Here is a 57,671-nt window from a genome sequence, read left to right as displayed (position 1 = left end):
TCTCGCGCACGGGCTCTCCAAATTCAGCCGCCAGCGCTTCGCGAAACCGCCGTATCAGATGCGGTGGCGCCGCGGCGAATTTCCTCTCGGCATCCTCGACCAGCCAATCCCAAGAATCGCCAACGCTCAGGCGCATTATGGCCGGATCGAGATCGCGAGCGAACGCCGGGTAAGCCCGGTCGAGCAGCACCTTGAGAAATGCTCGCTCCTCTTTTCTTCCGCCGGTCAGACGAGCACGCGCGCCGGGGAAGGACGTTGCCGGCGTCAGCGCATAGATCAGAACCGGCTTGTCGGGCCGCTTCGAGACGGCGATGAGGGAAAGACGATCTGGCGTCGCAACGGCCGCCTTACGTTCCGGCTCGTCTAGGAAGCTGACGACGCGCCCCTTGTTCTGATGGGAAACCGCATGACCGTTGGCGATGTAATAGATAACGAGAGGCTGCTCACCGTCTTCCGACATACGGCGCGCGACTTCCTTCGCGACGATGGTCTTTCCCAGACCGACTTCATCGGCCACGAGAAAGCGTCGGCGCCCGCCTTGATTCGCAAAGGCGGATAGCGCGGCATCAACCGTCGCTGTCTGGAACGGCTTGGGGGCGCTCACCGACGCTTCCCCCTACGCTCTTCGCCGAGGCCGATCCGCAGCTTGCCCCACAGTTCCTCGAAGCGCCGCAGCATCGCAGCGGTTTGCGGGTCTTCCTGGCCGGCTTGTTCCAGTACCGCCGGCAGATATTGTGAAACGCGGCGTTCGATTTCGCGAAACTTGTTCTGATCGCGCGACCAGGCCGCGAGCATCTCCTCCAGCGTCGGCAGTGCGGAGTCAACCGCTGGATTTACGCCGGGGGCTGCACGATCCTGTTGCTTCTCGATCGTCCAGTCATCTTCCCCATCGCGACCTTCGTCAGCCAACAGTCCTGCCAGCCAGAGAAGAAAGCCCCTGGCTCCCAGAAATCGCACGAAGGCCGCACGATCGCGCTCTTCGCCGAAAGGCGGGTCGGCAGGGGCGCGCTGCAACCAGGAGAGCCCCTTCTCACCGCGACTGACACGCAAGCGCACGAACTCGCTTCGTTCGGCAGGAATCGTCGGCCCAAGTGCCACCGTCGTCTGTCGCCGCGGCCATGCTTTGACTTCGCCGTGCAAGGCCCCGACCTCAAGCAAGATGTCGGCTTCCTCGGGATGCGGTCCATCGGGGTAGAGATCGGAACTATGGACAAGACGGATCTCATCCCCGTCGATGCTGAGCGTGCTCGCCCACCGCGCTGCGACCTGCGCCCGGGCTCGCCCGAGTGCTTCTTCTTCTAACGACGCCGCGTCGGGCTGATATTCTGTGTCCGGCGCCTCGACGATCCGCGCCGAGTCGAGCAACGCCTTCAGACCTTTCTCCTGAGCCTCGGTGACGTGCAGCTCGGCAGTGACTTCGGCGTTGCGGCCCGTCCACGCCCGCATGGTGGCGTTGGCGCTTCCGAGCCATAAGGTCCGCTTTCGTCCCGCGCGCACGAACAGCAATTTGGCGTGGAGGCCTCGGCCGATGTCTTCCTCCTCGTCATTCGCAGTATCTGCCTCGGATGCCGAGACGGCGTGCGCCAGCGTCGGCTCCGGATCGCCAATGGGATAGTCCGGCGCATCCAGCGCCAGCAAATCGTCGAATGACGGCAGCGACGGGCCGATCCGCTCGATCTCGCGCATGGTCGTTAGCAGCACGCGCTTTGCCGGCGTCGGCCCGTTCGATACTTGTCTGGCCAGGAAGTTCTTGTCGACGAACGGGCTCACGACGACGATTTCATCGACCCCCGCCGGTGGGACTGGAGCTTGCAAGCCTCCTGTCCCAGTCGACCAGCGAATCCGCTCGACCTGCACGCCGGCGGGCGCTCGCCATGGGATCTTCGTAACCGCAGTCGCGAGGGAAGCAGGCCGGACGCCCTTCAGCTCGGCACGCTCAGCTAACGCGCGTGCCAGATCGCCCGCCCCGGAGATAGGGCCTCCGCCATTCTCCCCTGACACCAACAGAAGCCCGATGTCGCGGTTGATGCACTCGGTGAGATTTCGGCTTCCGATCCAGAGCCGCCACCCGATCTCGCCGCCTTCGCTCCCTGTTCGTACCAACGCAGCCTTGGGATGCCAGCTATGGGCAGCTTCGTCGAAATCGACCTCCCGCACGAATTGGTCCAGCACCGCCGCGATCCGCGGCGTTCGCCGCATCTTCGCAAGCCGGCCGCGCTGGATGATGATCCGCACCTTGCCGCGCAAACGCTCAACGGCATCGGCGAAATCGGACGGGCTGCCTCCCCCTGCCTCATTGTCCTTGCCGGCGAGGGCGAGCAAAGCTGCGCCGATCGATCCAAGGTCTGCCGAGTAAGACGCCAGCAACGCCAATTCGACATTCTCGTCAGGGCCGGGACGCAGGCCTTCCAGAAACGAAAGAGCTGGCCAACTGTCGACCGCGCCGCTCATTCGGCACCCGCCAGATCATCGAGAAGCGTACTGACCTGCTGCCACCGGTAATGCAGGGGGCCGGCCAAGCCATGTTCATCGCTCGACCACTCGAGTCGCCGAGCCCGCCCATTGGGGGTCGGCGCAAGCCGCGCGCGCGGTCCCTTGCGCGCCTCGGCTGCGGTATAGACGTCGGAAAGCGCGGCAGGATTCCCCGATCCCGCAGCAATCCAGTCCCTCGTCGCGATCACCACAGCAAGCAATTTCGCCGGCAGAGGCCCAATGTCCGCTTCGAGCGCCGTTATGTCGAGCCCGGCTGCGATCGGACCCTGCTCCGCGAGGATAACCCCGAGATGCTCGCGGTAACGGGCCGAGACTTGCCGCTTGTCATCGATCTCGACGATCCGCTCCAGCAGCGCGTCGTAGACGGCGCGGCCGATGCCTGCGAGACTAGCTGCCTGCCGCGCGCGGATGAGCGGGCCCTGATCGGCGCCGGCGATGGCGTATGTTTCGTTGGCCCACATCTCGGCAGGAGCAGCAGCCTCGGTTCTGACCAGCCTCGCCAGAAGCGACAGTTGACGGCCACCATTACCGCGTAACTGCGCTAAGCGCTCGCGCAGGAACCCGGCCTCCGCCTTCTTCAGACGAAGCGAGATGTCTCCGCTCTGCCAATTCTTCGGACGATCGGGAAGTCGCACGAAAGGCGGCTCGAAGCTCAGGAGAGGCTGACCATCGTCGTCGGTGGGCGAGCCGACGGTCTTCAGTAAACGATGCGCCTGTCCACGAGAAATCGTCCGACCGTCCAATCGCGGACGCAAGATCCCCCAAACCGCAAGCGCGTTCCAGTAGACGGTGGACGGCGGTTGACTTGAGGGGTTCGGAAAGACACGGCCGCCGATCACCTGGACTTCGCCCGCGGCTTTCAGCCGTCCTGCGAGCAGTCTCTCGCGTTCACGCAAGGCGCGCTGCGCAGCCGGTCCGATTAAGCCCGCGAGATCCTCGAACAGCCAAGGCACGAATAGCGCATAGCGCGCGCGTGTGTGCAACACCGACGTACCAGGGAAGAAGTAGTCGGCGTATCGCTGGTGTATCGTAAGGAAGCCGATCTCGTCGCGCACGCCCATGGACTCTTCATCCATCTGTGCCTTCGCGCGAGCGAGCGCTTCACGTGAGAGATAGGTCCAGCCAAACGCAGGTTCGGTCGCCGGTGCACGTCTTGTTCGGGATCGTTTCACCGCCTGTCGCAATGCCTTAGCTCCAGAAGGTCCAAAATGTCGTCGTGATCATCTGGTCTCCTAACGGCACGACATCTGCCAGCTCGACGGTCTAGCTCGGCTTCCCGATGCTAGACGCACGCCTAGGACTCTGCGCGGTATCGATCCCGAGACCGTCGGACATGGGGCTCCAAGATCACTTGCGAGAGTCCGAACATCGAACGCCGTTGTCTTGGATACCGTCGCTTCGCGTGGTCAGATCAATAGGGGTGAAATTCTTTACGAAAGTTCAGGTGGCACCCAGAATGGACGTACTGTCAACATGGTGAAGACGATCATCCTCCTACGAAGCTATTTTTTCGGGCTTCATAAACTAGGATCGTCCACTCCTCGCATGCGTTCGCCCTTCAAGTACCGCAGCTTGTGGATCGGCGTCCGGAAACAGCCTCGCCCTTTGTTCGGCAGGTGTGGGGTTCAGATACTTCATCAGCACGGCCACGGTTTTATGGCCGCTCTGCCGCATCAGCGTCTTCAGGTCGGCTCCCCTCGCCGCCATCCTCGACAAGGCCTCGTGCCGTAGGTCGTGAATCCTCAAGTCCTGACACCCCGCCCTGACCCTGATCTCATTCCGCCAGGCGTCTTTGGCGACCCAGGCCGTGAAGCGGAACACCTTGCTGTCGGCAGGCTCCCCGTCCGTCAATTCGAGCAGACCGGCGTAGGCTCGATCCGAAAGCGCAACGTGCCGCGCGCTGCCGTTCTTCGAGTCGGGAATTTGGACAAATCCGTACTCCCGTCGGATCCAGGCGCATTCAATTGAGACTGCCTCTCCAAGCCGCATTCCAGTGTCGAGGAGCAGCGGAAAGAGTGCGCGCCACTGCCGACGGGTGGGGTCAACCGAAAGCCCCTCAATGGCCTTCGCAATTGCCTCTTCCTCGCCTTCGAAGAGCCGCCGTTCACGGTGCCCCGTGGGCTGGGGCACGCCTCGTCGGCGCTTACGAAGAGAGGCAATCGGATTGGCGATGTCGACTGACTTTTCGTGGATCAGCCACTCGTAGACGGCCGAGATGGTATTGAGATTATTCCTGATCGTGGATGGCGACTTCGCAGCCTCGTTGCGGGCGTCCCGGAAGTCGACGAAGTCGGCTACGGTCAGATCCCGGATGCGCTTTTTGGCGAAGTCCTCCCGGCCCAACATCTGAAGCATTGCGGATTCCTGCGACGCCCCCTTCTTCTCAGGCGTAACCTTACTCCGATAGGCGTCCAGCGCCTCTGCAAAGGGCTTTTCAGGCCACCCAAGCGGCCCATAGGCTTTGGGTTCGAGCCGAGGATCCCGCCAGTTGCCGAGCTTCATGGCCGTCTCGGTCGAACTCAGCCAGAGCTTTGCAGCATCCTTCTTTGCGAACGTTTGACTGATCGATTTCGAGGCTGCCGGCCCCTGAAAAGTGTCTGGCAAGCGCGCAGTAGCGGTCCAATTTTTCCCGCGCTTAATCAAGGTCGACATAGCGTTTTCGGGGCTCCGCTTTACAACAATACAGCAACAAGGCATCAGACCGATGCTAGAGGCGCCATGAATTCAATGTAAAGACCGGTCCACAGACCGGCGTGCCCGCAAGGTTAGCCACAGCTTAACGGGGTCATCGAAAAGCATGCCGGCAAAGCGCCACTCGGCGAACTCGATTACCTGCTGGACTCACCCGGCGACCGTGCGGGCGCCCTCGGCTTCGGCCTCAACACCGAACCACCGGCGCCCAAGCGCCAATTCAACCAGACGATCGATCTCGAGAAACTGCAAGCCTTGGCGGACGCTCTGGTCAAGGACGACCTACCGAACGATCCGCAGGCGCAGCAGGTACAGGATCTGATGCTGCTCCGCACCTCGATGGGAGGGGCCCGGCCCAAGGCCGTCGTACAAGCCGACGACGCGCTGTGGGTGGCGAAATTCAACCGAGCCGACGATAGCTGGAACAACATACGCGTCGAGCATGCCATGCTGCGCCTCGCGCGCGAATGCGGGCTCATTACAGCCGAAAGCCGGATCGAGACCGTGGGCGGCAAAAGGAAGGCTTTGATGGCGCGGTTCGACCTTACGGATGCCGAATGGACGATCATTGCCCCGCTGCTCCCGGGCGCCGAAGGCAAGAAGAACGGCCGACCTCGTCCGGATGACCGCAAGGTGCTGAACGGCATTTTCTTCGTTCTACGCACGGGGACGCCGTGGCGGGATCTGCCGGAGCGCAACGGCCCCTACACGACGGCCTACAATCGCTTCAATCGCTGGGCCAAGAAGGGCATCTGGCTGCGGATTTTCGAGACCCTGGCGGCGAAATCACCGCAGTCGTTGCAGTTGATCGACTCCTCGATCGTCCGCGCTCACCAGCACGCCGCCGGCGGAAAAAAGGGGGCCCGGATCACGCCATCGGCCGTTCTCGTGGAGGACTGAGCACCAAGATCAATGCCGTCGTCGACGAGACCGGCCTGCCGGTGCGCATCGTCCTGTCGCAAGGCCAGTCGTCGGACAAGACCATCGCGCCCATGCTGATCGAAGCGCTCAAACCCGGCGGCGACCTTGTTGCCGATCGCGGGTATGATGCGAAAGCGCTGGTCGAACTGGTGCGCAATCGCGGCGGCCGCGCTCACATTCCGACCTGTCGCGATCGCAAGGTCCAACGCACGGTCGATCCTGCGGTCTAACGACAACGCAATCTCATCGAACACTTCTTCAACAAGTTGAAGCACTTCCGCCGCATCGCCACGCGCTACGACAAGACCGCGCGAAACTTCCTCGCCGCTGTTCTACTCGCGGCCACACGCCTGTGGATGCGGTTTGAGTCCACGACCTAGACCGAAGCCAGCGCCGTCCCATCAGGGCCGCGGCATGAACGGCCACCGCCTTCATCGAAGGCCTGACCACGTCACAGCAAAGTAAGGAGGGAAGGAAAGCCGGAAAACAAGAGGCCAAGGAAGCCGCCTGCCCCCTCACCGCGGCACTGTCAGCCAACTGCCCTCTCTGTACAAGCCGCTTGACGCCGCCCGCTCGCCGCCGCGCTATCAGCCAATTACCTATCTGTGCAGCCTGACACCAACCGCCTACCGAGGCATTCATAGCCGATCTCTTTGTGCAGATCGCCTAAATGATACTCGACAAACAATCACTCGATGCATTACTTGGAAATGACACTAGCCCAATTGAATATGTAAGCGACGCTCAGATGCTAAGGATTGCGAAGTTCTTCAAACGTATTCGACGGGTTGGATTTGGACTTGTAACAGCCTCATTGGCTATAATACTAACAGACGTCGTTCCGGTATTTGGCACCGCCGATAAACTCTTGCTATTTCTGCAACAGCACGGCCTCCGATCTCTATCCGTCATTCATATTTACTCGGTTGTTGGATTCGTTTTCCTAGTAGGCGCCATTATTATACTAGCGTCCCTGCTACCCGACAAACGACGAATAAAACCAGGGCAAGCTCACGCCAAGAAATGTGAAACTTTAGACGATCTGATGATCGTGTACCATTATCTCGCCGATTATGTGGACACATCAGTTGTGCCGATCGCTGTCCGCCACGAAATGATGAAGAAGAATTCCAATTGTTTTCACTTGGTCACTGTCAGTCACTATCCTGGCAGCACGACCCTTGTTGGAATATTTGTGATCTTTCCATTGACGAGGCAGTCGAGTGAAGACATCGCGGCCAGCCGGATCATAGGCATCAACCTGACGGAAGAGCACATCGTCAAATCGCCGTACGGCACATGCAGCTCGTGCTACATAAACTTTGTATGGTCATCGGACTCAAACAAATTCTTCAAGCCATACAGCGCTGAAGTCGTACGATTGTGCTACGATAGAATTATGAAAATCCCAAAACACAAGAAGGACTTCAAAATCTTCGCAATGCCCACAAACAAGCAAGCGGTGAGGATTCTCAGGAATTTCGGCTTTTCGTCATTAACAGGTGGAGATGTAACCGCCCATTCCATTGCCACGCTAAATCTGAACTCTTTCACTATCAAGAACAGAACTCTCCAGAACTACGGCTCAAGATGAGTCCTTGCGAAATGCGGAGTTGCGATGCTGCGTGTGCGCCTGAATAGTGAAATAGTTTCGAAGCTAACTTCTGATGATCTAGCAAAGATATGCCGCTTCGTGAGTTGGGAGACGGCCCATCCAGCCGATATATATCCAAATCCAGGCCGCACATTTGTTCTCTCAATTGGCGGGCATATTTATAAAGTCAAAGGCGCAGGTTTTTATAATCCGCCAAACTCCTCGTTCTCAGGATTGAAGCGGACAATTGAGCCAGTTCCCACCCAAGTTCTGCCTCAAAAGCCTATGGAAAGGTCCTTTAGACGAGACATAATTCATGTCGACCCCTCGCCCTTCATCCCCTATTCGCTAATGTCTGTGCTGAGCACCGATGCACCTATCGGGGGAATGCTCCTAGATGTTGCCAAGAATGATCAGGCCGTTTTTGCTCAATTGAGCCGCCGTTGCGTGCCGTGCAATACGCCTATTGGCGTTATCGAGTATCCTCAACTGGCGCTGGATGGCAGGGCGATGGGCGTCAGCGTGTCGGTACTCCCGCGCAATGCGGCGACGTACACCCCATACGACATCTTTCTTCATTGGCACAGAAGGGTTGAAGATATTGACCCGAGCTTCCTTTCAACGCTTTTGGGTAGCCCAGTTTGCATAAACAACCCTGATCACAGACTCCAGATAATGCGCAGGATTAGCCGCGAGGTCGGAAGGCAGATTGTAGATTTCTCGATTGTTGGCGGCTTGTACAGATTTTCAGGAAGCCCCGATAACTGGGGGATAAAATTGGATCAGGCTGAACCGTTGTTCTTCTCTGACGTTGATACAGCCAAGTTCCTTAGTGACATCCCGCCAGATCAAGCCCCATGGGAAGTACTAAGAAATTTGATATCTGCAATATATCAATGGTATTACTTCTTCTTGCCGAGCGTTTCATATCCGGAAAGCGGCTACTCATATCGTAAATTTCGTGAGTATGATTTTCTGAACGGGATCCTATCCGGCTTCTTTGGTCAGGCTGCAGAAGCCTCAATAGAAGAGGCGTGCGAACAAATCTGGAGGTTCTTTGAACCCGTTACTTCGCAAGCACAGGAAACAGCAAATATTCCACTGCGGAAGGGGGAGCATTTTCTTCAGGCTCATTATGATCGTCCGACGGCCTACTGCGTCCTGCTGGCAATTATCAGTCCGCTACTCGAACTTTCACGACTAAATGAACTTGGAGAATCGGCGGTGAAATGCGCCTCAACGGTCGAGGCATACATTCGAGGGTCAATATTGCATCGCTCTCATAAGGCGTGCTATCCGATATTCGATCCTCAACGAGCGATAAGGCTTGTAGAGCGCTATGGTCATCCAAGATACTGATAGCCTCCGGCTCGCAATCTGCGAACATAGACTAGGAAATCAGTTCAATGTTTTTGCGCAAGTTAGATTGCCAAGCATCACACTGAACTACCGAGCTCAAGAGGCTGTAACGGCAGCCAGTTTGGTTAAACTATACATTTTGGAGGCTGTTGCCGAACAATTATCGAATAGCACTATCTCTCCATCAACAATCGTGGTTGTACAAAAGGAGAAGATAGTTTCTGGATCCGGATTGCTGAAGTATGCAAATTCAAACATCGACTTGGATGTCAACGCCTTAATTCTGCTCATGATGTCATACTCCGACAATACAGCGGCTAACTCCCTAATTGAACTGGTCGGAATCCAAAAAATACAAGAATACATAGCGAGGAGCAAACTGGATAGTACGAGGTTTGCCAGACGCATGATGGATCAATCGGATGGCTCGCGGAAAGAAAATGTCACGTCGGCTTCTGATGTTTGCAAAACATATTTTCGGATTTCAGAAAGTCAGATCGCGGAAGAACTGTCATCGTTCAGCTTTCTGAAGAACTCGTTCACAGGTCTCTACGGTTGCGAAAAATTTGCGGGGTCATCAATTGATGAGCACATAAAGGCGGTGATCAGGGCCAAAAATCCAGATGGCTTGCTGCACTACATGAATAACAGTCGCGTCAAAAGAGACTACCCAAGATTAGGTAAGTTTATAGATCCAGAGAAGTTCATTTTTAGCAAGCCAGCGACAGGGCGTAATGTCTTCCATGATTCGATACTGCTGACCGTTCCAGGAGGAGTGCTCGCAGCGACGGTGATGATAACGAGTAATGAAGCAGATTTCAGCCGTCCGGATCACAAAAGCTATATTGAGGCAACGCATCTCATGAATGACTTAGGTATGTTTATCAATTCTCTAGTGCAGTGATTCTGCCTCGGCGTTTCAGAGATTTCCATGCAGTGTTTACAGAGAGGGTAATCGGCTGACAGTGTCGCGATGAGCGGGCGGCGTCAGGCGGCTAAGCCCGGGGAGCTCTGACACGTGGTGCTCCTCTCGGCCGGGCTAGCCGATCTCCCCGGCGTTACGAATCCTTAGTTTATCGTCGGCAAGCACCGATGGTCCCGTAACGGACACGCCCCTCGAGACACATCAGTTCGCGCTAGGGCATCGACGTTCCTTACGGAGCGCAAGGCCTGTCATTAGTTGCGGCGCCAAACGCGTAGTGTCTGGCCTGGAATTTGCGTACCATTCAGGCATGAGCTCGACAATGTTCAACGGTTAGTTGGGGCCGCCATCCTAGAAATGCCGCTTACTGCGTCGCTATCGAGATTCTTTGCGCGACCAGTACGGCAGAAATTCCTACTACTTTCCCCTGGACACGTCCCCACGGACGGCATTCGACCAAACCTTATGCTGGCCTTGGATCCCGCGACTGTACTGATGACGAGTTCAGCACATCGAATCCACCACGAACAGATGGGGTCTAAGACACGAATTCCGATCACGTTCGTGGCTGGCTGCGCAAACTCGCCCTTGCCTGTGCAAGAAAGGCGAATCTCGACTGATTTCAAAACCATCCCATCGTCTTAAGTAGTAATACCAGTCCGCCGATAGTCTACGACTCACACTACGATACATCATTGAAATTGGTAGCATCTTTTGGCGCGCCCAGACTTCGCCAACTAACCGCCTTACAACCGTTACGATTTCGCACCCAGGCACCCCAATCGCAACCCGTTGTCGCCATACTCCGATCTTAGCCACTCGGAGGCGATGGGCTCGGGCTCGGGGGCGAGCGACCGCGGCACAAACTTCAGACGCGACCGCAAGGCTGCTGATGAAGACGCTGCAATATCAACAGGGTCTGGCACGATGGCTTTATCAACACCGGCTGGGTACTCGGCGGACAACCTCGTCTACCAGGAAGGCTTCGACGGCAACACGCTTGATGCCGCATGGCACAAATACATCACCAGCAAGGCGGCGAACGGCTCGCCCTGGAATTCACATAACGGCGGTAGCGGTCCGGGCGGCCAATTCGAGGCCGAATTCGACATGCCGGGCCAAGTCTCGGTGCACGATGGCGTGCTCGACATCACATCCAGCAAGACCCAGGTCGCCGGCATGAACCAGGGCACCATGATGACCTATCCGATGACGTCGGGCGTGGTCAGCAGCTACGGCAATTTCGAATTCACCGGCGGCCTGCTCCAGGTCAGCATGAAACAGCCATCCGGAAACGGCGCCTGGCCCGGCATCTGGCTCATGCCAGGGAGCGGCTCATCGGCCGGCGATAATTTCGAAATCGACATCCAGGAAGGCGGCTATACCGGCAAGGGCCCGCCTAATCAGGCGTTCCAGTGGCACCTGCACACGCCGAGCGGCGACCTCGGCGGCGTGATCGACACCGGGGTCGACCTGACGGCCGACTTTCACACCTACGCCATCGATTGGCAGCCCGGGAAATCGATCACTTGGTATCTCGACGGCAAGCAGATGGCGCAAGTCACGAGCGCCCAACTGCCGATCCCAAAAGAGCCGATGGAGCTCATATTGGACAGCCAATGGGCCAACTCGAAGGCCGCCGGCTGGCATTCGACGGTCGATAGTTCGACGCCAGCGACCACCCACATGCTGGTCGACAGCGTGCAGCTCTACCAGAAGCCCGGCAGCGGCCACACGGTCAAGGGCAGCAATGTCACCGCCGGGACGACGCCGAACACCCCAAACACTCCAACGACACCGGTGAACGTGGCACCGAGCGTATCCGCCGTCACGGCTCTGCCGGGCACCGGCGTAGAACATGTCGGAGACAAGATCGCCCTGACGCTCGCTTTCGACGAGGCTGTGACGGTCTCCGGCAAGCCGACCCTGCGCCTCAACGACGGCAGCGTCGCCACCTATGTCAGCGGATCCGGGACCGACAAACTGGTGTTCTCCACCACGGTCGCGGCCACCGACCGCAGCACGTCGGCGCTCGCGATCACCGGGGTGGGCCTCGCCAATGGCGCAAGCATCAAGGATGCCGGCGGCCTCGCCGCCAATCTTGCGGGCGCGGTGAAGACCTTTGCCGGGCTGTCGGTGGATACGTCACCCGCGACTCCTCCCGTCGTCCAGCCGCCTCAGACATCGGGGCCGACCAAGCCCCTCCTCGCCGTCGCCGACAACACCCTGTCGGTCAAACCAGGTGGCACGATCGACCTGGGGATCGATGTTTCCACGGCCGACAAGAACGACGTCGTGTCCGTGACTATCACGGGATTGCCGCACTACGAGACGATCACCGACGGGCTCGGGCACGTGCACCGAGGCAGCAACATCACTCTGAGCGCGGCCGAAGTCGAAAGTGGTCTGACGCTGAAATCCAGTTATCGCGGCACGGGCTCGTCGTCGGCGACGCTGTCGGTGACCGCGACCGGCAGGGATCCGGTTACGGGCACGACGGCGACCTCGCCGGTCCAGACGATCACGGTCGTGGATCCGCCAGTTGCGGCCGGCGGCTGGTCTCCGCCTTCCAGCAGCGGCGGTCAAAGCCATGACCAGAGCTTCGCCTTGCTGAGTCAGGCGTTGGCGGGAGGGCTGCAGAGCAGGCCGGACTTCGGCGCGCTCGCTTCGTCGACCAGTTCGAACGTCGGACATTGGCTGAATCAATCGATTCTGACCCGTCCGCACGGCTAGCCTGACGATGACTGCGTTCCGGGGCCCTCGGCCTCGGAACGTTCGCCCGCCGGCCGCAAGGCGGCCGTCCTGCGGATAGGAACGCGATCTGACTCCTTGAGCACAAAGGACTCATCGCAATGGCGATGCTGACCGAAGACGACGTTCCACCAGACACGGGGCTGCTGACCCTCTGGCTGTTTCTGCGTTCCCAGGGCCGAGAGATCTCGATCGAAGATATTCGCAGGCGCTGCGACACCGACACCGTCGGGCTCCGCGACATGCTCCGCTGTGCCGCCACGTTGGGGCTGGCGACGCGCTCGTGTAAGGCCGGCTGGAAGCGGCTATCTACCATGCAGATGCCCCTGATCGCCGCCCTGCGCGACGGCGGCTTCCTGCTCGTCGGCAAGATCGACGGCGACGAGGCGCTGGTGCTGCGGCCGACCGCGGCGCGGCCGGAGCGGATGACACGCGACGAGCTGGACAAAATCCGGAGCGGCGACGTGGTATCGGCTGGACTTCCGGAGTTCGGCGAGCGCCTGATGCTCAGGCTTTCCGACCTTTACGCGAAGGCCGCTCTCCAGATCATCGAGCGCTGGCATAGCGTGGCCGCGTGGCTGCGATCTGTGCCCGGCATCATCGCGCGTTGGCGCGGGATGGCCCTGCGCTCGCATCGCCATGCCGCATCAGAGACCGTTCAGCGCGCGGCGGATACCGATGAGGCCGGCTTGCGGGCTCTCGTGACGCTGCTGCGATGTCACGGCATCGCAGCAGAACCGGTCCAGATCCGGCACCAGCTGGGCACCGGTCAGGTCGGCGTCGCCGATATGCTACGTTGCGCCATCAATTTCGGATTGAAGGCGCGGGTGCTGAAGACCAATTGGGCCCGATTAGCCGCCACTCCCCTGCCCGGCATCGCAGTACTTCGCGACGGCGGCTTCCTGATCCTCGGCAAAGTCTCGGACGACAAGATCCTGGTGCAGCGTCCCACCATCGCCCAACCGCTGACGATGACGCAGGTCGAACTGGAGGCGGTTTGGGACGGCGACCTCGTCCTGATGGCGCGACGCGCGTCGCTATCCGACCTCTCCCGCCGCTTCGACATCTCTTGGTTCCTGGGCGCCGTCCACAAGTACCGATATCTTCTCGGCGAAGTCCTGCTGGCCTCGTTCTTCCTGCAGATCTTCGCGCTCGTCTCGCCGCTGTTCTTCCAGGTCGTCATCGACAAGGTGCTGGTCCACCGTAGTATCAGCACGCTCGACGTCCTGATCATCGGGCTGATCGGGCTGACCCTGTTCGAGGCGGTTCTCGGAACGCTGCGGACCTACCTGTTCTCGCACACCACCAATCGGATCGACGTCGAGCTCGGGGCGCGACTGTTTCGTCACTTATTGGCTCTCCCGGTCGCTTACTTCCAGGCGCGGCGGGTCGGCGATTCGGTCGCGCGCGTGCGGGAGCTGGAGAACATCCGTAACTTCCTGACAAGTTCGGCACTGACGCTCGGGATCGACCTGCTCTTCACATCCGTCTTCCTTGCGGTGATGTTCTACTACGCGCCGCTATTGACCTGGCTGGTGATCGCGTCGCTGCCGATCTACATCGCCATCTCGGTGATCGCGACACCGCTGTTCCGCAAACGACTCGACGAGAAATTTTCCCGCGGGGCCGAGAACCAGGCGTTCCTGGTCGAGAACGTCACCGGGGTCGAAACCCTGAAAGCAATGGCCGTCGAGCCGCAGATGCAGCGAAAATGGGAGGAGCAGCTCGCCGCTTATGTGACTGCGAGCTTCCGGGTGCTCAGCTTGAACAACGTAGCGAGCGAGGCGGTGCAGACGATCAATAAGCTCGTCACCGCCGCGACGCTGTATTTCGGCGCCCGGCTGGTCATCGATGGGGATCTGAGCGTCGGCGAACTCGTCGCCTTCAACATGCTGGCCGGGCGCGTCAGTGCCCCGGTCCTGCGGCTGGCCCAGATGTGGCAGGATTTTCACCAGGCCCGGCTGTCGGTCGATCGGCTCGGCGACATCCTCAACACTTTGCCCGAGCCCGGCTTTCATCCCGGACGCGCCGCACTGCCGGCGATCCGCGGACAGGTGACTTTCGAACATGTCCATTTCCGCTACCGCGTCGACGGCCCCCAGGTGCTTCACGACGTGTCGTTCACCGTCGAGCCCGGTCAGATCGTCGGTATCGTCGGCTCGTCGGGATCCGGGAAGAGTACGATCGGCAAGCTGATCCAGCGACTCTACGTCCCGGAGAGCGGCCGCGTGCTGGTCGACGGTGTCGATCTTGCGATGGTCGACCTGTCCTGGCTGCGGCGCCAGACGGGAGTGGTTTTGCAGGAGAACGTCCTGTTCAACAGCACGATCCGCGAGAACATCGCGCTGTCGGATCCGACCCTGCCGATGGAAAAGGTGATCGCGGCGGCGAAGCTCGCCGGAGCTCACGACTTCATCCTCGAACTTCCCGAGGGTTACGACACGGTGGTCGGCGAGCGGGGCTCCAGCCTTTCCGGAGGACAGCGTCAGCGCGTCGCCATCGCCCGGGCCCTGATCACAGATCCACGAATTCTGATCTTCGACGAAGCCACCAGCGCACTCGACTATGAAAGCGAGCGCGCGATCCAACGGAACATGGCGTTGATCGCCGAGGGGCGAACCGTCTTCGTGGTGGCGCACCGGCTATCGACCGTGCGCCACGCCGACCGCATCATCACCATCGAGCGCGGCCGGATCGTCGAGGACGGCGCCCACGAAGACCTGATCCAGAGCAATGGCCGCTACGCGAAGCTGCATTACCTGCAGGCAGGTCTCCATGAGGTCCGCTAGTCAGAATGTCGTTCCGTTCCGCAGGGCGGAGCTGCGGCGCCGCGAACAGGAGATCGCTTTCCTGCCGGCGGCACTGGAGATCACCGAGCGCCCGCCCTCGCCGGCCGCGCGGGCGATTGCGGCAAGCATCATCGCGGTATTCGTCTTCGCACTCGCATGGGCATCGCTCGGTAGCGTCGATATCGTGGCGACAGCCCCCGGCAAGATCGTGCCGGGCGGCCGGACCAAGCTCATCCAACCTTTCGAGACCGGCGTCGTGCGCGCCATCCACGTCCGAGACGGTCACGTGGTGAAGGCCGGTGACGTTCTGATCGAACTCGACCCGACGATGCTTGCTGCCGACCACGAGCGCCAGCGGGGCGACTTGATGGCTGCCGGCCTGGAAGTCGCACGGCTGCGGGCGGCCCTGCAGGAAGACCCGCTCGCGAGCTTCAGGCCGCCACCGGGCGCCCAGCCCGATCAGATCGAGATGCAGCGCCAGTTCCTGATCAACCAGCGCGCCGAATTGACCTCGAAACTCGCCGAGGTCGGGCGGCAGCAGGCCCAGAAGGAAGCCGAGCGCGCAACGATTGCGGCCAGCGTCGCCAAGGTTCAGGCGACGATTCCGGTGTTGCAGGAAAAGATCGATATCCACAAAGGCCTGCTCGACAAGGGGCTGGCCTCGCGGGTGGTCTATCTGACCCAGATGCAGGAGCTGGTCGGGCTGCAGCAGGACATCCTGGTGCTCACAAGCCGGCTGACGGAGATCGACGCGGCGATCTCGCTGCTGAAGGAGACGCGTGAAAAGACCGCGGTGGAATATCGCCGTAACATTTACGACGCACTCACCAAGGCCGAGCAGAAGGCCAACGAGCTGGCTCAGGATACGATCAAGGCCGAACAGCGTACGCGGCTGCAGCGGCTGACATCGCCGGTCGACGGCACGGTGCAGCAACTTGCCGTCCACACCGTCGGCGGCGTGGTGACCCCGGCCCAGACGCTTGCCGTGGTGGTGCCGAGCGAGAGCAAGCTGGAGATCGAGGCGACGGTCGCAAACCGCGACATCGGGTTCGTCCATCCCGGACAGGAGGCCGAGGTCAAGGTCGATACGTTCAACTTCACGCGTTACGGCTTGCTGCGCGGCGAAGTGGTCAGCGTTTCCTCCGACGCCGTCACACGCGACGTGCCGCGCGCCGGCCCCTTCGACCGCGCCACCCGTAGCGGCTCGGCCGCGATCGAGCAGCGGGGGCAGGATCTGGAATACATCGCGCGGGTCGCGCTCGCCCGCACCGACATGCAGATCGACGAGAAATTGGTGAAGCTCGCGCCTGGCATGGCGGTGACGGTCGAGATCAAGACCGGCTCGCGCAAGATCATCAGCTACCTGTTGTCACCTCTGGCGCGGTACCGCCAGGAGACGCTCCGAGAGCGCTAACCGAATGGCCGGTCGCCGGTCCGCACAGCACCGACGGCATGGTAAGCTCCGCTGCGGCACGCGCCACCGGATGGCTCGTCGCATTTCCGAAAACTGCTTCGCGCATCCAATGGCGATGATGCGCGGCAAAGCTGGCGGAGACAGGCTGGCGCACGGAAATCGCACGGCCTTGTCGCAACGCCAATGCGTTTCATAGAGTGGGCGCTCCAAGGGCGAGAGGTCAAATGCATCGAGCGGAAACGCAGCCGAAAGTGGGCCGTCAATGCTGAGCAGGCGCAGCCTTCTGGTGGCGCCGCTGTTGGCGACCGCCACAGGTGCCTACGGCGTCGGAATCGAGCCGCTGCTGCAGACGAATGTTACGCGCTATCGCGTCAGGCCTGCATCCTGGCCCGCAGGCCTGAAACTGAAGGTCGCTGTAATTGCCGACATTCACGCTTGCGAGCCATGGATGGATATCGAGCGGATTGGACAGATCGTTCAACTCACCAATCGACTCGGCGCCGATGTGATCGTCCTGCTCGGCGACTACGTGGCCGGCCACAAGAAGATCACCGCAATCGTGCCCGACCGCGACTGGGCCACCACGCTCGGAGGATTACGCGCACCTCTCGGCGTCTACGCGATCCTCGGCAATCACGATTGGTGGGCGGACAAGACCGCACAGCTGCGTGGACGCGGGCCGATTGCGGCTCGGCTGGCGCTGGAGAAGGCCGGCATCGCCGTGCTTGAAAACGAAAATGCCCGTCTCACAAAGGACGGTCATGAGTTTTGGATTGCCGGACTGGCCGAACAGGAGGCGCTTCTTGGTTATTCATCGGGACGTACCGTCAAACGCGGCGTCGACGATCTCGAAGCCACGCTGGCGGCTGTGCCCCCGGATGCCCCGGTGATCCTGCTGGTTCACGAGCCGGATATCTTTCCACGGGTCCCGGAGAGGGTTTCGCTCACGCTGGCCGGCCATACACATGGCGGCCAGGTGCGCGTGCTCGGCAGTGCGCTGTTCGCGCCATCGGAGCTCAGCATGGCTTATTGCTACGGCCACTTCTTCGAGGGCGAGCGGCACCTGATCGTGTCGGGCGGCCTCGGCTGCTCCTGGTGGCCGGTCAGGTTCGGCATGCCGCCAGAAGTCGTGTTCGTTGAAATTGAAGGTCAGGCGTCCCGACATCACAGTCTGGAACGCCGCTCCGCCGGATAACCCGATAGGGGTAGCCGGCGCATGCTCTCGGCTGAGCAAACGGCGAGGTCGGCAATAACGGGGTACTTACGATAAGGCATTGAGGCGCGTCATGATTTCAATTCAATCAGCCTTCCGCTGGTTGAGGCGTTGGGATCATGACACCGGATTTCAGAACTGATAGTTTGGTTTTCGAGGCCGACGGTTTGCAGGTCCTCGCGTTCATGCTCGACGCGGACCAAGACACCGTCAACCAGATCGGCCTCTGTCTCAACGAAGAAGAAGGCCTTCGCGCCCTCAGGCTGAGGCTAAGGCAGGACCAACGCCGCTTTGTCGCGACACGCGGGCATCTACGTCACGTTCTTGCCGCCAGGCTGGGCGTTTGCCCCTCCGACGTCGAGTTCGAATACGAAGAATTGGGGAAGCCCCGCCTCTCCCAACGCATGCGCGGCCGCGATCTCCGCTTCAGCATCTCGCGGTCGGCAGACGTCGCGGTCATTGCCCTCGCCGACAACCGGGACGTCGGAGTCGACATCGAGGTCATTCTGCCCGTGCCGGAAGCGGACCAGATCGCCTCCCTTTGTCTTTCACCGTCCGAATACCAGTCCTACGCGGCGCTCGAGCCGGAGCGCCGGCCGAAGGACTTCCTCGAGCGCTGGACTCGTCTGGAGGCGGTGTCGAAGGCGCTGGGATGCGGCCTCGGGCAGCCCACCCTCTGGAATGAAGAGGATTGGACCGTCACGGGCTTCGTACCCAAGCCCGGATATGTCGGCACAGTGGTAGTCCGGAATTGAAGTATCCGCCGAGGCAGCAACGGCCGTACGGTGCACCGGGGGGGCTGTGAGGAACCCATGAAGCAAGGGATTGGTAGGCCCTTTATCGACGACGTGCTGCAGATCCCCGATCTGCTCGCAGTGCTCGCGGCCAAGGATATCCGGATCTCTGTCGAGCGCGATCGACTGCGGTGCAGCGCGCCGGTCGGCGCGTTGACGGCGGAGTTTCGCGACCAGTTGCGGGACCGCAAGGGCGACATCATCGCGTTTTTGAACATGGCCTCCGCGGCGGCCGCGCAACAGCCGGCCGTGATTCCCCTGCAGCCTCGCGGAACGCGAACGCCGATCTATGCCGTACCGGGGCATATCGGAGCGCCGTTCTCGTTCCTGGATCTGTCGAGGCACCTCGGCGACGATCAGCCGTTCTATGCGCTCCAGCCACCGGGCTTCGACGGACAAAGCGAGCCGATGGACCGCGTCGAAGACATCGCAGAGTATTTCGCCCGACAGATCGTCGACTATCAGCCCGTCGGCCCTTACGTCATTGCCGGCTACTGCTCAGGCGGGGCGACCGCTCTGGAACTGGCGAAGATCCTGGCCGAACGCGGAGCAGATATCCCGTGCGTCGCGCTGTTCGGCCCTCTGCATCCGACCACCTACAGGGAATTGTCGCGCCGGCTGTATTTCCTCGCCCGGGGAAGCCTCGATACGATCACGCGGGAGATCGACAAGCTGCCTACCGTCGGCGCCCGTCTGCAATATGGCTACGACAGCCTGCGCGGGCACGTTCAATCCGTGCTCACCCGGCTTCTCAAGACCGAACGGCCCGTTGCGGTGGACCCGGTGCTGGCGAGCCGGGAACGACTCAAATCCACAGCGATCACGGCGTTGCGCCGGTACACGCCAGTTCGCTACGCGCGGCGCGTCTGCATTTTCCTTCCGAACAGGGCCTGGCTCAGGTCGGGCGCAGCACCGCACCGATGGCTCCAAGTCATCCCCCATGCCGAGTTCTACTTCGGGCCCCCCGGCTGCGACGATTTCCGCATGCTGGAGGAGCCGGATGCACCCGCCATCGCGGCAATTTATCGCCAAGCGATGCAGAAGGCCGAATGCCCCGGATGATCTGATGCTTCGAGTGTCGCAAGAGGAGCGTGCCGCATGAACAAAGTCGTACCGATCGCGCTGGACGGAGTGGCACTTGCGCAGCTGAACGACACCGATCATCGGGCGCTGGTCATCGACCACAACGCCACGGCAACGCCTTTCCCCTCGGACAAAACGATCATCGATCTGTTCCGCGATCAGGTGGCGCATCATCCCGACGACGAAGCGATCCGCTTCGGCGCCGCCACGCTGACGTATCGCGAGCTCGACGCCCGCTCGAACCAGCTGACTGCCTATTTGGCTTCGACGGGTGTTGGGCCGGGGCACATCGTGGTGCTGTTCATGGAGCACTCGATCGAAGTCGTCGTGGCGATTCTCGGCATTCTAAAAGCGGGCGCAGCGTATGTACCGTTGGACGCGGCGACGCCGAAGGGCAGAATTGCGACGATCCTGAAGGACATTCGCGACGGGACCGACGGGACGATGCCGGTCACGATCACCCAGGCGCGCCTTCGATCCGTCATTCCGCCGGAGCTCGCCGACATCTTTGTACTCGATGCCGATTTCGGCTCGATTTCCAATCAGCCGGATTCATCCCGGGCGTCTGCCGCCGCTCCAGGGGAGCCCGCCTACATCATCTTCACCTCCGGCTCCACCGGCACGCCCAAGGGCGTCGTGATCGAACACCGGAGTCTGGTGAACTACATCTGGTGGGCCGCCCGGATGTATAGCTCCGGCGAACGTCTCGCCTGGCCCCTCTTCTCCTCCCTCGCGTTCGACCTCACCGTCACGACGCTGTTCACGCCCCTCGTCACCGGCGGCCGCATCGTGGTCTATCTCGGCGATCCGGGAGTGCAGAACATGGTCGTGCTCAAGGTCGTCGAGGACAATGCCGTCGACATCATCAAACTGACGCCCGCGCATCTCGGGATGATCCGCAACAGCGCGCCCGCAACCACGAGGCTGCGCAAATTCATCGTGGGTGGCGAAGACTTCAAGTCCGAACTGGCCCGCGACATCACCAAAGCCATTCCGCATCCGGTCGAACTCTACAATGAGTACGGACCGACCGAAGCGACGGTGGGCTGCATGATCCATCGCTTCGACATCGACGAAGACCGATCAGGATCGGTCCCGATCGGCGTTCCGGCCGCCAATACCGGCATCTACGTCCTCGACGAGATGCATCGCCCCACATCTCCCGGCGTCATCGGGCAGCTCTTCATCGCCGGCGACGGTCTGGCGAGAGGTTACTTCCACCGCCCCGACTTGACCGAGGAACGCTTCTGCACGGCAGCCGATCCGCGAGACGGGGTTTCGACCCTGCGGCTGTATGCGACCGGCGATCTCGCCCGCTGGAATGCGGACGGCCGCCTGGATTTTCTCGGCCGCGCCGACCATCAGGTGAAGATCGGAGGCACGCGGATCGAGCTGGGTGAAATCGAGGCGCGACTTCTCAGCTACCCGCAGGTCGAGGACTGCGCCGTCGCCGTGACGAGTGAAGACGGTGTCGAACGCCTCGTCGCCTACTACGTCTCTCCGGCGCCCGTGACCGTTGCCGACCTGCGCGCCCACCTCGCCGAGGAACTGCTGCCCTCGATGATCCCGACGCACTACGTCCGCCTCAAACGAATGCCGCTGACGTCGAACGGCAAAATCGACCGCGCTTCGCTTCCGCAACCGACTGCGGAAAACAACGAGCCTGCTGAGGATTTCGAGGCCCCGGAGACCGAGACCGAGAAAAAGCTCGCCGCGCTGTGGGGCGGCCTCCTCAAGGCCCAGCAGATCGGACGCCGCGACAACTTCTTCGAACTCGGCGGGGCGTCGCTTCTGGTGACCCGGGCAATGGCCCAGATGCGAAAGGCCTTCGGTGTCGACGTGCAGCTTCGCAATCTGTTCGAGCGCCCGACGCTGGCCGGACTTGCGGAATTGATCGATGCGCTACGCTGGGCAGCAGCCTCGGCAGCCGCTTCATCGTCGAACGAACCACTGGAGGAGATCGAGCTCTAGCTCACCGACAGCCCACGAGAATCGAACCCGGCACGACAACTTCTGTGCTCAACACACTGCAGAGGGGACAATGATGGACAAGGCTTGGGTATCGCCGCAAGGACCCGGCCTGCCTTGGGCGGCGGGCGAGTACGAGGCCTTGCGCGATCAGGTTCGCCGCTTCGTCGAAGAGGTGATCAAGCCCTCTGCACACCGCTGGGAGCAGGACGGCTTTGTTCCGCGTCCAATCCTGCGCCGCATGGGCGAACTCGGCTTCCTCGGCATCCGCTACCCGGCCGAATATGGCGGCGCCGAGATGGACGCGGTGGCATCGGTCGTGTTCGCCGAAGAGCTCGGTCGCTCCACCTATGGCGGCGTCGCCGATACGATCCTGGTCCAGACCGATATGGCTTCCGGCTACGTCTTCCACGACGGCAGCCGAGCCCAACGCGACCGCTGGATGCCGCAGATCGTCAGTGGCGCCGTCATTACCGCGGTGGCGATCACGGAGCCGGACGCCGGGTCGGACATCAAGGCGATCCGCACGCGCGCGCGCCGGGACGGCGACTTCTTCGTCCTGGATGGAGCCAAACTCTACATCACGAACGGCGTTCACGCGGATCTCTACTGCGTCGCGGCGACGACCAATGCCTCGGCAGGAGCCAACGGCATCTCGATGTTTCTGGTCGAGAAGGAGACGCCGGGCCTCAGCGTCGCCCGCGAACTCGACAAGCACGGCTGGCGTTCCTCCGATACCGCGGAACTGGTCTTCGATAATTGCCGTATCCCCGCAGAGAACATGCTCGGCGTCGAAGGCCAGGGCTTCTACGCCATGATGCGCAACCTGCAGAACGAGCGCCTCGTGCTTGCCGCGATGGCTCTCGGAATGGCCGGTGCCGCGCTCGATACCACTCTGGTTTGGTTGAAGGCCCGCCGGGCCTTTGGTGGCGCTCTATGGGACATGCAGGCGATCCGCCATCGTCTCGCGATGCTGTCTGCGAAAGTCGAAGCGGCGCGCGAGTTCCTCTATGCCACGGCCTGGCGCATGGCAGGGGATGACGACTGCCTGCGAGAGATCTCGATGCTCAAGGCCCTAAGCGGCGAGTTGGTCAACGAGGTCGCTTATGCGTGCGTGCAGTTTCACGGCGCCATGGGTGTCATGCGCGAGAGTGCGATCGAGCGGATCGCACGCGACGCGCGCATGCTGTCCATTGCCGGCGGCGCGACGGAAGTGATGCTGGAGGTGATCGCATCGCTGATGTGAGTTCGTGAAGCCCGATTCCTTTCGCGTCCGGAGTCTCTGTCATGTGCTCGATTTTCGGCATTTTCGGCCTGCAGGACGATGACGATCATTCGGCCCTGCGCCGAACCTGCGTCGATCTTTCCCGGCGCCAGCGCCACCGAGGACCGGACTGGAGCGGCGTGTACGTCGACGCCGGCGCGATCATGGTCCATGAGCGCCTGTCGATCGTCGACCCGGCCGGCGGCGCGCAGCCGCTGTTGTCCGAAGACTCCAACCTGGCGCTGGCGGTCAATGGCGAAATCTACAATCATCTCGAACTGAAGGCGGAGCTGATCCAGCCTTACGCCTTCCAGACCGGTTCGGACTGCGAGGTGATCAACGCGCTGTATCGCGAAGACACCCCGGCCTCCTTCCTCAACCGCATCAATGGAATCTTCGCGTTCGCGCTATGGGATTCCCGTCGGCAGCGCGTGCTGATCGCGCGCGATCCGATCGGCGTAGTGCCGCTGTATTGGGGCCACGACAAGGATGGCCGCCTGGTGGTGGCCTCGGAGTTGAAAGCCTTGGTCGATATCTGCGCCGACGCCGCGCAGTTCCCGCCGGGGCATTGGTACGACAGCGGAACCGACACCCTCACCCGCTACTACGTGCGCCCCTGGCGCGACTACAAGTCGGTCGAGAACGTGGCGGCCGACCGCGTGGCGCTGCGCGAGGCGTTCGAACGTGCGGTGCACCGCCAGCTGATGACCGATGTACCCTACGGCGTGCTGCTGTCCGGCGGGCTCGATTCATCGCTGGTCGCCGCCGTGGCCGCGCGCTACGCACGCCGCCGCATCGAAGATGGTGATCGGAGCGAAGCGTGGTGGCCGCGGCTGCATTCTTTCGCCATCGGCCTGAAAGGCTCGCCAGACCTCGCCGCGGCGGCGATCGCGGCGGCGGCGCTGGACACGGTCCACCACGGCTTCGAATACACTTTCGAAGAAGGCCTGGACGCACTGCCGGACGTCATACGCCACGTCGAAACCTACGACGTCACGACGATCCGCGCCTCCACGCCGATGTTTCTGCTGGCGCGCCGGATCAAGGCGATGGGCGTGAAGATGGTGCTGTCGGGCGAAGGCAGCGACGAGATCTTCGGCGGCTACTTGTATTTCCACAAGGCGCCGAATGCCCGCGAATTTCATGAGGAACTCGTGCGAAAGCTCGACGCGCTCAACAATTACGATTGCCTGCGCGCCAACAAATCGATGATGGCGTGGGGCGTAGAGCCACGGGTGCCTTTCCTCGACCGCGAGTTTCTCGATGTGGCGATGCGCATCGATGCCAAGCACAAGATGATCGGCCAGGGCGCGGACGGCGCGCGACGGATCGAGAAGGCGCTCCTGCGCGAAGCTTTCGAAGGCTATCTGCCGGATTCGATCCTGTGGCGTCAGAAAGAGCAGTTCAGTGATGGTGTCGGATACGGCTGGATCGACGGCTTGAAGGCGCACGCCGAAGCGCAGGTCAGCGACCGCGTCATGGCCGCAGCCGACAAGCGGTTCGGGCACAATCCGCCGCAAACCAAGGAGGCGTATTACTACCGCCATCTGTTCCAGCTTTTCTTTCCGACGCAGGCCGCGGCCGAAACGGTGCCGGGCGGCAAGTCGATCGCCTGCTCATCGCCGGCGGCAATCGCCTGGGACGCCAGCTTCGCCGCAATGGCAGATCCCTCGGGGCGTGCCGTCATGGGCGTGCACCAGCAGGCGCTTACCTGATCGCCGCGGCTGCGCCCTGCCCCTGCGTCACGTCACGTTGGTCTCGAGCGGTGCGATCCATTGGCGTCAACGCCCTTTGATACGACGCTGCAGCCGCCGCCATTTGCGCCGGAACTCGGCAGCTTCCTCGGCTGCCTCGTTGGCCTGCGCCCGCTCGGCCTGCAGCTCCGCGCGCAGCTTCGTGACTTGGCCGGCAAGCGCCTCGGCGCGTTCGCGCTCCTTCTGCGTCGCCTGTTTGATATCGGCCGCTTTGGACTCGGAGATCTTCTTCAGCTCGGCGGCTTCATCGCGAAGCTTTGCCAGCATCGTCGTCCGGCTATCGAGGTCGCTGCGCGTGGCCGCAAGATCGCGCTCCAAAGCCGCGATGCGATCCTTGTCTTCGGATGAGCCCGGGCTGGCCGCAGCAGAGCCTGCCGTCTGCCCACGCAGCTCCGCCGCTTTCTTGTTGGCCTCCTGGGCAACCCGCGCCTGGTTGGCGTCCAGCTCGAGCCGGAGCTTGGCCAGATCCGCGGCGAGCGCCTCGCTGCGTTCGCGCTCCTTCTCTGCGGCCCGCCTGAGATCGGCCGCAGCCGCTTCGTAGGACGTCTTGATCAGGACGGTTTCGTCCTTGGCTTTGGCAGCGACAGCCGTTTGAGTATCGAGCTCGCGCCGCGCCGAGGCGAGTTCCTGGTCGAGCCGTTCGGATCGCTCGTGTTCGATCGAGAGATGTTTCAGCAGCTCGATTTCGCGCCGAGCACCGGCAAGTTCGACCGCCAGCGGCTCGGAAACGACGTCCTTCGCCGCTTGCTGGGATCGCCTGGCCAAATTGCTATCGCTGGGACCGGAGCTGGGTGCCCCCGGCTCGGCCGCAAGCGCTGCGCCGGCCAGCCAAGCCGCTGATAACAGCAGCACCGAGCCGAACCTCATCGCCGGCGCCCGCCGAATCCGGCGGCGGAGAACATTCGCATCGTCGCAGTTGGGACTAACCATGGCGGCCCTGCTTCATTGCGGCCACTATGCGCCGCGCCTCCGGGCGACTGCTACAGCCCAATGGAGGACCCGGGCATTACCCAATCGAGTTAGAAGATGGCTGCAACGGCTCGAACCTCGCCGCGACGAGCAAGGCCGAGGACCGGCCGTCCCAAGCTATTACGTTCCCCGCTTTGCCATCGTCCGCGAAAGAGCTGCCGTCGCATCGGTAAGGCGGACAGGCCCAAACCACCGCTGGTCGACGACGTCGCGAGAAGGTCTCCTAGAAGCGGCTCGGTTCGTTTCCGAGCACGGCGCAAACGAGGTGCTCCCGAAGGGAAGTTGTGACTGCCCCGCCGAAGGACGACGATGGCGGTCCTGCATGTCGCCCCATCTTCGTGGGGCCCGCATTATCGTGAACGGAGTGCAGTAGGCCATGGGAATTTTCGAGCAAGACGGGCACGTCAGCCCGGCCGCCATCCTCCTCGCGGTGGGGGTCTCTGGCGCTGCCGTGCTGGGAGGCGCGGCGATGAAGAACGCCAATGAGTTCGTCGCGGCGGCCTCTGCGGCTCCAACCACCATGCCGGACACCTCCAACAGCGATACAGCGCGCGCGACCTCGAGCGCGGCGCTGGCGTCGGGTCAGCCGACGGCGGAGCAGCCGAAGCCGCCGCTCGCCACTGAGCCAGGTAGCAGCACCGCATTCGCCATCGGCGATCGGGTGAAGCTCGCCTTCTACGAGCGGATCGCGGTGGAGGACGATAAATGGGGCCGCGCTTCGTCGGCGATGCGTGGCGTCGTCCAGCGCCCGGAAATGAGCGGCGAATACGCCGTCCAGGAGGACGGCACGGTGGCGCTACCCCTGCTCGGATCCATCCCCGCGGCTGGCCGATCGCTTCAGCAGTTCGTGGCGTCCGTGGCCGAAAGCTCAGAGCGGACACTGGGACACAAGTTGATGGTCAACGTCGTCTCGCTGGATCGCGCGCCGGTCTATGTGCTCGGTCCGGTCAAGAATTCCGGGTCGTTCAAGTACGCTTCCGGCATCACGGTTCTCCACGCCGTCGCGCTGGCCGGCGGGCTCGACCGCGGCTCGAACGACTCGTACATGAAGATCGAAACCGTCCGCGAAATCCAGAAGCGCAGCGGCGCGGCCGGCTCGATGCTGAAGCTGCTTGCCAGGCTCGCGGTGCTGAAAGCCGAACGCGACGGCGTCGCCCCCAAGATTCCGCCGCAACTGCTGGAAATGATCGGCGCAGCGGACTCCAGGAGTCTGCTGGAGGAGCAGATCGAGCGTCGCAAGCCGTTGCTGTTGGCTCGCCAGGAGCGCCAACGCGCCATCACAGGCGCGATCGAAGCAGCCAAGCAGGACCTCGACCTGTACGGCCGCACAGAAACTCTCGATCAGCTGGTGAAAACCCGCCAGGAGCGCGTCGACAACACGCGTGCGCTGGTGGAGCGCAACGTCCTCAGCAAAGCGGTGCTGAGTCAGGTGCAGGGCGAACTGTCCGATGCCGAGCAGCGCCGTCAGGATTCCCTCAATCAATACGGCATGGCCAAGCAGCGCCTCACCGGGATGCAAGCCGACGCCCTCAAGATTCAGTCCGATCTGAAGAACGATCTGGCGGTGGAGATCGACGCCATCGAGCGACAGCTCTCCGAAAACGAACGCGAGTTCCGCACCAGTGAAGGCATCCTGGGCAGCTTGCCGTCCATCCGATCCCAGGTCTCCTTCACCAAGCGCGCCAACAATATCAACTACAGCATTGTGCGGCAGTCGTCGAAGGGGCCGATCACCATCGAATCCGACGGTATGACGTTGCTACAGCCGGGCGATCTCGTCAGCGTTACGCTCGGCGCCGGCGACGCCATCCAGGGGGAGCCGGCCATTCTCGCGCCAGCCCCGCCGCAGGCCCCGACGACGCCGGCGGTGCCGATCGGATTGCGCTCCACCGACAAAAAGGTCGCGCGGGACTGAACCACGACCGCGGGATCGTCCGACAGACTTGGACAAACATATCAAGTAGGACCACGCATCAGGAAGGCTTTCGGTGCCCCCCGGAAGCCTTCCTTTGTGCTTCAAGAGTAGCAGATCCCGCTGTTTCAAGCTGTCTCACAGGCGGGGCCGCGACGAACATGAGATCGACGGCGCCCAACACATTTTGCTGCGCCTCCACCGCATCCCGAAATGGTCGGCGCACGCCGATCGCGGCAGCAGAATTCGCGGCAGGCGATGAGAAGCCTGACCGGCACGGGATGCCTGCTACGCGGCGCGAACTACGTCTCGGCGAGGCGTTGCCGTCAGGCGGGGCGCCTGGCCACGATCATGGTCGAAACTCCGAACCTGCGCAGCGGGGAGCGTTCGATGATCGGCATCAAGCGGCGATAGGCCGAGATCGCAGATGCCGGCATCCACTGATAGAGCTCGAACACCGGCAGCACGTAATCCACCTTCTCGATATCGAAGCCGGCGGCGGCCACCGTATCGCGCAGTTCGTGCGGCCAGTAATTGCGAGCCGACATCACCTTCGTGGCCATCCAATAGGGCAACCAGGGGAGCAGCGGGATCGGAAACCCGAAATCGCGGCCCATGAACCGCATGCCGTGGCCTTCAAAGGGAAACCAGCGGTTCGGGCTGATCACCACCAGTCGGCCGCCCGGGCGCAGCACCCGACGGATCTCGCGCAGCGTCGCCCCCTCGTCGGCAACATGCTCAAGAACCTCGTTCATCAGAGCCGCATCGACCGACGCATCGGGCAGCGGGAAATTGTCGGTGCAGCAGAGATAGTCCGTGCGCTGAGCGCGGCGATCGCCCCGCTCCAGCGCGGCGTGCCTGCGGTGCAAAGCCTCGTCGATGCGGGATTGTTCGGGATCGACCCCGATCGCCCTGGCGGCGCCGGCGGCCACCAGGGCCTCGGTGTAGCCACCGTCCGCGCAGCCGCAGTCGAGCCAGACTCCCTCGAGCAGCCCAAGATCTTTCAGCTTGCCGAGGCGGTAGGCGAGATTAGTCCCGAATGCGGTCGAGCCGCCGGGATGGCGATAGCGTGGCGCGAATCTGGTCTGGGCGATCGGCAGCGGGCTCGTGGTCATGTGTCGGCTCCTTTCGCAGTGAGGTAGATGCCGCCTGACGGCGGCTCGCACGCAGCGGGACTCTCGAATGGCGGCACTCGCTTGCCTTGAGCCTTGTCGAGCGTCGAGCGAGGCGGCGGCTGCACATCCGACCTCGCCGGCCGGGGTGCCCGTCCGGAAAAGGCGGCGTAGGCCGCATACAGCACCATGCCCGTCCCCTCGATGCTAACGGCGACGGTCCAGCCCACGACCAGGCCTTCGAGGCCGCCGAACTTGCGCCGGCCACCGCGAAACAGAGCTCCAGGATTCCTCCGAGCAGGAACCACGGCGATGATCGGCGCATGGCGTCGTTCAACCGCGCCAGCGTGCACGCATGAAATTTGAGCGTCGATCCGAGCAGACTGAAGCCCAGAAATCGCAAGCTGGAGCCGGCGATGTCCGGATAGGCCGGATTGAAAGCGGCCAGGATCTCCCGCGAGTAGACCAGGACGAACATCGCGCAGGCGGTCGAGAACAGCAGCGATGCGCCCAGCGACACTGCGAAATTATGCCGTGACTGTTTGGGACTTGCGCGCACCACCGGAAACAACACCGTCGCCATCACGGCCGGGATCGCTGCGGCCGTGGCGATCAGCATCCAGACCACGGCGAAGGCCGCATTGGTGGTCGGGGTCAGTATCACCACCACCAGAAACGGCACGATCAGCCCCGGTGCCTGCAGGGCGACGTCGAGCGCGTAGTGGTCGAGGACCTTGTGCCGAAGCGCGTGCAGCAGAGGGAAATCCGGGCGGCCGAGCAGACCGCGTACCGCACCACCGGTCATGCGATCGACCAGAATCCAGGAAGCTATGGCGCCTGCAATCCAGGTCGTCAGAATGGCGATCTCGTTGGTCGCCCCGACCACAGCGGCTATGCCGATCAGGCCGAGCTTCAGCATGGAGAACACCACCTGCTGAAGCATCCTGGCAGTGCCGTTCAGAGCGCCGAGCAGTCCTTGGCTGACCACCATCGTGAACGCGGTGAGAGCGCTGCCGAAGATGAACAGCAGCATCATATGCCGGCTCGCGATCAGGTTGGCCTGCCCAAACAGCGGCTCCGCATGGACGAAGACCATTCCGAGCACGACGGCCAGCGCCATGGCGACAAGTGTCGCCGCGCTGACCAACCCGGAGACCCTTCCTCGGTACCGGGAGAGCTCTCCGACCAACAATGTCCCGAGGCCGGAGTCGCCCAGCAGTCCCAACAGCCCCATCACCGATAGCAACGCGGCGGCCCGGCCGATGACCTCGGGCGGAAAAAATCTCGCCGCCAACCACCAGTAGCCGAACCCCAAGCCGGCAGTGACCACCGTCGCGAGCATCAGCGCTCCGGAATTCCGAAGCAGCGCCGCGCTCTTCCTGACCGCCTCCCCCACACCGGCGAGCGATCTCGAGCTCTCTAGGGGCAAGGCGCGCCCTCCGTAGCTTCCAGCACCCGCACGCCGCGCGACGCCTTCTGCAAGACGTCCCGATACACCTGCTCGATTCTGGGGACGACAGCGCTGGCCTTAAGACGTTCGACCCGCGCCGCGGCCGTCGTCGCCAGCCGGTTCAGAAGCATGCGGTCGTCGATCAGCCGCTGCATCGCCGTCGCGAGCGCTGCGACATCGCCGGGAGGTACCAGCAATCCGGTCTCCTCCGGGTCGATCAGGTCGGGCATCCCGCCGATATCGCTCGCCACCACGGCCTTCCCCGAGGCCATCGCCTCCATCACGACCGTCGCACAGGCCTCCGGACCGACCGAAGGCAGCACACCGATCAGCGACCGTCGCCAGGCATGCATGATCGCTGAATGCGGCCACGTCCCCATGACCCGAACGTTCGGCGGAAAGTCCCGCGGCGTGTCGGGCGCGGAGCGGCCGATCAGCACCAAAGGCGGAGCCCGTCGCAACCGCGCATACGCCTCCGCCAGAACGTGAATTCCCTTCAGTCGCATCATATCGCCGACGAACAGGATGAACTCGCCTTCCGGCAAATCACGCAGGCAGGTCTCCTCGGCGCCGAGCACGCCGACATCGTCGGGCACGAAGTTCGGAATCACCTCGAAGGGCGCGCGACCGCCGATCAAGCCGGTGTGGCGCGCCACTGCATGACTCACCGGGATGAAGCGGTCGACGATCCGTCGTGCAGCAAACCCGGACGCCCAATTGCCGAGCGTGGTCGCCGTCGCTTTCACGGCGCCGTAGTGCCGGCTCGCGCAGCCGAGGCATTTCGAGAGTCCACCGCCATCGCACAGCTGTTGCCCCAGGTGCATGAAGTTCTTCTTGGCGCAAGACAGCCCGTAATCATGCATGGTGATCACCAGCGGCGGGCCACCAAGGGCCTTGAGCGGCAGCAGTGAGGCGTAGATCCAGTTGTGGGCATGGATGACGTCCGGCTGCTCCGCCGCGATCAGTCGCTTGAGCGCGAGTGCCAGTCCGGGATCCGGGAATGGCGGCGCGTGCGGCCGGTCCGCGTCGGCATGCAGACCGGCGAACCGCTGCAGCGTTCCGCGAAGACGGTGAACCCGGACATTGCCGTCCATCTCGGTATCGGGCGAGCCGTGATGCACTGAAGTGCCGACGGCGACCTGGTGCCCGCGTTGCGCCAGCGCGGCGCCGAGATTACGGACGTGCCGTTCCTCCCCGCCGATTACCGGAGGGTAGAACTGCGATAGCAGCAGGATGCGCATGGATGCTCCATTGCGGTTCAGCTTCGCGCGAGCAGTGCCGAGACGCGGCGGTAGAGGCGGTTGTCGTCAGGCCGGTACAGCCTCGCCACCGCAAGTCGCGGCGTCGCCCCGGGCGTGACCACAAGTTCTTGCGCCCAGGTCTCGCCGGGCGCGATCTCGAGCGAGCGGAAGGCGGCAAGCGCACGGCCGTCCAGGACAACCTCGAGGTCGAACCGCTGGCTCGTCTCCTCGCCGCTGCGCACGCCGACTTTCAGACGCCCGCCGTCATCGGCTGGTAGCAACCACAACTCGGTGTATTTGAACTGTTGCTGCGCCGCTTCGTCCCGCACCGCCAGCGCATAGCCTCCGGTCGCAATCAGCAGAGACAGGACGACCGCTCCAACGTGCCACGGCCGTACGCTGTTTGAAAAGTCCCGGAATGGATCGGCCTGCGAAGCGGCCTCTCGCCCGCCGCGGATCGCCGTCAACGACGACCCGACTACGACCAGCCAGAACCACGCCGCCCAGCCGAGCGGAGACAGCGCGCCCACCGCGTTGAGCACTAGGCCGCCGGCGATTCCGACCACAAGGCTCGCGCCGATCGCGTAGGCCAAATGCTCGGCCATGGAGGTCGCTAGGATTCCGATCGCTCGGATCAACGTGTGACCGCAGACGAACATGGCCAGCGGAAGGCACAGGAGGGTCCGAAGCACCGCGTTGTCCGTCATCGCGACGGCGTGCACAGCCAGGTTGGCCAACAGGCAGCACAATAGAAGGTCGCGGTTGCTAGGGGCGAACATGCATCCCCCTCATGTCGTAGATCCGGATGAAGCCGTTGTCGTAGATGCGCCCGACGCCCTCGATGTCTTCGAACTTGCGCAACGCATCCGCTGCGATCGGCTTGCCGGTCCGGGGCTCCCATGGCTCGAAGTAGAAGCCGAGCACTGGCGGATCGACGGTGAGGCGCATATCGACCAGCAGGAAGTCGACGTCGCTCTTCGCCAGCGCCCAGAAATCGTCGGCCGATAGCGTTGCACTCGCGAACACGCGCGCCGAGTTGACGCCCGGAGCGATATCGAGCCGTACGTCCTGGCGCCCGTATCCGGCGAGCAGAAGACGATTGACGCGGTCGGACGTAAAACGGTTACCGGGGCCCATCCACTCCTTGGTCCAGCGCGCAGTGCCGACCGCCATCGCCTCGACCGATTGCGCATCCGCCGCCACCCGATACGGCCCTCGGATCAGATCGAGCGAGGCGCTGGTGATGCCGCTCAGCACGATCACGCTGAGAGCGAGAGGCGGTGCTGCCAGTCGCCATCCACGCGGCCTCACGCCCTGCCAGAAATGGACAATGCCGACCGCGACCACCAGCCCGACGCCGAAGAACGCCAGGGTCCCCATCCGATTGCCGATTTCCCAGCCGCCGATGCTGAGGCGGAAAACCACCGAAAGCGGAAACCCGAAGGCCAGCAGCGTCAGAAGCACGATGCGGCTGTCATCCCAATGCCGAGCCAGCACATCGCGAACAGACCGCCAGCCGCGCCGGCTCGCCACGGCCGACGAAAGCGCCAGCGACCGGAAGAATCCGGTCGCCAGCCCGACCGCCGTCAGCATCACGCCGAGTAGCGTGATCATCCGCGTGACGATCGGTTGCGACGGCGCCGTCGCCTCGGCGAGCGCATCGAGCGGCCGCGTCGGCGCGCCATGCAGCTTCACCAGCAACGTCTTGATGCCGCTCTCGATCACAGGCCCCAGATAGGCGCTCAGGTGAGTGCCGCGGAGCTCCATCCAGAGCAGCGGAAGAGCGACCGCTATGCCCGCACCAACGACCAGCTTGATCTCTTGCCGAGTTCCGCCCCGCCGGATCAAATCGAGGACCGCTACCGCTCCGAGATAGATCGCCGCATAGACGGCCGAGAGATGGTGCGTGACGGCGATGCCGGCAAGTAATAGGCCGACCACGGTCAGCGCCTTGGTCCTCTGCGGCCCGGACGAATTCCGCGACGCTGCCTCGATCGCGAACGCCAACGCGCACAGCACGATGCCGAGGCTCTCGTAGGAGAACATCGCCTCGAAGAGGAAGAAGGTCGAGCAGCCCATGTAGGCGAGCGAGCCGACCGCAGCAATTCGCGCCGAGTCGGTGATCCTTTCGTAGAGCAGGAACAGCGCGACGATGAAGGTGCCCTTGAGCACAGACAGCAGCACCATCGCGGACGCGAACAGCGACAGGCGGGTGAGGTCGGCGAGCGACGTCGCGAGTATTTCCAAGGCGAGATAGGTCGAACCGACCTCGAGCAGCGGATTGGACAGGAACAGACGCCTGGCCGTCATCAGATCGTCGGCCGCGACCCAGTGCAAATATTCGTCATGCGGCGCGAAGCTGGTCGGCGAATAGATCGCTTTGCAAAAAAACATCGCCTCGACCAGCAGCACCAGCAGAACCAGGCGTTCGCTGCGCGAAACGTCGGGCCATGCGATGCGATAACTGATCGGAACGACCATGAGGACGATGCCGAACCAGAACAGCAGCGGCGCCCACGCCTCGCCCCGTCGGCCCGCGCCCTGCCCCAGCACCACGAGCAGCACTGCGGCGGAGATGATCAGGAACAGCAGCGCGACGGCGCCAGGGTTCGTCGGTTGCAGCCGGACCTCGGCTGGATCGCCACGAACATCTGGCCCGATCGCGGCCATGATTTGACGCACGCCATTCCTGACCGGCGCCGCCCAGGCTGTCGTGGTGACGTCGCCGGCGTTCATCGGCGCGGCTCTGCCCGCGGCACAAGCGGCAGCCGGCGGTCGCCGGACGAGCCTCGTGCGGCGGCTCGAGCACTCATCACACCACGATAAACGTCGATCAGCGCGTCCGCGCAGTCGTCCCAGTCCGGAAGTGCGAGGTCGGGAAACGTACGGTGGGTCGTCATCTCCCTGCAGATCGCCGCAGCGGTCTCGGCGGCGTCGGCGTGGCACGGGATGGCCCGGCACAGCCCCTTGGCGGCGAGTTCGGCGAGCCCCGAAGTGTCGCTGACCAGCACCGGGCGCCGCAGCGCGAGGGCTTCCATCACGGCGACCGGATGCGCCTCGTACTCGCTGAACAACACGAACAGGCCTGCGCTGGCGAGCAGGTCCGCCATCTGCTGCCGATTGCCCCCCGGGATCGCGCCGATCGTGACGCGATCGTCGAGGCCGAGCTTGCGCACCTGACGGCGCAGCGCGTCTTCGTAGGGACCGGCCCCGGCAATGTGAAGCCGGGCCTGCGGAAGCCGCTGAATGACCTCGGGCATGGCCGCAATGGCCTTGTAGTGCCCCTTGTAGCGCTCCAGCCTACCGCCCGAGACGATCAGGTTGGGATCGACCCGGACGCCGGGGCTGGGCGTAGGCATCGCGGCCCCGTTCGGAATCACCGCGAACCGCTCGCGCGGCACCCCCATCCGCGCGCTGAAGAAGTCGGCCTCGAATTGGGACACGCCGATCAGCCGGTCAGCGCGCGATATCAGTGGACGCAACATCGCTCGTTGCGTGCCACGGACCGCGTTGCGCAGGCGCGACGAGTGCCCACCGCTATGGAAGGTCAGCACGAACGGCAGGTCACCACGGACGGTGGCGAATAGACCGATCGGCACCACGAAGGTGCTGTAGCCCTGGAAGTGGATGAGATCCCAGGCCCCCTCGCGGATCGCCGAGTAAATCCCTGGAGCCAGGTAGAGGTCGAGGTTCTTCGGCCAGGCCCGGACCCGCCGCACCCACATGCCCGCCACATCTTCCTCGACCGGGAGTTCTCCGGACGGATCGGTGGTGAGCACCTCGACGGTGTGGCCACGCGACTGCAGTCGCGGGCCAACCTCGCGGATGTGAGTTTCGATGCCGCCCATGAACGGGTGGCAGCGCGCGGCAACCATCAGAATTCGCATCGAACGATCACCGCTTCAGACCTGTCACTTGCTGGTTAGTTTGGCTTCGGTGCGATGCGGCGTGTCTCCGACCTATGGCACGCCGTAGCCGACCGGGGACACCTGCCCGAGAAGCCGCTCACGCAAAATCGTCTTCAGAACCCGCCAACCATCCGGGAGCGCGCGCAGATTGCTGAGGCCGCTGATGCGCGGCGCTTCGAAGCTGGCCACTTCGACAATCTTGAGCCGGTTCTTCAGAGCCCGCACGTTGATCAGCGTTTCGATCTCGAACCCGTCGCAGTCGCACTTCAGCGTCTCGACGTGCCGCGTCCAGAAGGCCATGTAGCCGTAGCAAAGATCGGAGAAGGCGCAGCCGTACAACAGCCGCACGGTCGTGGTCAGGCCCCAGTTGCCGAGCATCCGGATCAGCGACATGTCGTCCGTGCCGGCGCCCTGCAAGAACCGGGAGCCTTTCACCATGTCGGCGCCGGCCATCAGCCCGCCGACAAACAGGATGGCCTCGTCGGGATCCATCGAGCCATCGGCGTCGAGCATCACGATGATATCGCCGGTGGCGGCACGGAAGCCGGCCTGCAGCGCGGCCCCCTTCCCCCTCCTCGGCTCCATGACGATCTTGACGTCCGAGCGCAGATTACGCGCGACTGTGACGGTATCGTCGGTCGATCTCCCGTCGATGATAATGACCTCATGGGCCCAGGCCGGGATTCTGGGCAGCAGATGCGGCAGGTTCTTCGCCTCGTTGAGCGTCGGAACGATGAAACTGACGCGCGGCAGCGACAATGTGGGTGGCAGACTGAAATTGATTGGCGACGAATTGCGGATCCCAGCGGAGTCGGCCAGGACGGCCTCGGTAACAGGATGGGGCACCGGAGCGTTCATGGTTGCGTTTCTCCTTGCCAAAGTCGAATGGCTGGAGGTTCCTCGAAGCTCGGCGACGTTGAAAGAGCAATGAGTGGGTAGCCAGTTAGCACTAGCGGGGTGCCGTGGTGCTGGGCCTCCCGGCATCGCCACCGGCCGGCTGCCCAATGGAGTAATCACGATAGACTACACCGATTATCCGGGCGGTAGCCTCACGGGGAGCTTCACTCTCCGCGCCTCCGGTCACAAGGTTTCGATAGGCTGGCGGCGAAACGCCATACGACGCCGGCTATTCGGCCGTCGAAACCCCGGAGCTGGTAATGTCGCAGATGTCGATATCGAGCATACCCGCCCGGTCGCGGCAGCCATCGCAGCCATTGTTGCGTGTGATCACGTCCGACGGCGTCGAGCGCTCCCGCACCATAGAGGTGCGGATCGAGCCGTTGCGCGACCTCGCCACGACCGGAGCCGCATGGCGCGATCTGGAAGCGCGCGCGGCTCCATCCTTCTTCAGGTCGTGGCTGTGGATCGGAACATGGCTGGCGCACCTGCCAAAAGATGCCGAACCGCATCTCGTCACCGCCGTGATGTCCGGTCAGACCGTCGGGATGGCCGTGCTCTGCCGTCGCAAGACGTGGCGCCTGGCGTTTCGCCCCCGCGCGAGGTGGTTTCTTCACGAGACCGGTGACCTGCGTTTCGACCGCCTTGCTATCGAATACAACGGCATCGTGGCCGACCGCTCAGCGGGCGATGCCGTCTTCATGGAATGTGTCGATCGCGTCATCGGCCATCTGGGCCGATCCGATCAGCTGGTGCTGTCCGGGATCACCGCGGATCTTGCCGCCGCGGCCGATTGCGCCGCCGCCGACGCTGGACTGCTTGCCGACGTCACCAACGTCGATACCGCGCATTGGGTCGATTTCGACGAAGTACGCCGCCTCGGCAAAGACTATCGCGCCTCGCTGGGTCGCAATACGCGCCAGGCGGTCAGCCGCACCTCACGGCTTTATGAGGAACGCGGGCCGGTCGCCCACCGCGTCGTGGACACCGTACCGGAAGCGCTCGCCGCCTTCTCGGATTTGGCCGAACTTCACAATGCTCGCTGGGGACGCAAGGGAGCCTTCGCCAATCCGGCCTTCCGCCCTTTTCACGAGGACCTGATCGCACGCGGCGTCCCCACCGGCGCGGTCCGGATCTCCCGGACCACGGTCGGCGACCAAACCATCGGGGTGCTTTACAACTTCATTCAGGACGGTGAGATCCTTCAGTACCAAAGCGGCTTCCTGTACCAAGAGGACGCCAAGCTGAAGCCCGGTCTGCTGAGCCACGTTCTGGCGATCGAAGACGGTTTGTCACGCGGGGAGCGGGGCTATGACTTCATGGCGGGATCGGCCGCTCACAAGTCGCGCCTGGGCAACGCCAAGCGCACCCTGAAACGGATCGTGGTCGGCCGCGATACCATCGAGCGCCGCGTCGAACTGATGGTTCGCCGGGGCAAGCGTGCACTCGCTGAGCTCAGGAACCGCTCCGAGTGACAGGCGCCGCGATCATCCGGCCTCGGCAACCACCGCAGCGACGGAGTCCTCGGAGGATCGGCTCCCCGGTAAGGCCGCAGACAGCGGCTCATACGAAAGAGTTACCTCCTTGGAGTTAGGGACCCGACCGAACAGGTCCACCACCTCGATGCCGCCACGCCGGTTATAAGTATGACAACCATGCGCTCCCGCATTGATGCGGCCGACCGGAGTCTGGGCGAAGTCTAAAGCGTCGAGCGCATCGATGCGGCAGAACGTCAATCCGCAACCGTAACCGCGTGTGCAGTCCTGAACTGGTCGGAGCGTCTGTCCGTTCCGCCGGATGAAATCGCCCGCCGGACGGCTCAGGGCCGCATCGATCACCACAGGTCCCGCGCTGTGCGAGCTCCAGGCGCCGGTCAGGCTGTCGGCCCGGTAGATGTTCAGGATGTCCCATGACGAGGACCGCCACAGCCGCTCGGCCGCGAAAAACCAGATACCGGCATCGTCCAAAAGCGGCGTGACGTCGTAGTCCTCCGTGCCGCTGGCCAAGTCGGCCTCGCGCCTCCAGCCGTAGGGAAAGGACTCCGCGCGGTAGAGCGTGACTTTCCCCGACTCTCCCGCCTCCGGGATCATCCAGATCTGGCCCGCATGCTCGAACACCATCGGATATGACAGATGATGCGGCTCCTCGAGGACGATTTCGACGGGGCCAGCCACGCCCTGCTCGTCCATCGGCACGACGGCGATGCAGCCCTTGTTCTTGGAATGCAGATACTGCTCGACAAAGATGAAGTCGCGGCCCCGGTGTCGAAATGGAAACGGGTCTGCAAGATAGCTGCCGACGCCGCCGGTGAGGACGCGGAACACCGCCTCGCCGCGGTCGAGCAAGCTGGCGCGGCCGCTATCTCCCCGCCAGCCGATACGCCACTCCTTGGCTCCCTTCGCCAAGATGCCGAGCAGACGGATTGCCTTAGCGGCGACCACCGCGCTCGCCCAGGCCAACGACGCCGCAGTTCCGAACCCGGTGGGCGCGTGTGCCGCCGGCGCAACCGTGTCGGTCGCGCTCACCCGCCTCTCGTCGATCGCCTTGAGAACGAGCGCAACAGTGCACGACAAGGCCGCATCGAGCGTGGCGGCGAAAACTTCACGGTCGGGGCTCGCAGGTCGCGCCGTCCACGGCCGTTGCGGGCGCGCCGTGTCGTGTAGTTCGATCAGAATGTCCCGCTCCGCGGTCAGCGCGGCCATGACGCCGATCTCACCCGGAACACCGTTGAACGTCGGCGTAAGTGTACGTCGTCCAGACGGCGGCGCTCCGTCACCGGCGAGATCAATCACCACGTCGGGCAACTCGGTCGATCGCGGCGACAGCGCCAGGATGGCAGCCTCCGCTCGCTCCGTGGCGCCCTTGCGGTCGAGCCGGTAAATCGACCTCTCGAGGTCGAGCAGCAGCAACACCCCGGGCGGAAGCGGACGGGATTGCCCGGCGAATGTGCGCGAAACCTCTCGGCCCGGTACAGCGGCAAGAGCCTCCGCCAGCCATGCCTGCCAACGAAACAGTCGCGACCGGTCTAGATTGAGGCAGATCTGCATGCGCCAAGGGTGCCCGTTCGGTCCGCGGCGAATACTGGATCAGAAACCATCGCGGGCATAATGATCTAAAGGGGAGCCGGAATGCCGTCCCTCCGACGAAGTATCCTCTGGCCAGGGGACCTCCGGCCCCAGGCGGGAACGCGGACGGGAGCGGAGGCTGGCCGCAAAGAGCAAGCTCACATCGGCGAGCGGATTGCTGAACACCGCCGCACGCCGGGGCTGCTAGTTCCACCTTATCTGCATGCACCGCCGGTTCTATGCCGCAAGAGAGCCCCACAACGCGGCTTTCGATGGGGGTAGCTCCTCTGGACAGCTGGCAATGCGGCCTCGGCCGTAGTCAGTTCGGCGCATGAACGCAAAACGGTGCCGGATGAAGGAGCGTCGAGGGAGCATCGGAGCGGCGGTTGTCGCTCTCGCGCTGCTCTGCGCCGCTGTGGAGGTGTCTGGCGCCGACGATCGAGCGCCGGCCAACTTTGTGAAGACCTCCGGCACCTCATTCACGCTCGACGGCGCCCCCTTCTACGTCGCCGGAGTCAACAATCACTATCTGACCTTCGGCTCCCGCCAGGAGGTCCTGCGCGTCCTCGACGACGCCGTGGCCATGGGAGCCAACGTCGTTCGCACCTTTCTGCAGCCGGTGATCGGATCATTGGATGGTAGCAACCCAACCATTTGGGCTTGGCGCGGCGGCTCGGATGCCAGCAGCCTCCGTGTGGGTGGAACCTATCTGCTGTACTGGGACCCGGTCACCGGCGCCATGGCGATCAACGGCGGTCCCGACGGCATGGAAAAAGTCGATTTCCTGCTCGCCGAAATCGGGAAGCGAAACCTCAAACTGATCTTGGCCTTTCTCGACTTTTGGGATTACACCGGCGGCGCCCAACAGATGCGGGCCTGGTACGGCAGCACGGACAAGTCGACATTCTTCTTCGAAGATCCCCGGACCAAGGCCGACTATCGGAAGTGGGTTGAGCACGTGGTCGGGCGGATCAATTCGATCACGGGCCTCGCCTACCGCGACGATCCGGCCATCATGGCCTGGGAGTTGATGAACGAGGGCAACGCGGCCCCGGAATCGCTGCGTCTGGGCTGGTCAGCCGAGATGTCGGCCTACATCAAATCGCTGGATCCTAATCATCTTGTCGGATCCGGCCACGCCGGCTTTCTCGACCGGATGGCCGACCTCGCGGTACCAGGTCTGGACTTCGGTACCTGGCACGGATACCCGCTCTACTACGCACTTTCCGTCGGCCAGTTCGACCGCGTCATCGGCGAGTTCTGTCGTCTCGGCGCGCGCGCCGGAAAGCCCGTGCTTTTGGAAGAATTCGGCTACGCACGATCCAACCCGAATGTCGCAGATGCTTATGCGCGTTGGCTCGACACGTTGAGCCGCGATCCGGACTGCGCAGGATGGCTGGTGTGGCGGCTTGTATCGCTGCAAGATAGCGGCCGCTACCCGGTCGACCTTCACGATCAGTTCGACATCCGCAACGACGGCAGCCCGATCTGGGAAGCGCTCAGAGCCGCAGCAGTTCGGAAGCGCCATGCCGCGAACGGCATCAGCCCCACCTCAACCGGCCGAGAGACCCCATGAGCGATGTGATCGACGCCTCCATCGTGATTTGCGCCCACACGGTCGATCGCTGGGACGATCTCAATCGGGCCGTGGCATCGGTCCGCGGGCAGACACCGCGCCCGCGTGAAATTATCGTCGTCATCGACAACAACGAACAGCTGCATCGGCGCGCCGCGGATGAGATTGCCGGCGTGACCGTGCTCGCCAACGACGGACCCGCCGGCCTGTCCGGCGCGCGGATGACCGGCGTCAACCATGCGACCGGCGCCGTCATCGCCTTCCTTGACGACGACGCCGTCGCCGAGACCGGCTGGCTGGCTGCGCTGCTGGAGGCCTATCGGAATCCTGCCGTGCTCGGCGCCGGCGGCCCGGTCGAGCCGCTCTGGCGGTCGCCGCGCCCGTCCTGGTTTCCCGACGAATTCCTCTGGGTCGTCGGCTGCACCTATGCGGGGATGCACACTGACGGGGACCGCATCCGCAATCCAGTGGGTGCCAACATGTCGGTCCGAACCGAAGTGTTGCGCCGCGCCGGCGGGTTCACCTCGGATCTCGGACGCCGTAAGCTGGGGTTCTCGGTCAACGGCAAGGCCCGCATCGGCGGCAAAGCCGAAAGCTGCGAGGAGACCGAGTTCTGCATCCGGACCGCACAGCTCAACCCCGGCGGCTACTGGGCGTACCAGCGCGAAGCGCGGGTCCGCCACTGCGTGCCGGCTCAGCGCACCACCTGGCGATACTTCGTCCAGCGCTGCCTCGTCGAAGGCACCGCGAAAGCGGTGCTGACGAGGCTGACCGGCCCCGTGGCCGGGCTCGGCCCAGAGAGCCGCTATGTCCGCGATGTGCTGCCTCGGGCCCTCGCCCTCAATCTATTCGCAGCGATCCGCGGCGAAGCGGGCGCCTTGGGGCGATCGGGCGCCATTGTCGCCGGCCTTGCGCTCACCGCCTTCGCTTACGCCCGGACCCGGCTCAATGGCGTCGCGCCATCCCAGCGACCGAGTGCGCCCCTCCCCGTCGGACCTGCCGGCTGAAGAGAACGCCCATGATCTTGCTGACCGGAGGCGCAGGCTACATCGGGTCCCACGTTGCGGTCGCGCTGCTCGATGCCGGCCTCGACGTGGTCGTGCTCGACAATCTGTCCAACAGCAACCCGGCGTCGCTGGCGCGCGTGCACTCCATCTGCGGCAGACAGGTCCATTTTCAACAGGCGGATGTCCGCGACGAAGAGGCGGTCTATCAGGTTCTGAAGAATTACAGTGTGACCGCGGTCATTCACCTCGCCGGCCTCAAGGCAGTCGGCGAATCCAACGAGCGGCCCCTGAGTTACTACGACAACAACGTGGTCGGATCGATGCGGCTGCTCGCTGCCATGCAACGGGCCGGCGTCGCGACCATCGTGTTCAGTTCGTCTGCCACCGTTTACGGCGCCCCCTCCTACCTTCCGCTCGACGAGTCGCACTCATTGGCGCCGACCAACCCGTACGGCCGCACCAAGTTCTTCGTCGAGGAAATGCTGAGGGACATGCATGCTTCCCGAGGGGACTGGCGTATCGGCATCTTGCGCTACTTCAATCCGGTTGGCGCCCACGAGAGCGGACTGATCGGCGAGGATCCGCTCGGCGTCCCGAACAACCTGATGCCCTTCGTGGCCCAGGTCGCCATCGGACGGCGGGATAAACTCACGGTGTGGGGAAGCGACTATCCGACGCCTGACGGCACCGGGGTGCGGGACTTCATCCACGTCTGCGACCTGGCGGAGGGCCATCTCGGCGCCCTCAGGCAACTGAAGGAACCCGGCATCCTCACCCTCAATCTCGGTACCGGCGAAGGCAGCAGCGTGCTGCAGGTCATTCGCACCTTCGAGGCCGTCAGCGGCCGCTCCGTGCCCTACGAGATCGGCGAACGCCGGACCGGCGACGTCGCGGCCTGCTACGCCGACCCGTCGCTGGCCAGGACCGTCATGGGATGGAAGTCGACCCGCTCGCTGATGCAGATGTGCGCCGACCACTGTCGCTGGCAGTCGATGAATCCCGCCGGTTACGCCGGCGCCTGATCCCGTTCCGCACCGGCAGGAGACACATGGAAGTCGATCGACGCCTTCAACATCACGCCACCCCGTATGGTTGACGTATGATGCTCAAGTCGGATCGCGCCTGGCTCTGGACCTCGATGGTCCTTTGGTCGATGCCGGCGCCGCGAAGATCGATATCATCGCCCATCATGCGAGGCTGCCGACGCCACCGTCCGCCCCTCGTTCTACCGCATCGCTGACGTGAGAGCGGCTTTTCGATCGAGCGCCCAGATCGCCGCTTGCGTTCGATTGGATACTTGGATCTTCCTAAGGATGGATTTCATATGAACTTTGACGGTCGCTTCGGTGATCCCGCATTCACGGGCGATCTGCTTGTTGGAAAGGCCCCTGACCAATCCATCAAGGATCGATTCCTCCCGGGCCGACAGCATGGGGAACTGTGACGACTGACCGGATGCAGGAAGCGTCGATCCGACAGGATCGAATGTCAGGGCGAGATCCTCCTGTTCGGCGCCCGCACTCGCGTCTTGCTCGGCCATATCCACCATCGCAGCCGGACCGTCGAGGCTCTGCTCCTTCCGTTGATGCGGCTCGGCTTCACGCGCGCTTCGCATTCCGGTCTTGGCCGCGCCATCTGTTGAGGCTTCGCCGTGAATCAATATGCGCCCGCTGCCCCACACAATCAGCTTCAGGGTTCGCACCAGCAATTCCCGGGACACTCGAAGAGGAATGCAACCGTCGATCGATGCCTGTCCGAGCTGCTGCAGTTGTTGGGGAGGCAACTGATCGAACAGCAGCACGACCTTGCAGGCCGGCCATTGCTCGCGGACTTTGGACAGATCCTTCAAAGCACGTTCGGTGCTTTGAATGCAGATCAACAGCAGCTCAGGATCGTGGTTGGCTAATCTGTTCTGGCCGGCTTCTTCGATCGAGCCGAATGTAGCGACGACATTGAAGAGGAACTCCTCGATCAGATGCGATATGCCGACTCGCAGCAGCTTGTGAGGGCCAACGATGACAGTTGAAATCGATCTCGTCTGCATAAGACCCCCGCCCGACTATCAAGCACGACAACACGATGGAGGACCTAATGAAGCATCGAACTTCATGGCACGCAGCCACGGACCACTACTCACCGGCCGATCGCCACCTCCGTACATTCTCAACCAGTCGAATTCGCCAGATCGAACTCCAAGCAGTTCACCAGAATTCAATGCCGACGATGCCCCCCCTTTCCGATCACTGAACTACTCGTCCCGCTCTCGTCCCTGAAGACGTTCCCCTCATGGAAGAAGGCGCTCTCCAGACGCATACTCCGATCTTTCGACCAGTTCCCAGACTCGAGAGTTCCATCAATCACCAATTCACTCCGCCGAGCCGGCGTGTTGGGTTCCGAACGAGGAACGGTCTCGTCGAGAGTAAAAAGTCGAACATTGTCCTCGACGACGAGGTCGATCGATCTCATCAGCAGGTCATGAGACACATGCAGCGACACGCAGCCATCGATCGGCGTACTGCAGAGGCGACGCATCTCTTCAGAAGAAAGCACATCGAACAGGAAGACCACTTTGCCACCAGGGCAAGCAGCAAGCATCACCTCCGCGGTGGCCACCGCCTGGTCGACACTCTGTCCACTCAGAATAGTCAGATCGACGTCATCCAAGGTTCGATGGACGTCGTCGAATTTGTGAATTGTGGCGAAGGTGCCGATGATATTGAACGAATGCGGGACGAGAAGCGACGACAGGATGTCGCGCACGAGACTTTGCGGCTCGACTATCACCGTATTAATTGATCTCTGCGGCATGAAAACGCTCCGCTTACTGATGTTCCAAAAAGTCTTCGCCTAATTACGGTACCCATCTTGCCACAAAGATCGAAAAATTGCCACGAAAAATCAACATAATTGATTAACTCTGCTGGGCTTGGCATCACGCGCTCTCTGCATCTGCCACCGAGCAGAGCGACACATTCAAAGGCTTGTATGAACGGCACGGCGACACGACGGTAGATCACCGGTGCTACCGGATGCTCAGGCGTCGGAACTGTGATAAGCGTTACGCAAGTCTGCTCAAGGCGGGTCAGAGCAACTGATCAATACAGGCCGCCATCCGGCCAAGGCGCGGGCGCCCCGGTGATACTCCCAGAACCGAGCGGCGAATTCTCAGGCAGCCCGCTGGGGCGTCTTTCACCATCGGGTTAAGAAGAGCTGCGGCATCGGCCGCAGGGTTGCCGGCGCCGAGAGGCGATGGTCGCAGATCCGACGCCGACCTTCGATTGCCGTTACAGATTGCGCGAGATCACGATGCGCTGGACGTCGCTGGTGCCTTCGTAGATCTGGCAGACGCGAACGTCGCGATAGATCCGCTCGACCGGAAAGTCCTTCAAGTAACCATAACCGCCGAGCGTCTGGATCGCCGACGAGCACACTGCTTCGGCAACCTCGGAGGCGAACAGCTTGGCCATCGAGGCTTCGGTCAGGCACGGCAGCCCAGCCTCGCGCAGGCTGGCGGCGTGCAGCACCATCTGCCGCGCGGCGGCGATGCGGGTCGCCATGTCGGCGAGCCGAAACGCCACCGCCTGATGCTCGATGATCGGCTTGCCGAATGTGACGCGGTCGCGCGCGTAGTCACGTGCCGCCTCGAACGCGGCGCGCGCCATGCCGACGGCCTGCGACGCGATGCCGATCCGGCCGCCTTCGAGATTCGACAGCGCGATCTTCAGCCCCTCGCCCTCGGCGCCGAGCCGCAGGTCAGCGGGAATCCGCATGTCGTTGAAAGCGAGCTGGCAGGTGTCGGACGAATGCTGGCCGAGCTTGTCCTCGACCCGCACCACCTCGTAGCCCGGCGTATCGGTCGGCACGATGAAGGCGGTGATGCCCTTCTTGCCGGCGGTCGGATCGGTGACGGCGAACAGGATGATCAGTTGGCCGTTCTGCCCCGAAGTGATGAACTGCTTGGCGCCGTTGATGACGTAATGATCGCCGTCACGGCGCGCGGTGGTGCGCAGGTTCGAGGCGTCCGAGCCGGCCTGCGGTTCGGTCAGCGCGAAACCGCCGATCCATTCGCCGCTGGCGAGCTTCGGCAGAAAGCGCTGCTTCTGCGCGTCGGTGCCGAACTTCAGGATCGGCATGCAGCCCACGGACGAATGCACGCTGACGATGGTCGAGCACGCGCCGTCGCCGGCGGCGATCTCTTCGAGCGCCAGCGTATAGGCCACCATGCCGGTGTCGGAGCCGCCATAGGCTTCCGGCACCAGCATTCCGAGGAAGCCGAGCTGGCCCATCTCGGTGAGTTCAGCGCGCGGAAAGGCGTGCGCGGCATCGCGCGCCGCCGCGGTCGGAGCCAGACGTTCACGCGCGAAGTCGCGCGCGGTGTCGCGGATCTGGGTCTGCAGTTCGGTGAGGATCATGGCGCGCTCACCTCACGACAGCCGCTCGACCGCGACCGCGGTGGCTTCGCCGCCGCCGATGCACAGCGAGGCAATGCCGCGCTTGAGGTCGTACTTCTCCAGCGCCGCCAGCAGCGTCACCAGTACGCGCGCGCCGGAGGCGCCGATCGGGTGGCCGAGCGCGCAAGCGCCGCCATGGACGTTGAGCTTGTCGTGCGGCAAGCCGAGATCGTGCATCGCCGCCAGCGCCACCACCGCGAACGCCTCGTTGACTTCGAACAGATCGACGTCGGCGAGCTTCCAGCCGGTGCGCTCGCTCAGCGTGCGGATCGCGCCGATCGGCGCGGTGGCGAACAGCGCAGGCTCGTGCGCGTGGGTGGAATGGCCGGCGATCGCGGCGAGCGGCTTGAGGCCGCGCTTGTCCGCTTCGGAGCGGCGCATCAGCACCAGCGCGGCGGCGCCGTCGGAGATCGACGACGCGTTCGCCGCCGTTACCGTGCCGCCCTCGCGGAACGCCGGCTTCAGCGTCGGGATCTTGTCGAGCTTGGCCTTCAGCGGCTGCTCGTCGGTGGTCACGGTTACTTCCGACTTGCCGGACTTCAGCGTCACCGGCGTGATCTCGCGGGCGAACGAGCCGTCCTTGATCGCTGTCTGGGCGCGGGTCAGCGAGGTGATGGCGAAGTTGTCCTGCGCTTCGCGGGTGAACTGATAGGCCTGCGCGCAGTCCTCGGCGAAGGTGCCCATCAGCCGGCCCTTGTCGTAGGCATCTTCGAGGCCGTCGAGGAACATGTGGTCGATCACCCGGCCATGGCCCATGCGATAGCCGCCGCGGGCGCGGTCGAGCAGATACGGCGCGTTGGTCATGCTCTCCATGCCGCCGGCGACCGCGACGGTCGCGCTGCCGGCGATCAGCAGATCATGCGCCAACATCGTCGCCTTCATGCCGGAGCCGCACATCTTGTTGATAGTTGTGCAGCCCGCCGACAGCGGCAGGCCGGCACCGAGCGAAGCCTGCCGCGCCGGGGCCTGGCCCTGACCGGCCGGCAGCACGCAGCCGAACACGACTTCGTCGATCGCGTCCGGCTTCAGCCCGGCGCGCTCGACCGCGGCGGTGATCGCGGCCGAGCCGAGCTGCGGTGCGGTGGCATCCTTCAGCTCGCCCTGAAAGCCGCCCATCGGGGTGCGCGCGGAGCCGACGATAACGATAGGATCGTGGGTCATGGGAGATCTCCCTGCGTTTGGTTTGTTTTATGAGTTCGTTTCTCAGGCCGCCGAGGACGTCGCGCCCTGCCCGTCGCGCAACTGATCGGTCTCGCGCTTGCGCAGGATGAAGCGCTGCAGCTTGCCGCTGGGAGTCTTCGGCAACTGCTCGAGGAACTCGATCTCGCGCGGATAAGCGTGGGCCGACAGCCGCTTCTTGACGTATTGGCGCAGCTCCTCGGCCAGCGTCTCGGACGGCGTCACGTCCTTGGCGAGTACCACATAGGCTTTGACGATTTCGGTGCGCTCGGGATCGGGCTTGCCGATCACCGCCGCCTCGACCACCGCCGCGTGCTCGATCAGCGCGCTTTCAACGTCGAACGGGCCGATCCGATAGCCCGACGAGGTGATGACATCGTCGGCACGGCCGACGAAGCTGATCGAGCCGTCCGGCTCCAGCTCGACGGTGTCGCCGGTGCGGTAGTAACCGCCTCCGATCGCCGGCGTCTCCTGCTGCCAATAGCCGGAGAACCACATCAGCGGCGAACGCGTGAGATCGACGCTGAGGATGCCCGGCACGTTCGGCGGCAGCTCGTTGCTCTGCTCGTCGAGCACCGCGACGCGGAAGCCGGGCATCGCCAGACCCGCCGAACCCGGATGCACGGTGTGGCGCAGGCGGTGGTGATTGTTGACCACCATGCCGAGCTCGGTCTGGCCATAGTGATCGTGGATCGGCGCGGCGAGATGCTCGGCGAACCAGCGGATCACTTCCGGATTGAGCGGCTCGCCGGCGCTGCTGACGACGCGAAGCTGGCCCTTCACCGGCGCGGCCGCCTCAGGCCCCGCCGCGATCAGCAGCCGATACGCAGTCGGCGCGCCGGCCAGATTGGTGATGCCTCGGCGCTTGATCAGGCCGTAGGTGCTCTCGGCGGTGAACGGTCCGTCGTAGAAGGTGGTGGCATGGCCGAGCAGCAGCGGCCCGGTGACCGCGTAGTACAAGCCATAGGCCCAGCCTGGATCGGCGATGTTCCAGAAACTGTCGTCGGCGCGCAGGTCGACCGCGTCGCGCATGTAGGAATAGAACGCCGGCAGCGCGTTGATCGGCACCGGCACGCCCTTCGGCAGCCCGGTGGTGCCGGAGGTCGACATCATGAGGAACAGATCGGTGCCCTTGCGCAGCACCGGCTCGAATGTCGCCGACTTCGACGCAATCTCGGCATGAAAATCAAGGTCGCCGAGCGGCACGCTCTCGCCAGGCCGCGTCACGACCGCCACGGTCGGACAATCGACCACGTCGGCGAGCTTGGCGCGGTTGGCCGGATCGGTGACGACCAGCTTGGCGCCGCTCATCTTCAGGCGATGCTCGATCGCCTTCGGACCGAACGCGGTGAACAGCGGCTGATACACCGCGCCGGCGCGCCAGGTGCCGAGGATCAGCGCCAGCAACTCCGGCGTTCGCGGCAACATGCCGGCGACCACATCGCCGGGTTTCACGCCTTGGGCCACAAGGAGATTCGCGACGCGCGCCGCATAGTCCTTCATCTGGGCGAAGCTGAAGGACGCCGTGCGGCCGTCCTGGCTTTCCCAATCGAGCGCCACGCCGCCGCCCGCGACATGACGGTCGCAGCATTCGATGCAAACGTTAATGCCGTTCGCAAAGTCACCGTCGAACAGCGCTTCGAGATCCTCGCGGCGAAACCGCGCCAGGGCGTCGGCATAATCCTCAGCGGCTGCGGCCGCAGCGTGGGCTTTGCTCATGGTGTTTCTTCCCTTGTCGTCTCTTGCCCTCGTTGTCGGCACGAGGGTCTGGCGCACGTCGATCCACGGCCGGATTAAGCGGCGGAGTCCTGTGGCTTTCTAGGACCAAAATGACCTAGAAATGTGATCGGTTTTGCCACTTCCGGGAGAGGACCAGCGGATGGAGCGGCGCACGATCTCGCCTCTGTTTGTCGAGGAGGTGGCCGACTGTCTGCGTCGTGCGGGCATCGCGCCCGAGCCGGTGTTCGAAGCCGCCGGCCTTCCCGACGCCGTGCGCGAGCGCGTCTCCGCCGCGCAGTTCGGTGCGTTGTGGCTGGCGGTGGCGGCGGCGATGGACGACGAATTCTTCGGCCTCGGCGGACGGCCGATGCGGCCGGGCTCGTTCACGCTGCTGTGCCACGCGGTGCTGAATGCCGGCACGCTGCAGCAGGCGCTTAACCGCGCGCTGCGCTTTCTCAAAGTCGCCTTGGACGATCCGTCGGGCGAATTGCGCGTCGAAGGCGACCTCGCCCGCATCGTGCTTTACGACAAGGCCGGGCCACGCTCCGCCTTCGCCTATCGCACCTTCTGGATCGTGGTGCACGGCGTCGCCTGCTGGCTGGTCGGCCGGCGGCTGCCGCTGCGCCGGGTCGATTTCGCCTGCGGCCCGCCGGCAGTGGCGGCCGACTATCGATCGTTCTTCGGAGCGCCGGTGCGGTTCGGTCAGCCGGAAAGCGCGCTGGTGTTCGACGCCCGGTTTCTGTCGCTGCGCACCAACCGAACCGAGCGGGCGCTCAAGGAGTTTCTACGCCTTGCGCCGGCGAACATTCTGGTGCGCTATCGCCACGACGCGACGCTGACCGCCGCCATCCGCACCACGCTCCGCGCCAGGCCGCCGACGGCGTGGCCGAACTTCGAGACGCTGGCGAAGCAGATGAAGATCCCCGCCTCGACGCTGCGCCGTCGGCTGCGCGCAGAGGGCCAGACCTACCAGACCATCAAGGACGAGATCCGCCGCGCGCTCGCGATCCGCTGGCTGGCCGAGAACCAGAAGCCGGTCGGCGACATCGCCGCCGACCTCGGCTTTGCCGAGCCGAGCGCCTTTCACCGCGCCTTCAAGAAGTGGATGGCCCGCAGCCCCGGCGCGTTCCGCCGCGAGTCCGTGACCGTTTCGTCCTAGCCGCTGCGTCCTCGAGGAGAAGCCGCGGTCCTAAATCAGGGCCTAGCTATTTTTACCCGGATATAATTGACGGGACGTCTCAGCAGGCCTATCAGGCTGCGGGACGCAATCGCGGCCGACCTCGCAGCAGCGTGCTTTTCCTGGAAGGAGACCACACCATGCCGCTCGTGAAGGCCAATGGCATCGAACTGGCCTGGGACGCGTTCGGCGATGAGACCGATGAAGTCATTCTGCTGATCGCCGGGTTGGGCACGCAGATGATCCGCTGGACCAAGCCGTTCTGCGAAGACCTCGCCGCCAGGGGGTATCGCGTCATCCGCTTCGATAACCGCGACGCCGGCTGCTCCACGCATCTCGGCGCGGCGGCTCCGCCGGACTTCGGAGCGCTTGCAGCCGCGCTGATGGCGGGGCGCCGACCCGACGTGCCTTACACGCTCGACGACATGGCAATGGACGCGATCGGCCTGCTCGATGCGCTCGGCATCGCGCGGGCCCACATGGTCGGACGGTCGATGGGCGGCATGATCGCGCAGATCCTCGCAAGCGAGCACGCCGACCGGGTTGTTTCCCTCACCTCGATCATGTCGAGTACCGGCAATCCGGCCCTGCCGCAGGCGGCGCCGGACGTCATGGCGCTGATGCTGCGGCCTGCGCCCGGTCCCACCGTCGACCCCGAGGGCTTTCTGGCGGCCCGCCTCGCCTTCGCGCGCCGGATTGCCGGAACGGCCGCGGCGTTCGACGAAGCCGAACATCGCGCCGTTCTGCTCGACGAGGCGGCGCGCGGCTACGATCCGGCCGGCACGTCACGGCAGATTGCCGCGATGGCCGTCGCCGGTGATCGGCGCGCGCGGCTCAAGACGATCACGGCGCCGACATTGGTCATTCACGGCACCGACGACGCGCTGATCCCGGAGGCCTGCGGCCGCGACACGGCGCTGTCGATTCCGGATGCGATCTATGTGCCGATCGAAGGCATGGGGCATGACCTGCCGACGCCACTCCACCCACGCCTGATCGAAGCGATCTGCAGTGTGGCGGCCGCAGGATCGCAGCCCGCTCGACGATGATGCCTCACCCCGATCATGACGCGACGTTCAAACGCACATGTCGGAGCGGCGGCTCCGTCGCGGGCAAACATCGTCCGCTGTCGGCAGAGCTGACAGCGACCTGTTGTCTCACAGAGCAAACAACTACGCAGTCATCATGTCCGGTGTCGCGGCGGCCTGCGGCCCGGCGAACAGGCTGCGGCCCGGGATCGCGTCCAGCAAGGCGCGGGTGTAGGCGTGCTGCGGTGATGTGAACACCGACTTGGTATCACCCTGCTCGACGATTTCGCCGCTGCGCATCACCACGATGCGATCGGCGATCTCCGCGGCGACCCGCAGATCGTGGGTGATGAACAGCATCGCGAGGTTCATCTCCTCGCGCAGCTCGGCGAGCAGATCCAGGATCTGCGCCTGCACCGAGACGTCGAGCGCCGACACCGCCTCGTCCGCGACCAGCACCATCGGCTTCAGCGCCAGCGCCCGCGCGATGCAGATGCGCTGCCGCTGGCCGCCGGAGAACTCGTGCGGATAGCGTCCGGCCGCGCTGGCCTCGAGGCCGACCCGCGCCAGCAGCCGTTTCGCATCAGCCATCGCCTCAGCGGGCGGCACGCCATACGCCATCGGCCCGCGCGCGATCGCGTCGCCGACCTTCTGCCGTGGATCGAGCGCGGCGAACGGATCCTGAAACACGATCTGCACCTTGCGGCGCATCGCCCGCAGCTGGCCGCCGCGGAGCTGCAGGAAGTCGGCGCCGGCGAAATCGATCGCGCCAGCATCGGGCTCGATCAGCCGCATGATGATGCGGCCGAGCGTCGATTTGCCGGAGCCGGACTCGCCGACCACTGCGACCGTCTCGCGCGGCCGCAGGCTGAGCGCGACGTCGCGCACCGCGACGACGGTCCGATCGGGGCGGAACAGCCCCTGCCCGGTAACGAAGGTCTTGTTGAGGCCGTGCGCGTCGAGCAGCGGCTCGCCCTCGATCTTGCGATCGACCTCCGATGCAGGCCGCGAGCCCGGCACGGCGGCGATCAGCGCCTTGGTGTAGTCGTCCTTCGGGCGCCGCAGAACTTCGTCGACGCTGCCCTGCTCGACCACGCGACCGTTGCGCATCACTACGACGCGGTCGGCGATGTCGGCGACCACGCCGAAATCGTGGGTGATGAACAACACGCCCATGCCGCGCTCGGCCTGCAGGCGGCGGATCAACGCCAGAATCTGTTTTTGAGTCGTGACGTCGAGCGCGGTGGTCGGCTCGTCGGCGAGCAGCAGCGCCGGATTGTTGGCCATCGCCATCGCGATCATCACGCGCTGACGCTGTCCGCCGGAGAGCTGGAACGGATAGCTGCGCACCAGTGTCGCCGGGTCCGGCAGGCCGACCGCCCCGATCAGTTCCAGCACCCGTGCATCCAGCTCGGCGCGGCTGGGGCGCGGCGCAGCGTGCACCAGGATCGCCTCGGCGATCTGCTGGCCGACCCGCGCCAACGGATTGAGCGCGCTGAGCGGCTCCTGGAAGATCATCGAGATCGCACCACCACGCAGGCCTCGCATGGTGTCTTCGTCGGCGTGGGCGAGATCCTGACCACGAAACCGGATCGTGCCGGCGCCAATCTCGAGGCTCGGCGGCAGCAGGCCGAGCACGGCATGCGCGGTGATCGATTTGCCCGAACCGGACTCGCCGACCAGGCAGACGATCTCATTGCGCCCCACGCTCAGCGACACATCGGAGACGGCGTGGCTGCGATCACCGCCGTGCGGCAGTTCGACCGACAGATGCTCGACGGACAGCAGGGTTTCGTCGCTCATGCGTTGCGCACCTTTCGCGCGATGCGCGGGTTCAGCGTGTCGTTGAGGCCCTCGCCGACCAGATTGATCGCCAGCACCGTAAGCAGGATGGCGACGCCGGGAAACACGCTCATCCACCACGCCTGCCGGATCACCGTGCGCGACGCGCCGATCATCAGGCCCCACGACATCAGGTTGGGATCGCCCAGTCCCATGAAGCTCAGCGCGCTTTCGATCAGGATCGCGGTCGCGATCGTCAGCGAACCGGTGACGATTATCGGCGAGATCGCGTTGGGCAGGATGTGGCGCAGCGCCACCATCAGCGGTGCCTGTCCCTGGCACACCGCCGCCTGCACGAACTCGCGGCCGCGCAGCCGCAGGAATTCAGCGCGCGTCAGCCGCGCCAGCGGCGGCCAGCTCACCGCGCCGATCGAGATGATGACGTTGGTGAGTGTCGGCCCGATCGTCGCGACCAGCAGGATGGCGAGGATGAAGCCCGGAATGGTCTGGAACAGCTCGGTGATCCGCATCATCAGATCATCGACCCGGCCGCCGAAATATCCGGCGATCGCGCCGATCGTCACGCCGATGCACAGCGCTGCGAGCGTCGACGCGACCCCGATCGTCAGCGACACCCGCGCCCCGTACGCAATGCCCGCCGCGACGTTGCGGCCGAGCATGTCCGAGCCGAGCGGCAGTCCTTCGCTGGCCGGCGGCTGGAAAGGAGCCCCCACCATCTCCCAGGGATCATCGGGAAACAGCGTCGGCGCGCAGATCGCAAGGATCACCACGGCCAACAGAATGATCAGTCCGATCACGCCGGTCGGGTGGCTCAGGAAGGTCTTCAGCCGATCCATCTCAACCTCCGCTCAGGACGCCGCACGCAGCGACACGCGCGGATCGACGATCCGGTAGATCGTGTCGGTGACGAAATTCAGCAGGATGACGATCACCGACATCACCAGGAAGATGCCGAGCATCAAAGGATAGTCGCGTTGCAACACCGCATCGAAGGTCAGCCGCCCGAGACCGGGCCAGGCGAACACCGTCTCGATCACCACCGCGCCGCCGACCAGCGTTCCGGCCTGCATGCCGGCCACCGTGACGACCGGCAGCACCGCGTTGCGCAGCATGTGGCGCATGATGATCTGGCCGCGCTTCAGGCCCTTGGCACGCGCGGTCTTGATGAAATCCTGATGCGCGACGTCGATGATCGCCGACCGCATCAACCGCGCGTAGATCGCCATCAGCACCGCACCGAGCGACACCACCGGCAGCACCATGTGGGCGGCGATATCCCGAGCACGTTCGAACGGCGTCATCGGCACGCCGATACTGACGTAGCCGAACGCCGGCAGCCAGTCGAGTTTCACCGAGAACAGCAGCACCAGCATCAGACCGAGCCAGAACACAGGCATTGCGTAGAGCAGCAGCGACACGATCGTCAGCGCCGTATCCGACCATTTGCCGGCGCGGACGCCGGCCAGCGTGCCGAGCGAGACGCCCGCCGCGAGCGACAGCAGGAACGCGCTGCAGGTGAGCAGCAACGTCGCCGGCAGCCTCTCGCCAATCAGCGACAGCACACTGCGCTGCTGCCGATAGGAGTAACCGAGGTCCAGCGTCACGATCCGTTTCAGGTAGATCGCGAGCTGCACCGGGTACGGCTTGTCGAGGCCGTACTCCGCACGCAGCTGAGCCAACATCTGCTCGTCGGCCGATCCGCTCTGCCCGGCCATCACCTGCGCCGGATCGCCGGGCGCCGCATGCACCAGCACGAAGTTGAACGTGGCGATCACCAGGACCACCGCGACGAACCGCGCCACCCACTGGGCGATCGCTATCGCGATCGCCACGCCGCGGTTGCCGGTGATGGACAGCGCCAGCGCCCTCATCCGAACGAAACCGTCCCGAAGGTGTCGTGCACGCCGATCGCGGTGGTCACGACGTTCTTCAGCCGCTTGTCCATGAAGTTCGGATAGTCGATTTCGAGCAGCCAGGCGACCGGCACCTCCTCGACCATGATCTTCTGCAGGGCGCTGTAGGCCTCCTGGCGCTTGTCGTCGGAGGTCGCGACGGCGGCCTCCTCGAACAGCCTGTCGACTTCCGGATTGTTGTAGCCGCAGGTGTTGGAGAACAGGATGCCCTTGCGGATGTTCGACGACACGTAGCTGCGCGACACGCCGAGTGCCGGATCGCCGAACTGATAGACCGTGGTCGTGGTGGTGGAGAAATCCCAGTTGCTGAACTTGTCGGCCCAGCCGGCGACATCGATCCCCTGCAGCTGCAGATCGATGCCGACGCGGGAGAGCGACTGGCGCAGGAACTCGGACGTCCGCTGATGGGTCTCGCCATAAGGCGGCACCAGAAACGGAATCGACACGCGCTTGCCGTCGGGACCGGGCTTCAGCCCCATTTCGTCGAGCAGCGCCTTCGCCTTGTCGGGCGAGTAGTCGTAGTTCTTGACGTTCTTCTCGTAGAACTTGGTCTTCGACGACACCGGGCCGGTCGCGACCTTGCCGAGGCCGAAATAGATCCGGTTCAGCAGCGCCTTACGATCGATCGCGTACATCACCGCCTGGCGGAAGCGCTTGTCGTTCATCGGGGCGATGCGGGTGTTGAATTCGAGCCAGGTATGCGGCGCGAAGAATTCGTAGCCCTTCGTGGTCATCGTCAGGTTCGGCAGCTTCGACAGCCGCGGCACCTCGAACAGCTCGACGTCGGTCCACTGCGTGAGCTGGACCGTCCCCTGCTCCAGCGCCACCGAGCGCGAAGCGGAGTCCGGAATGACGCGGTAGATGATCTCGTCGAGATACGGCTCGCCCGGACGATAATAGCCTTCGTGCCGGACCAGATGGACGTGCGAACCGCGTACCCATTCCTTCAGCTTGAACGGGCCCGAGCCGATCGCCTTGGCGTTAGCCGGGTTCTTGCGATAGTCGGTGCCGTCGTAGATGTGCTTCGGCACGATCGGCGCGGTGGTGCAGTCGAACGCGGTGAGGAATGGCGCAAACGGCGTCTTCAGCTTGAACACCACGGTGAGTGGATCCGGCGCCTCGGCCTTCTCGATGCGCGAGAAGGTGTTGCGCGCCCGGGCGTGGTTCTCCATCAGAATCTTCGTGATCGAGAACACCACGTCTTCCGAGGTGAGCGGTGTGCCGTCGTGGAAGGTGATGTTGGGGAACAGCTTGAACGTGTAGGTCAGCTTGTCGGGCGAGATCTCCCAGGACTGCGCGAGGCCGGGGATCGGCTTGAGATCGAAATCGTAACGCAGCAGGCTTTCGTAGATCTTGCCGCCCAGCGTCAGCGTCGGCTGCTGCTGGTTGAGCGCCGTCACCAGGATCGGCGGCTCCGGCTGGATGATGGTGTTGAGCGTACCACCCTTGGTCTGGCCCGCCGCGCGCGTGATACCCAGCGGCATGCCGCCGATGCCGAGCGCGCCGGCCATCAGGCCCAATTTGGCGAATTCACGTCTGTTCATGCCATCCCCCGCGTTACAAGAAGTTGAAACTGATCGATCGTCCATGAGGTCGCTGATCGTGACGAAGACAATCGCCGCATCAGACCATCGCCTCGATGAGATAAGGGCCACGCCGTGTCAGCGCCGCGTCGAGCGCCCGGCTGAATTCCGCCAGTGTGGTCGCGCGGCTCGCCTCGACGCCGAGGCCCTGCGCCATCTTGGTCCAGTCGAGTTCGGGCTGATCAAGCTGCAGCATGCGCTGCGCGTTGCGGCCCGGCGTCTGTGCGCCAACCTTGCTCATCTCGCCCCACAAAGTTGCGTAGGAGCGGTTCGAGAACACGATGGTCAGCACGTCGAGGTTCTCACGGGCGTGGGTCCAAAGCCCCTGCACCGTGTACATGCCGCTGCCGTCGGCCTGCAGGTTGATCACCTTGCGGCCCGGGCATGCCACGGCAGCGCCCGCCGCCATCGGAATGCCGATCCCGATCGCCCCGCCGGTGATCTGCAGATAATCGTGCGGCGCCGCGTCGTAGGAATAATCGAAGAAGCCCGACGAGGTCAGCGCCTCGTCGCACACGATCGCCTGCTCCGGCAGCCGCGATGCGACCAAGCGGTTGACCATGTCGGCCGTCAGCGCGTCACCGGCAGCGGCCGTCGGCGCGGCGACGGCGAACGGCTTGACCGCAACCGGCTCGCTCGGCGCGTTGACTTCGTCGGCCAGCCATTCCAGC

42 protein-coding genes and 2 pseudogenes (1 of these 44 running past the window's edge) are annotated in these 57,671 nt (G+C 63.6%); 21 read left to right on the top strand and 23 right to left on the bottom strand.

Going from position 1 to position 57,671, the window contains the following annotated elements; translation table 11 throughout:
* The 4 genes from IP86_RS18990 to IP86_RS18975 all read right to left on the bottom strand — a co-directional run.
* Positions 1-604, bottom strand: the 5' portion of a protein-coding gene (locus IP86_RS18990) for a C-terminal helicase domain-containing protein (protein WP_082364105.1). The gene continues 2,489 nt to the left of window position 1, outside the view; 604 of the gene's 3,093 nt are visible here — the first part of the coding sequence; the start codon lies at positions 602-604; its stop codon lies off the left edge, out of view.
* A complete protein-coding gene (locus IP86_RS18985) occupies positions 601-2,451 on the bottom strand; it encodes a phospholipase D family protein (protein ID WP_054163989.1) in 1,851 nt (616 codons plus the stop codon). The genes IP86_RS18990 and IP86_RS18985 overlap by 4 nt, the downstream gene beginning before the upstream one ends.
* Positions 2,448-3,665, bottom strand: a complete 1,218-nt coding sequence (locus IP86_RS18980; protein WP_156332557.1) for a DUF6361 family protein — start codon at positions 3,663-3,665, stop codon at positions 2,448-2,450. Before IP86_RS18980 ends, IP86_RS18985 begins: the two co-directional genes overlap by 4 nt.
* Before the next feature lie 352 nt (positions 3,666-4,017).
* Entirely contained in the window at positions 4,018-5,145 is a 1,128-nt protein-coding gene (locus IP86_RS18975) for a tyrosine-type recombinase/integrase (RefSeq protein ID WP_054163987.1), read from the bottom strand.
* Between the two features lie 360 nt (positions 5,146-5,505).
* Here IP86_RS18975 and IP86_RS29445 point away from each other — a divergent pair.
* The 14 genes and pseudogenes from IP86_RS29445 to asnB all read left to right on the top strand — a co-directional run.
* Positions 5,506-5,673, top strand: a pseudogene (locus tag IP86_RS29445) (HipA domain-containing protein); the annotation flags it as partial.
* Between the two features lie 39 nt (positions 5,674-5,712).
* A pseudogene (locus IP86_RS28235) lies at positions 5,713-6,485 on the top strand (IS5 family transposase).
* 290 nt (positions 6,486-6,775) lie between these two features.
* The gene (locus tag IP86_RS28810) at positions 6,776-7,699 is read left to right on the top strand and encodes a hypothetical protein (protein WP_156332554.1); all 924 of its coding nucleotides are present in this window, start codon (positions 6,776-6,778) and stop codon (positions 7,697-7,699) included.
* A gap of 24 nt (positions 7,700-7,723) precedes the next feature.
* Entirely contained in the window at positions 7,724-9,058 is a 1,335-nt protein-coding gene (locus IP86_RS28805; protein ID WP_156332553.1) for a hypothetical protein, read from the top strand.
* Positions 9,039-9,962 (top strand): serine hydrolase, encoded by a 924-nt coding sequence (locus IP86_RS28230; RefSeq protein WP_082364104.1) that lies wholly within the window; start codon positions 9,039-9,041, stop codon positions 9,960-9,962. The genes IP86_RS28805 and IP86_RS28230 overlap by 20 nt, the downstream gene beginning before the upstream one ends.
* A gap of 945 nt (positions 9,963-10,907) precedes the next feature.
* Complete coding sequence (locus IP86_RS18955; protein WP_054163985.1) at positions 10,908-12,713, top strand: glycoside hydrolase family 16 protein; 1,806 nt, start codon at positions 10,908-10,910, stop codon at positions 12,711-12,713.
* A gap of 119 nt (positions 12,714-12,832) precedes the next feature.
* A complete protein-coding gene (locus IP86_RS18950) occupies positions 12,833-15,520 on the top strand; it encodes a type I secretion system permease/ATPase (RefSeq protein WP_082364101.1) in 2,688 nt (895 codons plus the stop codon).
* Entirely contained in the window at positions 15,507-16,934 is a 1,428-nt protein-coding gene (locus tag IP86_RS18945) for an HlyD family type I secretion periplasmic adaptor subunit (protein ID WP_054163984.1), read from the top strand. Before IP86_RS18950 ends, IP86_RS18945 begins: the two co-directional genes overlap by 14 nt.
* A gap of 262 nt (positions 16,935-17,196) precedes the next feature.
* On the top strand, positions 17,197-18,129 hold the full coding sequence (locus IP86_RS18940; RefSeq protein WP_054163983.1) for a metallophosphoesterase: 933 nt from the start codon (positions 17,197-17,199) through the stop codon (positions 18,127-18,129).
* A 137-nt stretch (positions 18,130-18,266) separates the two neighbouring features.
* Positions 18,267-18,902, top strand: a complete 636-nt coding sequence (locus IP86_RS18935; RefSeq protein WP_054163982.1) for a 4'-phosphopantetheinyl transferase family protein — start codon at positions 18,267-18,269, stop codon at positions 18,900-18,902.
* 57 nt (positions 18,903-18,959) lie between these two features.
* On the top strand, positions 18,960-20,003 hold the full coding sequence (locus IP86_RS18930; RefSeq protein ID WP_054164013.1) for a thioesterase domain-containing protein: 1,044 nt from the start codon (positions 18,960-18,962) through the stop codon (positions 20,001-20,003).
* Between the two features lie 36 nt (positions 20,004-20,039).
* Complete coding sequence (locus IP86_RS18925) at positions 20,040-21,995, top strand: non-ribosomal peptide synthetase (RefSeq protein ID WP_054163981.1); 1,956 nt, start codon at positions 20,040-20,042, stop codon at positions 21,993-21,995.
* 70 nt (positions 21,996-22,065) lie between these two features.
* The gene (locus IP86_RS18920) at positions 22,066-23,238 is read left to right on the top strand and encodes an acyl-CoA dehydrogenase family protein (protein WP_245290666.1); all 1,173 of its coding nucleotides are present in this window, start codon (positions 22,066-22,068) and stop codon (positions 23,236-23,238) included.
* Positions 23,239-23,279: 41 nt separating this feature from the next.
* Positions 23,280-24,971, top strand: coding sequence for an asparagine synthase B (gene asnB, locus IP86_RS18915; protein ID WP_054163980.1), 1,692 nt, complete (start codon positions 23,280-23,282; stop codon positions 24,969-24,971).
* A gap of 66 nt (positions 24,972-25,037) precedes the next feature.
* On the opposite strand, the gene IP86_RS18910 is transcribed toward asnB, so the two are convergent.
* Positions 25,038-25,877 carry a coiled-coil domain-containing protein gene (locus IP86_RS18910; protein ID WP_054163979.1) on the bottom strand — a complete coding sequence of 280 codons (840 nt, stop codon included), beginning with the start codon at positions 25,875-25,877 and terminating at the stop codon, positions 25,038-25,040.
* 478 nt (positions 25,878-26,355) lie between these two features.
* Between IP86_RS18910 and IP86_RS18905 the strand changes: the two genes are divergently transcribed.
* Positions 26,356-27,894: a polysaccharide biosynthesis/export family protein gene (locus tag IP86_RS18905; protein WP_054163978.1), complete on the top strand. Its 1,539-nt coding sequence runs from the start codon at positions 26,356-26,358 to the stop codon at positions 27,892-27,894.
* Between the two features lie 323 nt (positions 27,895-28,217).
* On the opposite strand, the gene IP86_RS18900 is transcribed toward IP86_RS18905, so the two are convergent.
* The 7 genes from IP86_RS18900 to IP86_RS18870 form a co-directional block, all read right to left on the bottom strand.
* Complete coding sequence (locus tag IP86_RS18900; protein ID WP_054163977.1) at positions 28,218-29,006, bottom strand: class I SAM-dependent methyltransferase; 789 nt, start codon at positions 29,004-29,006, stop codon at positions 28,218-28,220.
* On the bottom strand, positions 28,921-30,399 hold the full coding sequence (locus tag IP86_RS18895; protein WP_054163976.1) for a lipopolysaccharide biosynthesis protein: 1,479 nt from the start codon (positions 30,397-30,399) through the stop codon (positions 28,921-28,923). Before IP86_RS18895 ends, IP86_RS18900 begins: the two co-directional genes overlap by 86 nt.
* Positions 30,400-30,422: 23 nt before the next feature.
* Positions 30,423-31,694 carry a glycosyltransferase family 4 protein gene (locus IP86_RS18890; RefSeq protein WP_054163975.1) on the bottom strand — a complete coding sequence of 424 codons (1,272 nt, stop codon included), beginning with the start codon at positions 31,692-31,694 and terminating at the stop codon, positions 30,423-30,425.
* Positions 31,695-31,711: 17 nt separating this feature from the next.
* Positions 31,712-32,473: a hypothetical protein gene (locus tag IP86_RS18885; RefSeq protein WP_054163974.1), complete on the bottom strand. Its 762-nt coding sequence runs from the start codon at positions 32,471-32,473 to the stop codon at positions 31,712-31,714.
* The gene (locus tag IP86_RS18880; protein WP_054163973.1) at positions 32,460-34,430 is read right to left on the bottom strand and encodes a putative glycosyltransferase family protein; all 1,971 of its coding nucleotides are present in this window, start codon (positions 34,428-34,430) and stop codon (positions 32,460-32,462) included. The genes IP86_RS18885 and IP86_RS18880 overlap by 14 nt, the downstream gene beginning before the upstream one ends.
* Positions 34,427-35,581 (bottom strand): glycosyltransferase family 4 protein, encoded by a 1,155-nt coding sequence (locus IP86_RS18875; protein ID WP_082364099.1) that lies wholly within the window; start codon positions 35,579-35,581, stop codon positions 34,427-34,429. Before IP86_RS18875 ends, IP86_RS18880 begins: the two co-directional genes overlap by 4 nt.
* 72 nt (positions 35,582-35,653) lie before the next feature.
* Complete coding sequence (locus tag IP86_RS18870; RefSeq protein ID WP_245290665.1) at positions 35,654-36,607, bottom strand: glycosyltransferase family 2 protein; 954 nt, start codon at positions 36,605-36,607, stop codon at positions 35,654-35,656.
* 152 nt (positions 36,608-36,759) lie between these two features.
* Between IP86_RS18870 and IP86_RS18865 the strand changes: the two genes are divergently transcribed.
* Positions 36,760-37,974: a GNAT family N-acetyltransferase gene (locus IP86_RS18865; protein WP_082364096.1), complete on the top strand. Its 1,215-nt coding sequence runs from the start codon at positions 36,760-36,762 to the stop codon at positions 37,972-37,974.
* Positions 37,975-37,986: 12 nt separating this feature from the next.
* Here the strand turns inward: IP86_RS18865 and IP86_RS18860 are convergent, their stop codons facing one another.
* Entirely contained in the window at positions 37,987-39,546 is a 1,560-nt protein-coding gene (locus tag IP86_RS18860) for a glucosamine inositolphosphorylceramide transferase family protein (RefSeq protein WP_156332551.1), read from the bottom strand.
* A gap of 370 nt (positions 39,547-39,916) precedes the next feature.
* Here IP86_RS18860 and IP86_RS18855 point away from each other — a divergent pair, with 370 nt between their 5' ends.
* The 3 genes from IP86_RS18855 to galE are packed head-to-tail and all read left to right on the top strand — an operon-like array spanning position 39,917 to position 43,169.
* A complete protein-coding gene (locus IP86_RS18855) occupies positions 39,917-41,140 on the top strand; it encodes a glycoside hydrolase 5 family protein (protein ID WP_054163970.1) in 1,224 nt (407 codons plus the stop codon).
* Complete coding sequence (locus tag IP86_RS18850; protein ID WP_054163969.1) at positions 41,137-42,147, top strand: glycosyltransferase family 2 protein; 1,011 nt, start codon at positions 41,137-41,139, stop codon at positions 42,145-42,147. The genes IP86_RS18855 and IP86_RS18850 overlap by 4 nt, the downstream gene beginning before the upstream one ends.
* Positions 42,148-42,158: 11 nt before the next feature.
* The gene (gene galE / locus IP86_RS18845; protein WP_054163968.1) at positions 42,159-43,169 is read left to right on the top strand and encodes a UDP-glucose 4-epimerase GalE; all 1,011 of its coding nucleotides are present in this window, start codon (positions 42,159-42,161) and stop codon (positions 43,167-43,169) included.
* 203 nt (positions 43,170-43,372) lie between these two features.
* Here the strand turns inward: galE and IP86_RS29440 are convergent, their stop codons facing one another.
* The 5 genes from IP86_RS29440 to IP86_RS18820 form a co-directional block, all read right to left on the bottom strand.
* Positions 43,373-44,191: a helix-turn-helix transcriptional regulator gene (locus tag IP86_RS29440; RefSeq protein WP_054163967.1), complete on the bottom strand. Its 819-nt coding sequence runs from the start codon at positions 44,189-44,191 to the stop codon at positions 43,373-43,375.
* A gap of 167 nt (positions 44,192-44,358) precedes the next feature.
* Positions 44,359-44,955: a hypothetical protein gene (locus IP86_RS18835; RefSeq protein ID WP_156332550.1), complete on the bottom strand. Its 597-nt coding sequence runs from the start codon at positions 44,953-44,955 to the stop codon at positions 44,359-44,361.
* Between the two features lie 476 nt (positions 44,956-45,431).
* Positions 45,432-46,559 carry an acyl-CoA dehydrogenase family protein gene (locus tag IP86_RS18830; RefSeq protein ID WP_054163965.1) on the bottom strand — a complete coding sequence of 376 codons (1,128 nt, stop codon included), beginning with the start codon at positions 46,557-46,559 and terminating at the stop codon, positions 45,432-45,434.
* Positions 46,560-46,571: 12 nt separating this feature from the next.
* On the bottom strand, positions 46,572-47,759 hold the full coding sequence (locus IP86_RS18825) for an acetyl-CoA C-acyltransferase (protein ID WP_054163964.1): 1,188 nt from the start codon (positions 47,757-47,759) through the stop codon (positions 46,572-46,574).
* A gap of 42 nt (positions 47,760-47,801) precedes the next feature.
* Entirely contained in the window at positions 47,802-49,496 is a 1,695-nt protein-coding gene (locus IP86_RS18820) for an acyl-CoA synthetase (protein ID WP_054163963.1), read from the bottom strand.
* A 160-nt stretch (positions 49,497-49,656) separates the two neighbouring features.
* Here IP86_RS18820 and IP86_RS18815 point away from each other — a divergent pair, with 160 nt between their 5' ends.
* Entirely contained in the window at positions 49,657-50,655 is a 999-nt protein-coding gene (locus IP86_RS18815) for an AraC family transcriptional regulator (RefSeq protein WP_054163962.1), read from the top strand.
* Positions 50,598-51,722, top strand: coding sequence for an alpha/beta fold hydrolase (locus IP86_RS18810; RefSeq protein ID WP_349509538.1), 1,125 nt, complete (start codon positions 50,598-50,600; stop codon positions 51,720-51,722). The genes IP86_RS18815 and IP86_RS18810 overlap by 58 nt, the downstream gene beginning before the upstream one ends.
* Before the next feature lie 123 nt (positions 51,723-51,845).
* Here IP86_RS18810 and IP86_RS18805 read toward each other — a convergent pair whose 3' ends face one another.
* The 5 genes from IP86_RS18805 to IP86_RS18785 form a co-directional block, all read right to left on the bottom strand.
* On the bottom strand, positions 51,846-53,504 hold the full coding sequence (locus IP86_RS18805) for an ABC transporter ATP-binding protein (RefSeq protein ID WP_054163960.1): 1,659 nt from the start codon (positions 53,502-53,504) through the stop codon (positions 51,846-51,848).
* A complete protein-coding gene (locus tag IP86_RS18800) occupies positions 53,501-54,340 on the bottom strand; it encodes an ABC transporter permease (protein WP_054163959.1) in 840 nt (279 codons plus the stop codon). Before IP86_RS18800 ends, IP86_RS18805 begins: the two co-directional genes overlap by 4 nt.
* 12 nt (positions 54,341-54,352) lie before the next feature.
* Positions 54,353-55,375, bottom strand: a complete 1,023-nt coding sequence (locus IP86_RS18795) for an ABC transporter permease (protein ID WP_054163958.1) — start codon at positions 55,373-55,375, stop codon at positions 54,353-54,355.
* Positions 55,372-56,961 carry an ABC transporter substrate-binding protein gene (locus IP86_RS18790; protein WP_054163957.1) on the bottom strand — a complete coding sequence of 530 codons (1,590 nt, stop codon included), beginning with the start codon at positions 56,959-56,961 and terminating at the stop codon, positions 55,372-55,374. The genes IP86_RS18795 and IP86_RS18790 overlap by 4 nt, the downstream gene beginning before the upstream one ends.
* A gap of 79 nt (positions 56,962-57,040) precedes the next feature.
* On the bottom strand, positions 57,041-57,671 hold a 631-nt coding region (locus IP86_RS18785), incomplete at its 5' end, for a thiamine pyrophosphate-dependent enzyme (protein ID WP_245290664.1).

It is taken from the genome of Rhodopseudomonas sp. AAP120, assembly GCF_001295845.1.
GTDB lineage: Bacteria > Pseudomonadota > Alphaproteobacteria > Rhizobiales > Xanthobacteraceae > Rhodopseudomonas.
The sequence above is the reverse complement of the archived record's forward strand: the minus strand, read 5'-3'. Positions and strand labels throughout refer to the sequence as shown.

Excerpts from the sequence above, each read along its gene's own strand:
- IP86_RS18985 (WP_054163989.1), bottom strand. The coding sequence starts at position 2,451 with ATGAGCGGCGCGGTCGACAGTTGGCCAGCTCTTTCGTTTCTGGAAGGC.
- IP86_RS18975 (WP_054163987.1), bottom strand. The coding sequence starts at position 5,145 with ATGTCGACCTTGATTAAGCGCGGGAAAAATTGGACCGCTACTGCGCGC.
- IP86_RS28810 (WP_156332554.1), top strand. The coding sequence starts at position 6,776 with ATGATACTCGACAAACAATCACTCGATGCATTACTTGGAAATGACACT.
- IP86_RS28805 (WP_156332553.1), top strand. The coding sequence starts at position 7,724 with ATGCTGCGTGTGCGCCTGAATAGTGAAATAGTTTCGAAGCTAACTTCT.
- IP86_RS28230 (WP_082364104.1), top strand. The coding sequence starts at position 9,039 with ATGGTCATCCAAGATACTGATAGCCTCCGGCTCGCAATCTGCGAACAT.
- IP86_RS18955 (WP_054163985.1), top strand. The coding sequence starts at position 10,908 with ATGGCTTTATCAACACCGGCTGGGTACTCGGCGGACAACCTCGTCTAC.
- IP86_RS18950 (WP_082364101.1), top strand. The coding sequence starts at position 12,833 with ATGGCGATGCTGACCGAAGACGACGTTCCACCAGACACGGGGCTGCTG.
- IP86_RS18945 (WP_054163984.1), top strand. The coding sequence starts at position 15,507 with ATGAGGTCCGCTAGTCAGAATGTCGTTCCGTTCCGCAGGGCGGAGCTG.
- IP86_RS18940 (WP_054163983.1), top strand. The coding sequence starts at position 17,197 with ATGCTGAGCAGGCGCAGCCTTCTGGTGGCGCCGCTGTTGGCGACCGCC.
- IP86_RS18935 (WP_054163982.1), top strand. The coding sequence starts at position 18,267 with ATGACACCGGATTTCAGAACTGATAGTTTGGTTTTCGAGGCCGACGGT.
- IP86_RS18930 (WP_054164013.1), top strand. The coding sequence starts at position 18,960 with ATGAAGCAAGGGATTGGTAGGCCCTTTATCGACGACGTGCTGCAGATC.
- IP86_RS18925 (WP_054163981.1), top strand. The coding sequence starts at position 20,040 with ATGAACAAAGTCGTACCGATCGCGCTGGACGGAGTGGCACTTGCGCAG.
- IP86_RS18920 (WP_245290666.1), top strand. The coding sequence starts at position 22,066 with ATGATGGACAAGGCTTGGGTATCGCCGCAAGGACCCGGCCTGCCTTGG.
- asnB (WP_054163980.1), top strand. The coding sequence starts at position 23,280 with ATGTGCTCGATTTTCGGCATTTTCGGCCTGCAGGACGATGACGATCAT.
- IP86_RS18910 (WP_054163979.1), bottom strand. The coding sequence starts at position 25,877 with ATGAGGTTCGGCTCGGTGCTGCTGTTATCAGCGGCTTGGCTGGCCGGC.
- IP86_RS18905 (WP_054163978.1), top strand. The coding sequence starts at position 26,356 with ATGGGAATTTTCGAGCAAGACGGGCACGTCAGCCCGGCCGCCATCCTC.
- IP86_RS18900 (WP_054163977.1), bottom strand. The coding sequence starts at position 29,006 with ATGACCACGAGCCCGCTGCCGATCGCCCAGACCAGATTCGCGCCACGC.
- IP86_RS18890 (WP_054163975.1), bottom strand. The coding sequence starts at position 31,694 with ATGCGCATCCTGCTGCTATCGCAGTTCTACCCTCCGGTAATCGGCGGG.
- IP86_RS18885 (WP_054163974.1), bottom strand. The coding sequence starts at position 32,473 with ATGTTCGCCCCTAGCAACCGCGACCTTCTATTGTGCTGCCTGTTGGCC.
- IP86_RS18880 (WP_054163973.1), bottom strand. The coding sequence starts at position 34,430 with ATGAACGCCGGCGACGTCACCACGACAGCCTGGGCGGCGCCGGTCAGG.
- IP86_RS18875 (WP_082364099.1), bottom strand. The coding sequence starts at position 35,581 with ATGCGAATTCTGATGGTTGCCGCGCGCTGCCACCCGTTCATGGGCGGC.
- IP86_RS18865 (WP_082364096.1), top strand. The coding sequence starts at position 36,760 with ATGTCGCAGATGTCGATATCGAGCATACCCGCCCGGTCGCGGCAGCCA.
- IP86_RS18860 (WP_156332551.1), bottom strand. The coding sequence starts at position 39,546 with ATGCAGATCTGCCTCAATCTAGACCGGTCGCGACTGTTTCGTTGGCAG.
- IP86_RS18855 (WP_054163970.1), top strand. The coding sequence starts at position 39,917 with ATGAAGGAGCGTCGAGGGAGCATCGGAGCGGCGGTTGTCGCTCTCGCG.
- IP86_RS18850 (WP_054163969.1), top strand. The coding sequence starts at position 41,137 with ATGAGCGATGTGATCGACGCCTCCATCGTGATTTGCGCCCACACGGTC.
- galE (WP_054163968.1), top strand. The coding sequence starts at position 42,159 with ATGATCTTGCTGACCGGAGGCGCAGGCTACATCGGGTCCCACGTTGCG.
- IP86_RS29440 (WP_054163967.1), bottom strand. The coding sequence starts at position 44,191 with ATGCAGACGAGATCGATTTCAACTGTCATCGTTGGCCCTCACAAGCTG.
- IP86_RS18835 (WP_156332550.1), bottom strand. The coding sequence starts at position 44,955 with ATGCCGCAGAGATCAATTAATACGGTGATAGTCGAGCCGCAAAGTCTC.
- IP86_RS18830 (WP_054163965.1), bottom strand. The coding sequence starts at position 46,559 with ATGATCCTCACCGAACTGCAGACCCAGATCCGCGACACCGCGCGCGAC.
- IP86_RS18825 (WP_054163964.1), bottom strand. The coding sequence starts at position 47,759 with ATGACCCACGATCCTATCGTTATCGTCGGCTCCGCGCGCACCCCGATG.
- IP86_RS18820 (WP_054163963.1), bottom strand. The coding sequence starts at position 49,496 with ATGAGCAAAGCCCACGCTGCGGCCGCAGCCGCTGAGGATTATGCCGAC.
- IP86_RS18815 (WP_054163962.1), top strand. The coding sequence starts at position 49,657 with ATGGAGCGGCGCACGATCTCGCCTCTGTTTGTCGAGGAGGTGGCCGAC.
- IP86_RS18805 (WP_054163960.1), bottom strand. The coding sequence starts at position 53,504 with ATGAGCGACGAAACCCTGCTGTCCGTCGAGCATCTGTCGGTCGAACTG.
- IP86_RS18800 (WP_054163959.1), bottom strand. The coding sequence starts at position 54,340 with ATGGATCGGCTGAAGACCTTCCTGAGCCACCCGACCGGCGTGATCGGA.
- IP86_RS18795 (WP_054163958.1), bottom strand. The coding sequence starts at position 55,375 with ATGAGGGCGCTGGCGCTGTCCATCACCGGCAACCGCGGCGTGGCGATC.
- IP86_RS18790 (WP_054163957.1), bottom strand. The coding sequence starts at position 56,961 with ATGAACAGACGTGAATTCGCCAAATTGGGCCTGATGGCCGGCGCGCTC.